At 69.2% G+C, this 57,209-nt stretch carries 47 protein-coding genes (1 of these 47 running past the window's edge); 22 read left to right on the plus strand and 25 right to left on the minus strand.

Features of this window, described 5'->3' with window-relative positions:
* Positions 1 to 115: 115 nt before the first annotated feature.
* Positions 116 to 523: a hypothetical protein gene (locus tag ACFVHY_RS04330; RefSeq protein ID WP_390270305.1), complete on the plus strand. Its 408-nt coding sequence runs from the start codon at positions 116 to 118 to the stop codon at positions 521 to 523.
* A 224-nt stretch (positions 524 to 747) separates the two neighbouring features.
* Here the strand turns inward: ACFVHY_RS04330 and ACFVHY_RS04335 are convergent, their stop codons facing one another.
* The 5 genes from ACFVHY_RS04335 to ACFVHY_RS04355 all read right to left on the minus strand — a co-directional run bounded on the left by ACFVHY_RS04335 (position 748) and on the right by ACFVHY_RS04355 (position 5,184).
* Complete coding sequence (locus tag ACFVHY_RS04335) at positions 748 to 1,506, minus strand: SDR family oxidoreductase (protein WP_390268856.1); 759 nt, start codon at positions 1,504 to 1,506, stop codon at positions 748 to 750.
* Positions 1,507 to 1,644: 138 nt separating this feature from the next.
* Complete coding sequence (locus ACFVHY_RS04340) at positions 1,645 to 2,265, minus strand: DNA-binding response regulator (protein ID WP_390268859.1); 621 nt, start codon at positions 2,263 to 2,265, stop codon at positions 1,645 to 1,647.
* The gene (locus ACFVHY_RS04345) at positions 2,262 to 3,431 is read right to left on the minus strand and encodes a sensor histidine kinase (RefSeq protein ID WP_390268862.1); all 1,170 of its coding nucleotides are present in this window, start codon (positions 3,429 to 3,431) and stop codon (positions 2,262 to 2,264) included. The genes ACFVHY_RS04340 and ACFVHY_RS04345 overlap by 4 nt, the downstream gene beginning before the upstream one ends.
* On the minus strand, positions 3,413 to 4,234 hold the full coding sequence (locus ACFVHY_RS04350) for an ABC transporter permease (protein ID WP_390268865.1): 822 nt from the start codon (positions 4,232 to 4,234) through the stop codon (positions 3,413 to 3,415). Before ACFVHY_RS04350 ends, ACFVHY_RS04345 begins: the two co-directional genes overlap by 19 nt.
* Complete coding sequence (locus ACFVHY_RS04355; protein WP_390268868.1) at positions 4,231 to 5,184, minus strand: ABC transporter ATP-binding protein; 954 nt, start codon at positions 5,182 to 5,184, stop codon at positions 4,231 to 4,233. Before ACFVHY_RS04355 ends, ACFVHY_RS04350 begins: the two co-directional genes overlap by 4 nt.
* 176 nt (positions 5,185 to 5,360) lie before the next feature.
* On the opposite strand from ACFVHY_RS04355, the gene ACFVHY_RS04360 reads away from it, so the two are divergent.
* Together ACFVHY_RS04360 and ACFVHY_RS04365 are read left to right on the plus strand one after the other, a co-directional pair.
* A complete protein-coding gene (locus ACFVHY_RS04360) occupies positions 5,361 to 6,923 on the plus strand; it encodes an alpha/beta hydrolase (protein ID WP_390268871.1) in 1,563 nt (520 codons plus the stop codon).
* Between the two features lie 70 nt (positions 6,924 to 6,993).
* Complete coding sequence (locus ACFVHY_RS04365; protein ID WP_390268874.1) at positions 6,994 to 7,677, plus strand: GPP34 family phosphoprotein; 684 nt, start codon at positions 6,994 to 6,996, stop codon at positions 7,675 to 7,677.
* Between the two features lie 108 nt (positions 7,678 to 7,785).
* Here ACFVHY_RS04365 and ACFVHY_RS04370 read toward each other — a convergent pair whose 3' ends face one another.
* On the minus strand, positions 7,786 to 10,278 hold the full coding sequence (locus ACFVHY_RS04370) for a LuxR C-terminal-related transcriptional regulator (RefSeq protein ID WP_390268877.1): 2,493 nt from the start codon (positions 10,276 to 10,278) through the stop codon (positions 7,786 to 7,788).
* 35 nt (positions 10,279 to 10,313) lie between these two features.
* Complete coding sequence (locus ACFVHY_RS04375) at positions 10,314 to 12,071, minus strand: Hsp70 family protein (protein ID WP_390268880.1); 1,758 nt, start codon at positions 12,069 to 12,071, stop codon at positions 10,314 to 10,316.
* Positions 12,072 to 12,420: 349 nt separating this feature from the next.
* Between ACFVHY_RS04375 and ACFVHY_RS04380 the strand changes: the two genes are divergently transcribed.
* The 3 genes from ACFVHY_RS04380 to ACFVHY_RS04390 all read left to right on the plus strand — a co-directional run bounded on the left by ACFVHY_RS04380 (position 12,421) and on the right by ACFVHY_RS04390 (position 19,434).
* On the plus strand, positions 12,421 to 15,732 hold the full coding sequence (locus ACFVHY_RS04380; RefSeq protein WP_390268882.1) for an IniB N-terminal domain-containing protein: 3,312 nt from the start codon (positions 12,421 to 12,423) through the stop codon (positions 15,730 to 15,732).
* Between the two features lie 187 nt (positions 15,733 to 15,919).
* Positions 15,920 to 17,932: a dynamin family protein gene (locus tag ACFVHY_RS04385; protein WP_390268886.1), complete on the plus strand. Its 2,013-nt coding sequence runs from the start codon at positions 15,920 to 15,922 to the stop codon at positions 17,930 to 17,932.
* Positions 17,929 to 19,434 carry a dynamin family protein gene (locus ACFVHY_RS04390; protein ID WP_390268889.1) on the plus strand — a complete coding sequence of 502 codons (1,506 nt, stop codon included), beginning with the start codon at positions 17,929 to 17,931 and terminating at the stop codon, positions 19,432 to 19,434. Before ACFVHY_RS04385 ends, ACFVHY_RS04390 begins: the two co-directional genes overlap by 4 nt.
* Here the strand turns inward: ACFVHY_RS04390 and ACFVHY_RS04395 are convergent.
* A complete protein-coding gene (locus ACFVHY_RS04395; RefSeq protein WP_390268892.1) occupies positions 19,415 to 19,957 on the minus strand; it encodes a hypothetical protein in 543 nt (180 codons plus the stop codon). The two genes, ACFVHY_RS04390 and ACFVHY_RS04395, sit on opposite strands and share 20 nt — an antisense overlap.
* A 221-nt stretch (positions 19,958 to 20,178) precedes the next feature.
* Here ACFVHY_RS04395 and ACFVHY_RS04400 point away from each other — a divergent pair, with 221 nt between their 5' ends.
* The gene (locus ACFVHY_RS04400; protein ID WP_390268895.1) at positions 20,179 to 20,643 is read left to right on the plus strand and encodes a hypothetical protein; all 465 of its coding nucleotides are present in this window, start codon (positions 20,179 to 20,181) and stop codon (positions 20,641 to 20,643) included.
* A gap of 73 nt (positions 20,644 to 20,716) precedes the next feature.
* Here the strand turns inward: ACFVHY_RS04400 and ACFVHY_RS04405 are convergent, their stop codons facing one another.
* From ACFVHY_RS04405 to ACFVHY_RS04420, 4 genes are all read right to left on the minus strand, one after another.
* Entirely contained in the window at positions 20,717 to 21,142 is a 426-nt protein-coding gene (locus ACFVHY_RS04405) for a DUF779 domain-containing protein (protein WP_078111934.1), read from the minus strand.
* 243 nt (positions 21,143 to 21,385) lie between these two features.
* Positions 21,386 to 22,909 carry an aldehyde dehydrogenase family protein gene (locus ACFVHY_RS04410; protein ID WP_390268898.1) on the minus strand — a complete coding sequence of 508 codons (1,524 nt, stop codon included), beginning with the start codon at positions 22,907 to 22,909 and terminating at the stop codon, positions 21,386 to 21,388.
* A gap of 157 nt (positions 22,910 to 23,066) precedes the next feature.
* Positions 23,067 to 24,359 (minus strand): GAF domain-containing protein, encoded by a 1,293-nt coding sequence (locus tag ACFVHY_RS04415; protein ID WP_390268901.1) that lies wholly within the window; start codon positions 24,357 to 24,359, stop codon positions 23,067 to 23,069.
* A 108-nt stretch (positions 24,360 to 24,467) separates the two neighbouring features.
* Positions 24,468 to 25,295, minus strand: coding sequence for a helix-turn-helix domain-containing protein (locus ACFVHY_RS04420; RefSeq protein ID WP_390268904.1), 828 nt, complete (start codon positions 25,293 to 25,295; stop codon positions 24,468 to 24,470).
* 37 nt (positions 25,296 to 25,332) lie between these two features.
* Between ACFVHY_RS04420 and ACFVHY_RS04425 the strand changes: the two genes are divergently transcribed.
* Complete coding sequence (locus tag ACFVHY_RS04425) at positions 25,333 to 25,896, plus strand: maleylpyruvate isomerase family mycothiol-dependent enzyme (RefSeq protein WP_390268907.1); 564 nt, start codon at positions 25,333 to 25,335, stop codon at positions 25,894 to 25,896.
* A 678-nt stretch (positions 25,897 to 26,574) separates the two neighbouring features.
* On the opposite strand, the gene ACFVHY_RS04430 is transcribed toward ACFVHY_RS04425, so the two are convergent.
* Positions 26,575 to 26,829 (minus strand): hypothetical protein, encoded by a 255-nt coding sequence (locus ACFVHY_RS04430; protein WP_231742593.1) that lies wholly within the window; start codon positions 26,827 to 26,829, stop codon positions 26,575 to 26,577.
* Between the two features lie 92 nt (positions 26,830 to 26,921).
* Here ACFVHY_RS04430 and ACFVHY_RS04435 point away from each other — a divergent pair, with 92 nt between their 5' ends.
* Complete coding sequence (locus ACFVHY_RS04435; protein ID WP_058253395.1) at positions 26,922 to 27,329, plus strand: YccF domain-containing protein; 408 nt, start codon at positions 26,922 to 26,924, stop codon at positions 27,327 to 27,329.
* 366 nt (positions 27,330 to 27,695) lie between these two features.
* On the plus strand, positions 27,696 to 28,562 hold the full coding sequence (locus tag ACFVHY_RS04440) for an anti-sigma factor (protein ID WP_390268911.1): 867 nt from the start codon (positions 27,696 to 27,698) through the stop codon (positions 28,560 to 28,562).
* An 81-nt stretch (positions 28,563 to 28,643) separates the two neighbouring features.
* Here the strand turns inward: ACFVHY_RS04440 and ACFVHY_RS04445 are convergent, their stop codons facing one another.
* The 5 genes from ACFVHY_RS04445 to ACFVHY_RS04465 form a co-directional block, all read right to left on the minus strand.
* The gene (locus tag ACFVHY_RS04445; protein WP_390268914.1) at positions 28,644 to 30,161 is read right to left on the minus strand and encodes an ATP-dependent DNA ligase; all 1,518 of its coding nucleotides are present in this window, start codon (positions 30,159 to 30,161) and stop codon (positions 28,644 to 28,646) included.
* Between the two features lie 73 nt (positions 30,162 to 30,234).
* The gene (locus ACFVHY_RS04450) at positions 30,235 to 31,602 is read right to left on the minus strand and encodes an MFS transporter (RefSeq protein ID WP_065631324.1); all 1,368 of its coding nucleotides are present in this window, start codon (positions 31,600 to 31,602) and stop codon (positions 30,235 to 30,237) included.
* 249 nt (positions 31,603 to 31,851) lie between these two features.
* Entirely contained in the window at positions 31,852 to 32,706 is an 855-nt protein-coding gene (locus ACFVHY_RS04455) for an alpha/beta fold hydrolase (RefSeq protein ID WP_390268917.1), read from the minus strand.
* Positions 32,707 to 33,033: 327 nt separating this feature from the next.
* Positions 33,034 to 33,813 (minus strand): SDR family NAD(P)-dependent oxidoreductase, encoded by a 780-nt coding sequence (locus tag ACFVHY_RS04460; RefSeq protein ID WP_390268920.1) that lies wholly within the window; start codon positions 33,811 to 33,813, stop codon positions 33,034 to 33,036.
* 101 nt (positions 33,814 to 33,914) lie between these two features.
* Positions 33,915 to 34,592: a TetR/AcrR family transcriptional regulator gene (locus tag ACFVHY_RS04465; protein WP_390268923.1), complete on the minus strand. Its 678-nt coding sequence runs from the start codon at positions 34,590 to 34,592 to the stop codon at positions 33,915 to 33,917.
* Positions 34,593 to 34,692: 100 nt separating this feature from the next.
* Between ACFVHY_RS04465 and ACFVHY_RS04470 the strand changes: the two genes are divergently transcribed.
* The 3 genes from ACFVHY_RS04470 (at position 34,693) to ACFVHY_RS04480 (ending at position 38,454) form a co-directional block, all read left to right on the plus strand.
* Complete coding sequence (locus tag ACFVHY_RS04470; RefSeq protein WP_390268926.1) at positions 34,693 to 36,234, plus strand: MFS transporter; 1,542 nt, start codon at positions 34,693 to 34,695, stop codon at positions 36,232 to 36,234.
* Positions 36,227 to 36,838 (plus strand): DJ-1/PfpI family protein, encoded by a 612-nt coding sequence (locus ACFVHY_RS04475; RefSeq protein ID WP_390268929.1) that lies wholly within the window; start codon positions 36,227 to 36,229, stop codon positions 36,836 to 36,838. The genes ACFVHY_RS04470 and ACFVHY_RS04475 overlap by 8 nt, the downstream gene beginning before the upstream one ends.
* A gap of 110 nt (positions 36,839 to 36,948) precedes the next feature.
* Complete coding sequence (locus ACFVHY_RS04480) at positions 36,949 to 38,454, plus strand: class I adenylate-forming enzyme family protein (protein WP_390268932.1); 1,506 nt, start codon at positions 36,949 to 36,951, stop codon at positions 38,452 to 38,454.
* A gap of 98 nt (positions 38,455 to 38,552) precedes the next feature.
* Here ACFVHY_RS04480 and ACFVHY_RS04485 read toward each other — a convergent pair whose 3' ends face one another.
* Both ACFVHY_RS04485 and ACFVHY_RS04490 read right to left on the minus strand, forming a co-directional pair.
* A complete protein-coding gene (locus ACFVHY_RS04485; protein ID WP_058253400.1) occupies positions 38,553 to 39,185 on the minus strand; it encodes an MBL fold metallo-hydrolase in 633 nt (210 codons plus the stop codon).
* The gene (locus ACFVHY_RS04490) at positions 39,182 to 40,270 is read right to left on the minus strand and encodes an S-(hydroxymethyl)mycothiol dehydrogenase (RefSeq protein ID WP_239403106.1); all 1,089 of its coding nucleotides are present in this window, start codon (positions 40,268 to 40,270) and stop codon (positions 39,182 to 39,184) included. Before ACFVHY_RS04490 ends, ACFVHY_RS04485 begins: the two co-directional genes overlap by 4 nt.
* 329 nt (positions 40,271 to 40,599) lie before the next feature.
* Between ACFVHY_RS04490 and ACFVHY_RS04495 the strand changes: the two genes are divergently transcribed.
* Positions 40,600 to 40,875 (plus strand): Rho termination factor N-terminal domain-containing protein, encoded by a 276-nt coding sequence (locus ACFVHY_RS04495; RefSeq protein WP_137810972.1) that lies wholly within the window; start codon positions 40,600 to 40,602, stop codon positions 40,873 to 40,875.
* A 240-nt stretch (positions 40,876 to 41,115) separates the two neighbouring features.
* On the opposite strand, the gene ACFVHY_RS04500 is transcribed toward ACFVHY_RS04495, so the two are convergent.
* Together ACFVHY_RS04500 and ACFVHY_RS04505 are read right to left on the minus strand one after the other, a co-directional pair.
* Positions 41,116 to 42,003 (minus strand): DUF5995 family protein, encoded by an 888-nt coding sequence (locus tag ACFVHY_RS04500; protein ID WP_390268937.1) that lies wholly within the window; start codon positions 42,001 to 42,003, stop codon positions 41,116 to 41,118.
* Between the two features lie 209 nt (positions 42,004 to 42,212).
* A complete protein-coding gene (locus ACFVHY_RS04505; RefSeq protein WP_390268940.1) occupies positions 42,213 to 43,016 on the minus strand; it encodes a LuxR C-terminal-related transcriptional regulator in 804 nt (267 codons plus the stop codon).
* A gap of 95 nt (positions 43,017 to 43,111) precedes the next feature.
* On the opposite strand from ACFVHY_RS04505, the gene ACFVHY_RS04510 reads away from it, so the two are divergent.
* Complete coding sequence (locus ACFVHY_RS04510) at positions 43,112 to 44,689, plus strand: AMP-binding protein (protein ID WP_390268943.1); 1,578 nt, start codon at positions 43,112 to 43,114, stop codon at positions 44,687 to 44,689.
* Between the two features lie 211 nt (positions 44,690 to 44,900).
* On the opposite strand, the gene ACFVHY_RS04515 is transcribed toward ACFVHY_RS04510, so the two are convergent.
* On the minus strand, positions 44,901 to 45,536 hold the full coding sequence (locus ACFVHY_RS04515; RefSeq protein WP_390268946.1) for a pyridoxamine 5'-phosphate oxidase family protein: 636 nt from the start codon (positions 45,534 to 45,536) through the stop codon (positions 44,901 to 44,903).
* Between the two features lie 592 nt (positions 45,537 to 46,128).
* Between ACFVHY_RS04515 and ACFVHY_RS04520 the strand changes: the two genes are divergently transcribed.
* Together ACFVHY_RS04520 and ACFVHY_RS04525 are read left to right on the plus strand one after the other, a co-directional pair.
* Positions 46,129 to 46,710, plus strand: a complete 582-nt coding sequence (locus ACFVHY_RS04520) for a DinB family protein (RefSeq protein WP_390270308.1) — start codon at positions 46,129 to 46,131, stop codon at positions 46,708 to 46,710.
* 136 nt (positions 46,711 to 46,846) lie between these two features.
* On the plus strand, positions 46,847 to 47,512 hold the full coding sequence (locus ACFVHY_RS04525; protein WP_390268949.1) for a fasciclin domain-containing protein: 666 nt from the start codon (positions 46,847 to 46,849) through the stop codon (positions 47,510 to 47,512).
* A gap of 231 nt (positions 47,513 to 47,743) precedes the next feature.
* Here the strand turns inward: ACFVHY_RS04525 and ACFVHY_RS04530 are convergent, their stop codons facing one another.
* The gene (locus ACFVHY_RS04530) at positions 47,744 to 49,984 is read right to left on the minus strand and encodes a molybdopterin-dependent oxidoreductase (protein WP_390268952.1); all 2,241 of its coding nucleotides are present in this window, start codon (positions 49,982 to 49,984) and stop codon (positions 47,744 to 47,746) included.
* 132 nt (positions 49,985 to 50,116) lie between these two features.
* Between ACFVHY_RS04530 and ACFVHY_RS04535 the strand changes: the two genes are divergently transcribed.
* The 4 genes from ACFVHY_RS04535 to ACFVHY_RS04550 all read left to right on the plus strand — a co-directional run bounded on the left by ACFVHY_RS04535 (position 50,117) and on the right by ACFVHY_RS04550 (position 55,869).
* Positions 50,117 to 51,595 (plus strand): flavin-containing monooxygenase, encoded by a 1,479-nt coding sequence (locus tag ACFVHY_RS04535; RefSeq protein ID WP_390268955.1) that lies wholly within the window; start codon positions 50,117 to 50,119, stop codon positions 51,593 to 51,595.
* A gap of 203 nt (positions 51,596 to 51,798) precedes the next feature.
* The gene (locus ACFVHY_RS04540) at positions 51,799 to 53,574 is read left to right on the plus strand and encodes a DUF6777 domain-containing protein (RefSeq protein WP_390268958.1); all 1,776 of its coding nucleotides are present in this window, start codon (positions 51,799 to 51,801) and stop codon (positions 53,572 to 53,574) included.
* 71 nt (positions 53,575 to 53,645) lie between these two features.
* Positions 53,646 to 54,278, plus strand: a complete 633-nt coding sequence (locus tag ACFVHY_RS04545) for an LGFP repeat-containing protein (RefSeq protein WP_390268961.1) — start codon at positions 53,646 to 53,648, stop codon at positions 54,276 to 54,278.
* 70 nt (positions 54,279 to 54,348) lie between these two features.
* Complete coding sequence (locus ACFVHY_RS04550; RefSeq protein ID WP_390268963.1) at positions 54,349 to 55,869, plus strand: acyl-CoA synthetase; 1,521 nt, start codon at positions 54,349 to 54,351, stop codon at positions 55,867 to 55,869.
* A gap of 30 nt (positions 55,870 to 55,899) precedes the next feature.
* Here the strand turns inward: ACFVHY_RS04550 and ACFVHY_RS04555 are convergent, their stop codons facing one another.
* Positions 55,900 to 56,550, minus strand: coding sequence for a hypothetical protein (locus tag ACFVHY_RS04555; protein WP_390268965.1), 651 nt, complete (start codon positions 56,548 to 56,550; stop codon positions 55,900 to 55,902).
* Positions 56,551 to 56,687: 137 nt separating this feature from the next.
* On the opposite strand from ACFVHY_RS04555, the gene ACFVHY_RS04560 reads away from it, so the two are divergent.
* On the plus strand, positions 56,688 to 57,209 hold the 5' portion of the coding sequence (locus tag ACFVHY_RS04560; protein ID WP_390270311.1) for a lipase family protein. It continues 678 nt past the right edge of the window; 522 of the gene's 1,200 nt are visible here — the first part of the coding sequence; the start codon lies at positions 56,688 to 56,690; the stop codon falls past the right edge of the window.

Raw genomic sequence — 57,209 nt, forward strand, 5'->3', positions numbered from 1 at the left:
GATCCCCCCGACCGAGTTCGAAACGCTTCACTACGCTGGCCTCGGCCCCGAGGACCAGCCCATATTGGAGGCGGCACAGAACCTAGGGTGATTCAGACTCGCCGCCGCCACCGGCATCGCCCTCGGCGCCGCCGGCGCAGCCCACGCCGGCACCCTGCCGATCACCCGCCCCGGCGAACCCACCGTCGCCATGACCATCACCAACCACACCGACAAGCCCGAATACCTCCAAGGCGCCAACGCCGACGGCGGCCAATGGGTCAACGCACCCCACCACATCCTCTACCCCGGAGCCACCGAAACCATCACCGCCACCGCACCCTTCACCAACCACCTCGACGTCAACGCCATCTACCGCATCGGCGCCTTCGGCCCCACCGCCAACTACCAACTCACCAACCACCCCCACAACGTCAACACCGCCATGAGCAGCATCTGGGGACCCCACGCCCAGAACCACTGGATGAACAACCACATCGACACCGGATACCCCCAGGTCAACGTCGGCTTCGACCAGTGGTGAGGACAGTGGACCTGTGGTGAGGAGGAGGGAGGACCGAGATGGGTTCGGGGGGCGGGTCGCCTGTCCCCGAACCCCGCCACTTCCACCACATGTCGACGACGGGGCTTGCCGCAAGGCCCCGGTGGCCGTGCCAATCGCTCGACGACCCCAGACGCGGGAGGCATTCCGGCAGCGCGGTGAAGCAATTCTCTACGACTGACAGCGACGCCGGTCAGTCGGCCGGGTCAGAGCGTTGTCGCGATCCCTCCGTCGACCGGGATGACTGCACCGGTGAGGTAGCAGCCGGCACGGCTGGCGAGGTACACCACCGTCCCTATCACGTCGTCGGCTCGACCGATCCGCCCCAACGGCGCCGCCGCCGCGACCTCGTCCCCCAGTTCGGCCAGGATCGGGGCCATCATCTTGGATTCGAAAGGGCCTGGCGCAATGGCGTTCACGGTGACGTGACGCGGTCCGAGGTCCCGCGCGAGATGCCGCGTCAGCTGATGGACGGCCGCCTTGCTCGACGAGTAGGAGTACGACGCGGTGCGCGGCACCCGGATCCCGTCGACACTGCCGATCATGATCACCCGCGACGGATTCTCGGCAGTCGCAGAACCGGTCAGCAACGGCAACAGCGTCTGCGTGAGCACGAACGGCGTCTGGACGTTGAGCTTCAGGACCCGGTCCCACGCGGAGTCCGGGAACTCCTCGAGGGGCGCACCCCAGGTCGCGCCCGCGTTGTTCACCAGGACGTCGAGGGCGTCGGTCTCCGACGCCACCTGCTGCGCGAGGGTTCGTGCGCCCTCGGGCGTCGACAGGTTCGCCTGTAACGCAGTCAGTCCCGCGGCGCGTGCCTCGGCCAGCGCGTCGTCGTTGCGGCCGGTGATCAGCACCCTCGCCCCGCGTTCTTGCAGACCCTGGGCGATCATCGCCCCGATACCCGACGTGCCGCCGGTGACCAGCACGGTCTTACCACTCACATCGAACAGGTCAGCAGTCATCGTCGTCCTTCGGTGCTCGGTAGCCGGAACGGGCGGTCGTCGCCTCGCGTCGATTCTCGAGCAGCGGCCGGCCGTCTGGTGCCGATTCGTCAATCACCGGGGCAGACCGAATTCCCGCCGCCCGGGTCTGACGAGAACTCAGATCCAGCCCAGGTCGCGCGCTTTGATCGCGGCCTCGTACCGGTTCGACGCATTCAGTTTCGACACCGCCGACGACAGGTAGTTTCGCGTCGTGCCCGCGGTCAGGTGTGCCCGGCGGGCGATCTCCTCGACAGACGCACCGTCGAGAGCGAACTCGAGGACGTCGGCCTCACGGGCGGTCAGCGGCGAGTCACCGGTGCTGATGGCTTCGGTTGCGAGTTCCGGGTCGATGTAGCGTCCGCCGGAGTGCACGGTCGCGATCACCTGCGCCAGCGTGGCGGCCGGTGTGGTCTTCGGCAGGAAACCGCGTACGCCCGCGGTCAGGGCGCGCTTCAGATACCCCGGCCGCCCGTGACTGGTGACGATGAGTGTTCCGGCATCGGGGGTGAGTTCGAGGAGCTCGACGGCGGTGTCGATACCGTCCATGCCCGACATCTGCAGATCGATCACCGCAACCGCGGTCGGTTCGCCCGCGTCGCGCCGGGCACGCCAGAGCTCGACGAGTTGCTCACCCGAGTCGACATGGGCGACGACCTCGATGTCGTCTTCGAGGTCGAGCATGGTGGCCATCGCGGTCCGCACCAAGGTCTCGTCGTCGGCGAGCAGGACAGGAATCATGGTGTCTCCCAACGAACCTGTAGGGTGAACAGTCCCTCGGACCGGCTGGTGCGCAGGCTTGCACCGACCATGTCGAGACGTTCGGCAAGCCCCAGCAGCCCCGAGTGCGGGCCGTCTGCCGGCGAGTCCTGCACGGCCACACCGTCGTTGCGCAACGACATGCCCGCGGGGCCGAGGGTGAGCCAGGCCGACGACGCCGATGAGTGTTTGACGATGTTGGTCGTACCTTCGCGGACAACCCATGCGGCGACCTCATGGAACCGGTCGGGCACCTGCGCCGGATCGCCCTCGACCACGAGTTCGCATCCCGCTGCCGACAGCAGGGACCGTGTTCCCGCGACCTCGCCGACCAAGTCGATGTCGCGGTAGCCGCGGACCAGAGCTCGCATCTGTTCCATGGATTGCACGGCGAGCACCTTGATCTCGTCGATCTCCGCTTCTGCCTTGTCGGTCGACCGCGCTCGCAGCAGGGTCCCGGCCAGTTCGCTCTTGACCGCGATCGCCGAGAATCCCCGGCCGACGACGTCGTGCAGGTCACGAGAGAAACGTAATCTCTCCTCCGCCACCCGAAGCCGGGCTTCCACCACCTTGGCTCTCTCCAGATCGTCGATGACCTGCAGGCCCCAGCGAGTCAGCAGCGTCGTGACCATCAGGAGCGTACCCGTCGCAGCCACCACCCCGGTGATCCCCAGCACCCCACGTGGTGAACCCGCATAGGCGATCCCGGTGGCGACGGCGATCACGCCCAGAAGCCACCAGCGGTGCCGGAGGAAAGGCAGCACCGCCATGCCGGCGAGAAAGGCGGTGTACACGCCGACGGGCCGCGCGGTGTCGAGATCATTCTGTCCGGTGAGGACGCGGGCAAGGACCGCGTAGGCGGTCCAGACCCCGATCATCAGACCGACGGCGACGCCGAACAGCCACCGTTGTGCCCGCACCGGTGACCAGATCGCGAAATCCGGCTGGGACTCGAGTGCGAGCACGGCGGCGAATCCGGCGACCCACATCCCGACCATTCCCCACACGGCGGTCGCCGGGATACTCACCGCCACCGCGACACCGACGACGACCAACTGGAGCGTCAGCTGGGTGTAGAGCCGGTACCGCTGCGTTCCGGACTGCGCGCGCCACCAGTCTGTCGTCCGACTCAGCCGCGATCGTCCCACCGGAAGCTCCGCGCGGTCAGTGCGAGCGCCAGAACGGTCCATGCCACCAGTGTCGCAAGAGGCTGGCCGATGTCGCCGAACGTGCCCGCGAAGTCGGCGGCGGGGATCGACTCCGCCACGGTCGCGCCGCGTCCGACAGTCCCGAGCGAGATGAGATCGGAGATCGCGGCGAACGGGGTCCAGGCGGCGATCTCACCGAACCGTTCGGGCAGTACCCCGCGGATGGACGCGAGGCCGACCATCGCCACGACCATCACCGGGAGCGAGGTTATCTGCGCTGCTTCGGCGTTGCGCGTCACGGCGCTCGTCGCGAGTGCGAGCAGGGAGAACAACGCGACCCCGGCGATGAGGGCGATGGCGACGAGAACGGGGTTGACCGGCGCCGGGGCGCCGGCCCCGTAGATCACCGCCGCCACGATCACTGTGCCGATCGCCGTGAGGATCGCGCCGGGTACCGCCGGTGCGGCCATGATCTGCCAGTCCGCGGCCTCGCCGGTGCGCAAACGCTTCAGAACGCCCTCGCCCCGCCGCGTGGTGATCATCGACAGCACCGAGTAGTACTGCACGAAGAGCAGGGCGACCAGCGCAAACGTCTCGAGCGTCGTGAATGTCAGTTCGGGTGAGGTTCCCGACTGTTCGCGGGTGAGGAAGAAGGTGGCCAGCGGGACGCCGATCGGAAAGACGATCCCCATGACGACGAGCGTCTTGTTGCGGATGAACTGCCGGAACTCCGCGATCGACAGCGCAGTCAGCGGTCGACGCCTGCGCGTCGGGGCGGTCGGGAAGGTGTCTGCGGTGGTCATGCGGCTGCTCCGTTCGTGTGGGCGAGTTCGGCCGGGTCGTCGGTGCCCGCCGCGATGTCGAGGAAAACCGATTCCAGTGAGGCCGCCCGGGCTTCGAGTCCGGCCAGCGGCACTGCGTTGACACGTGCCCAGGTGAGCAATTCGTCGAGATGTCCCTGGAGGTCGCTGGTCAAGACCTGCACGCGCGTCGACGCATCGACCTGAGCGCCGCGGAACTCCGGCAGCACCAGTCCGGGATGGTCGAAGGCGATCCGGGCCGGATGCCGGTCGACGATCTCGCGTAGCGTTCCGCGCCGGGCGATCTCGCCCCGGTGCATGATCGCGATCCGGTCGGCGAGAGCTTCTGCCTCGTCGAGGTAGTGGGTGGTGAGAACCATTGTCACGCCGGACGTCTTGAGGTCGGCGAGCAGTTGCCAGGTGCTGCGGCGGCTCTCGGGGTCGAGGCCGGTCGTCGGCTCATCGAGAAACAGCAACCGGGGCCGGCCCAACAAGGCGCACGCGAGGTCGACCCGTCGCCGCTCGCCGCCGGACAGCGCGGCGACGCGGACGTCGGCCCGATCCGTGAGCCGGACCTTCGAGAGCACGTCGTCGACGGTCGTCGGGTGCGAGCACGTCCCGCGCCACATCTCGAGGGTCTCCGCGACGGTGAGATCGGCGGGGAGACCGCCGGATTGCAGCATCACACCGATCTGCGGCCGGACCTTCGCCCGTTCACGCCGCGGATCGAGTCCGAAGATCTCGACCTCGCCGGATGTCGGCGCGACGAGACCCTCCAGAAGGTCGAAGGTCGAGGTCTTACCCGCCCCGTTCGTACCGAGGAGGGCGAACACCTCCCCCTCCGCGACATCGAGATCGATGCCGCGGACAGCCTCGAATGCTGTTGCGCCACTGCCGTAGACGCGGCGCAGGCCGCGTGCACTGATGACGGTGTTCCTGATCGAATCGTTCATGCTCACACCTTCGCGCCGAAGTCGCGAGTTCGGTAGTGCTGTGCATCATCAGGTTTCGCGATGGATGTCATGGTCGGGCCATGACATCTGTCATGTCCGAGACATGCCGATCCGCATGGACATTCGCTGATCGGGTGCACTGTCGTCGACGCCGTTCGGCGGTGAGAGTGGAACACATGGGAAACGACACCTCGAACCTCCTCTTGCGTCCGCCCCGTCGGCGAGTTCTCGGCGCCGCCCTCGCACTGGCGTTGGCGGTCGGCGCGTGCTCCGCGCCCAGCTCCGGCGAGGGTGATCTGGACCGCTTCTACCAGCAAGAGCTCTCCTTCGGACCGTGCGACGACTACCCGTCGACCCAGACCGAAGCCGAGCTCTTCGCCACCGCACCCACGGCACAGTGCGCGCGGATGGATGTGCCACTGGACTACCGGGATCCCGACGGGCGCACCGCACGGATCGCCGTGATGCGGATCCCGGCGCGCGGTGAGTCCAAGGGCTCGCTCGTCCTCAACACCGGAGGCCCCGGGGCCGGCAGCACGGCGATGGCCGCGACGCTGGCAACCACCTGGGCCGATCGCGCGGCAACTGAACACTTCGACCTGGTCGGATTCGATCCGCGCGGGACCGGGGCGTCCGTCCCGGCCGTCGACTGTCTCACCGACGAGCAGCTCGACGCCGGTGAGCTACCCGGTGCGGTCCCGGCCGCCGAGGGGCAATGGACCGCGACGGACACCCGCGCTTCGGTCCAGCGCTGCGCGGACGGCTCCGGTGGTGTAGACGTGCTGTCCCGGTTCGGAACCCGGGATGTCGCCAGGGACATGGACGTGTTGCGTTCGGTGGTGGGCGATGACCGCTTGACCTACTTCGGCCAGAGCTATGGCACCCGCCTCGGAGCGGTGTACGCCGAGATGTTCCCCGACAATGTGCGGGCGATGCTCCTCGACGGTGGCATCGACCCGACCACCTCTTACGCCGACACGCGCACCCATACCTTCGCGAGCATGCAGCGGGCATTCGACACCATGGCGGCGGACTGTGTGACGCGCGCCGACTGCCCGCTGGGCACCGATCCGAGCCGAGCGACCGATGTGTTCTCCGGCCTGGTCCGCCCGCTGGTCCAACAGCCCGTACCCAGCGGAGAGGGGCGAACGTTGGACTTCAACGCTGCGGTCGGCGGCGTGGGTGCCGGCCTCTACGACCCGGCGGCGTGGCCCGCGATCCGGGCCGGCCTCACCGAGCTCGCCGACGGTCGCGGCAACCTCCTGCAGTTGCTCAGCGACTCGTTCGGCGGTCGCGACGAGAACGGACGCTGGAGCAACTTCACCGAAGCCAATCACGCGATCAACTGTGCCGATGAGAATCGCCTGTCCCCCGAGGACGCCCGCGCACTTCGTCAGCGGATCTGGGAGGCCGCACCGTTCATGAACCCGGGCACCGGCTACGACGGCGCCCGCGACGGTTGTGAGTACTGGCCGGGCGAACCGACTCTCGGCGTGCCCTACGCCACCGACGTGAGCGGCCTCCCCGAGACGCTGACGATCTCGATCACCGGTGACCCGAGCACCCCGTACGAGGGTGGCGTCGCGGTGGCAGACGCGCTCGGGGGTTCGCTGCTCACCGTCGAGGGCACCCAACACACTGTGGCGGCTGCCGGTACGAACGACTGCGTAAACACAACGGTGGACGCCTACCTGCTCGATCTGACGCCACCCGCGCCGGGTGCGCGATGCACCTTGTGACGGGTCGCCCCAACCGGGAAGGATCAGGGCCGATCCCGGTCGCACACTCATCACAGAAAAGGACCACCCGATGGACACCACACCGCTGATCGTCGAGGACCTGCTGCTGATGCTGCACGACGACGAGTCCGGCGCGATCGCAGGCGAGGGCACCCTGTTCTACACGCTGGGTGGGGCCGTCCTCGTCGAACTCGGACTCCGCGGGGCCGTGGAGATCGACGACGCCGGCGGCGGACTCACCGGCGCCCGCATCACGGCCGTGCCCGGACCCGAGCCGTCCGACCCGCTGCTCGCCCGCGCCTACAGGACGATCGCCCGGCGGCCGCGTGGCGTGCAGTCGCTGCTGCCCACGATCGGCGCCGATCTCCGCGGCACGGTCCTCGACCGGCTACAGGAACGCGGCCTCATCCGGGAGGAACGGCGAAAGCTGTTGAGACTGTTCCCGATCACCCGCCTACTCCCGGTCGACACCGGCTACGAGAAGGCGCTCCAGGGCCGTGTTCGTGCGGTACTCGTCGACGGCGCCGACCCCGACGCGCGGACTGCCGCGGTGGCCGCCCTGCTGTCGGCCAGTGGCGTGTTGTCGCACCTCCACCCGACGATCCGCTGGTCCGGCGAGGTGTACCGCCGCGGCAAGCAACTCGAGAAGGGGGACTGGGGCGCCGAGGCAGTGAACACGGCGGTCGTGCGGACGGCGGCAGCCATCGCGGCATCGTCCGTCGCGGTCACGGTGGCAGTGGTCGGCACGAACTGACGGGCGATCGCCGCAGCCTGGAAAAACCACCCCGGAGAATCGGACAGACGACGTAGAGCTCGCGCCGGGCCGCTGTCGGGCGGTTTCCAGCACAGGCGGCGCGAGCCGTCACCGATACCCGGCCGCGCGGAGAGCAGCCATCAGTTCCGACCGCGATCCGGCGTCGAGCCGGCGTCGGATCCGGGCGACGTGATGCTCGACGGTCTTCGCCGAGATGTACAGCCGCTCACCGATTTCCCGATAGGTGAAACCCTGCAGCAGTTCGTGGGCGACCTCGGCCTCGCGATCGGTGAGCGGCCCGCCGATCAGCGGAGTCAACCGCCGATCTTCGCCGGCCGAGCGAGCGGTGTCCAGGAGGCCGGCCGCGGTCGCGGGATCGTCGGCGCGCGACGCGGCCATACCCGCGAGTCGCGCTGCCTCCCAGTGCAATCCGATGCTCCGTAGCGCTTCGACGGCGGCGGTGACGGGTTCCGTCGATTCGCCGGCGTCGTTCAGCGCAACCCAGGCGCGCGCACCGGTCGTCAGCGACCCGGCGGTGCGGTTCTGCGCCGCCGCGAGGTCGAGACGAGTCAACCGGTGCGCCACAGCGGACTGGTCGCGCGTGATGGCAGCGGCTTGGACGCCCGCGAAGTCCCACGGCGCCGACCACGCCGGAGGGTCGCCCAGATCCGCGAGCAACCGGTCGGCTGCGTCCACATACCGCGCAATCGCAGGAATCTGGCCCAGTCGCGCTGCGGCGATCCAGAACTCGCCGAGCGAACGCAACAGGTAGAGGTCCACCTCGATGGCGGCGAGGAGCGACAGGCCGTCCTGCCACGCGGCCGACAGCGCGGACAGGTCACCGTGGCGCCGGGCCAACCCGAGCCGGATGGTCTGCACCCGAGAGTGTTCGGACATCCCCTGCGGTTGCGTCGTCGGGAGCAGACGCGCGACCGCTTCGAGATCGCCGACGGCGAGCGCGGCCTCGGCGTCGAGAATGGTCCGGGTCGGCTCCGCCGCCACCGTCCGGATCGATTGCGCGGCAACGGTGTCGCCGAGGTTCAACGCCACCGCGGCGGCCGCCTGCAGAATTCGGGCCGCAGACGGGTCTCGGGATGACGTCGCCCCTGCCGAGATCCCGCGGACCACGGCGTCGACCGCATCGCCGGGAGTCATCTCGGCCGTGTCGTCGAGGGTGGCGAGCAGCCCGCGGACCACCAGCGACCGTGTGGCCCGACTCGCCACCGGCGCGCGGCCACGATCGACCGCGCCGATGGCCGTGGCCGCCGCGCGGTCGCCGACCGCGAGCAGGGCAACTGCAGCCGACAACGACTGCGATGCAGAAAGATCAGATCTCGTCCAGCGATACAGGTCGGCGGCGTGCGAAGCGAGTCCGCGCCGCGCCGCGACTGCGGCGGCGAGCTCCACCCACTCCGCGACCCATTCGTCTGTGGGTGCGGCCGATTCCAGCCGACGGTCGGCCGCGGCACCCGCACCGTCGAGATCCCCCGACGCCAAGGCGCGCTGGGCCATCAGCAGCCGGACGTCATCACGCCCCGGCTCCGCCCGATCGGCGGCCTGCAGGAGGACCACCGCCCGCGCAGCGGTCGCGTCGACCGCGCCGGCCAGCAGCGCGTCGACGATCCGCGGGTCGTCGACACCGGCCTCGGCCGCGAGCAGGGCGGTGTCGGGGGTGAGGTCGGACGCCCGCAGTCCGACGACGACCGAGTTGCGTCGCAGTTCGTCGATCCGCCTGTCTCCCAGAATTTCTCGCAGTGGTTCGGCAGCGGCCGAGACGAAGACGTCCGCGCCGCGTAGCAGCCCGCACCCGCGAGCCCGGTCGACCGCCTCGAGCGCGGCGGCTGGGTCTGTGCCCGCCGCTTCGGCGACGCTGTCGGGGTCGAGGGGCGCCCGGACTGAGGCGAGGGCCAGCACCGCGAGCGTGAGCGGATCGAGCCCGCGCAGCAGCCGATGATGCCACTCGCGGGACACCCGATCGACGACGGCGATTTCGTCGGCACCCGGCTCGTCGATGACGCGCGCGGCGCTGCTCGAGTTGCTCCGGAGCGCCCGCAGCACGGTGTCGATGGGAGCTCGCGCACCGCCACAGCGTCGACGGATCAGCGACGCCGTTGTCGGCGCGAGGGTCAGCCCGGCGCGGGACGCGCGGGTCAGGACATCGGCGGTACCCAGCGCCTCGAGTTCGAGGACCGCTCCGAACGGTCGGGCGCGGTCGCGCAACCGGCGGACGTTCGGGTCCAGTTCCCGCGGTTCGATCGTGGCGATCAGCCCGATCGTTCCCGCGTCGAGCATGCCGAGCGCGGTCTCGAACATGGCCACCGGCCACAGATGCATGTCGTCGGCCAGCACGAACACGGGACCCGCGCCGTCCGCGGCGGGCAGCCCCACACTCGCCGGGAGGTCCCGTCGTCGGAGTTGTTCGTGCACCGCGTTCAGCAGTGCCGAGCGTCCGCTGCCGGGGGTGCCGACGGCCACGGCGCACAGCGGATGGCCCGAGTGCGCGCGATCGACGATGCCCGCCACCCACGACGAGGTGCGCGACGCGGCCGAGGACGGGTCCGGAAGGTCATCGATCGTGGACACGGATGTCGTCGGCGTCATCGAACGGTCCAGGGGTGACCGGGGAGTCAACGGATTCAGCAGTCGATGCCGACGACGCCGGTGACGCCGCACAGCACCCGGCCGGTGCCGTCGAGGACCCCGCCCGGGGTGATGCCGCCACCGCCGGTGTCCGGTTCCGGGTAGTCCGGCGCCGGTGCAGGCGCTGGAGCAGGGGCCGGAGCCGGCGCTGGTGCGGGCGCTGGAGCAGGCGCGGGCGACGGTGCAGGCGCCGGGCGGCCGGGGGTGCTTCCGGGCGCGGGGGCGCCGGCAGACGGGGCGCCGGCAGACGGGGCGCCGGCAGACGGGGCGCCGGCCGCGGTCCGTCGCGGCGCATCGGTTGCGGTGCCCGGAGCCCGGGTTCCCGTACCGGTCACCGGTGCCGCGGTGGTGCCGGGACGCGCACCGGTCGCGGTGGTGCCCGGGGCGCCACCGGGGTTCTGCGTCGAGGTGGCCGTGGTGGTCGCCGCTCCCGCGGGTGGGGGCGTCGCCTCGCCGACCGAGCCGACGAGTCCGGTACCGACGGAGAGTCCGGTTGCGGTGACGAGCGCCAGTGCGGCGGCGCCGACCGTGATGAGGGTGCCGCGCTTACGACGCGAGAACCGGGGAGCGGGCTCGGCGACCGGGGTGCTCGGAGCCGGGACGATCTCGCGGAGCGGCCGCTCCTCGGGCGCGGCCGAGACGAGGGCCGCGGTCGTGGCGGCGGCCGGAGCGATCGCCGACCGGCGCGCGGCGAGCGTCGTGCCGGCCATCAGCGCTCCGCCGGCTGCCGAGGCGGACGCGGGATCGGGGTCTCCGACGACCGGTAGACGCAGGGTCGAGGACAGCATCTCGGTGACGAGCGGGATAGCCGCACCGCCGCCACCGAGCAGGACCGCGGTCACCCCGGCCGGCTTCATCCCGGGGGCCGCGTGCGCGCCCGACGAGTCGTGGCCGACGGCGGACGCGGAGACCGCTTCACGGACCAGCGCAACCGCCTCCATGACCGGTGCGCGCAGCAGGTCCTCGATGTCGTCACGGACCAGCCGCGCCTCGGTACTCAGCTGCCCGATCCGCACGTCGACGACGGTGTCGGTGTCCACCGACAGGGACTCCTTGGCCCGGCGGCACTCTTCCCGCAGCCGGTTCACGTCGTCGAGGATGGCGCCGCTCCGGGCCGGGTCGGCCAGACCCGCGTCCACCTCGGCGTCGGCGCCGGTCACCCGCAGGGTGTGCGCCAGCAGCAAACGGTCGAACTCGTTGCCGCTCACGGTGTCCAGATGCAGCGGACGGCCGACCGAGACCGGATCGGAGCCGGTGGTCAGGACGGAGACGGTGAGCCCCGTGGCGCCGAGGTCGCAGACGACGACCGCGCCGTCACCGAAGGCGCCCTCGGCGTGTTCGGCTGCGGCCAGGGTCGCCCGTGACTCGGGAACCCAGGTGATCGCGTCCGCCGGCACCGAGTCGGGGTGGGCGGCAAATGCCGCCCGGGCCTCGTCGACTGCCTGATCGGACCAGTTGTCGGGGTGCACGACGGTCAGGTGCACGTCGTCGGACGGTGTCGAGTCGACGCTGTTCGTGCCGACGTCGAGCCGGGCGACCAGCGCCGTGACCGCGTCGGCGTAGAGGTCGGCGGCCGCGATCGTGCGGCCGTGGTCGTCGAGCATCGGGACCGGGTCGCCGACCCGTCCGAGGAAGTCGTCGGCATCCACCAGAGCGGACGTCTCGACCGAGACCGCGCCCTCCCAGGACTGTTCCGAGGCGGCTACCGCCACGCTGTTCGCGGACCCGATCTTCACACCGATCCCGATGGCCATGACGCTCACTCCTGTTCGCACCTGCAGACGGTGGGCGGTGACGGTGCCGCGTCGTGCGGGCAATCCGTCGATGTCTTGTGCCCCGGCCCCGGCGGTGCACTTCACCCAGTGTGTCGCGGACCGACCCCCTGGTGTTAGCCCTGGCCGGGGATTAGGGGGAAAGTCCCGACCCCCTATGCCGGCGGCGCCCGGACCCCGTCCCCCGGTCGAAATCCCCCTGGGGGATGACCCACCCCCCGGTTGTCGGCAGGACTGGGGATTCACCCCGATGTCGTCGGGCCCCGAAGTCCATACGGTCGAACTCGACACGGGATCGAACTGCGATCTCCCCGACGCAAGGAACGACGCCATGGCGACCAACGCGGTACTCGACTTCATCCTCGGTCTGCTTCGCGACGAGGAATCCTTCAACGCCTACTGCGGCAATCCCCAGGCCGCGATCGATCGCGCCGGACTCACCGGCGTCACCCCCGCCGACATCTCCGCTGCCGCCCCGCTGGTCGCCGGAGGCGGTCTGGCCGCAGGCGGCGGCCTCGGTGCGATCATCGGTGCCGGCGGCGGCGCGGTCGGTGGCGGCGTGATCGGCGGCGGCGCGGTCGGTGGCGGCGTGATCGGCGGCGGTGGCGTCGGAGTCGGCCTCGGCGGCCTGGAATTCGGCGACATCAACGTCGGCGGCGGAGACGTGAACCTCGGTGACGTGAACCTCGGCGGCATCGGTGGGCTCGAACTGGGCGACATCGACCTCGGTGGACTCGATCTGGGTGGAATCGACTTGGGCGACATCGACTTCGGCGGTCTCCTCGGCGGCATCGGGCTGGGCGGCATCGACCTCTCGGGCCTGTCCCTGGCCGATCTCGACCTCGGCGGTATCGCATTCGGTGATCTCGACCTCGCCGGCCAGCTGGCCGTCGCCTTGGGCGCGGCGCTGTCCGCGGGCCTGGGCGCCGGCGGCGCCATCGCCGCGCAGTTCGGTGCCGCGCTGGGAGCCGCGCTCGAGACGGTCGTCGACGGTGGCCTCGAGCTCGCTGCGGGCATCGGACCGGTCATCGCCGGGACGCTGGCCGGCGCGATCGGCGCCGAGGGCGCCCTGGTCGCCCAGCTCGGGGCTTCGCTCGACGCACTCCTCGCCGCAGGCGCCGACCTCGGGCTCGGACTCGGGGGCGGTCTCGCTGCGCAGCTGTCCGCCGCGCTCGAACTGGGTGGCGAACTCGCCGGCTCGTTCGGCGCGACGCTGGGCGGTCTGCTCGGCGCCACGGTCGGCGCGGGCGGCGCACTCGGCGCCGACCTCGCGGCCGCGCTCGGTGCCGGTCTCGGTGCGGGCGGCGCACTCTCGGCGGTACTCACCGGCGCGCTCGGCCTCGGCGCCGAACTGTCCGGCGATCTGACCGCCGCCCTGACCTCCACTCTCGATGTCGCGGGTGACCTCTCGGCAACGCTGTCGGGTCTGCTCGACGCGCAGGCCATCGCCGACCTGTCCGGCGAACTCGGCGCCACCCTCAGCGGCGCACTCAGCTCGACCCTGGCCGCGGGCGGCACCGCCGCCGCCTCCGTCGGCACCGCACTCGGCGTGGCCCTGACATCGACGGCCGCGGCGACCGGCGGACTGGTCCTGACCGGCGCGGCCGGCGCGAACGCCGTCCTCGGTGGCGCCCTGACCGCCGTCCTCGGTGTCGGCGGCGGCGCTCAGGCCGGACTCGCCGCGGCGCTCGAATCCGTCCTCGAAGCCGGCGGGATCGTCGACGTCGAGGCCCTGATCGAAGCCGGCGGCGATCTCAGCACGACTCTCGCCGGCGCTCTGGCCGCCGGCCTCGAAGTCGGTGGCGAGGCCGCCGCCGGTCTCGGTGCGGCACTGGGTGGCACCCTGGCCGCAGCCCTCGAAGGTGGGCTGGCCGCAGATCTGACTGCCGGACTCGGCGGCGCCCTCGAAACCGGTCTCGGTCTCGGCGGGGCGCTCGAAACCGGCGTCGGCGGCGCTCTCGAAGCGGGACTGGGACTCGGTGCCGGACTGGGCGCGGGTCTCGGTGGCGCGGTCGAGGGCGCTCTCGGCGGCGGTCTCGGGGTCGTGGGCGGCCTCGGCACCGAACTCGGAGCCGCGCTCAACGGACTGTTGTCGGCCGGCGCCGGCCTCGACACCGCGCTGAGCACCGTGCTCACCGGCGTCCTCGGTGCCGCCGCGGGCGCCGACCTGGGGGCCGCGCTGGGTGGCGCCCTCGAACTGGGCGGCGTCCTCGGCGCCGACCTCACGGGTCTGCTCGAGGGCGGACTGGCCACCGACCTGGCCGCGCAACTCGGCGCGATCGTCGGTGGCGGCGGTGAGCTCGCGGGCGAACTCGGCGCCACCCTGGGCGGGGTGCTGGGCGCGGCCGCGGGCGTCGAGGGCATCCTCGACGCCGCCGCCGGTGCCGGCCTGAACGTCGGCGAACTGCTGGCCGCGGACCTCGGCGGTGCACTCGGCGTCGACGGCGCCCTCATCACACAGCTGGGCGGGGCGCTGGACGCCGCACTCGACGCCGGCGCGGGACTGGGCCTGGTGACCGAGACCGCCGCCGACCTCGGCGGAACCCTCGAGGCCGTGCTCGCTGCGGGCGGGGATGTGGGTGCCGACCTCGGCGCGTCCCTCGGCGCCGTCCTCGGGACCGCGCTGAGCGGTGAGCTGGGTGGTTCGCTGGCCGGCCAGCTGGCCGGCGGGGCCGAACTCCCGGCAGCCCTCAGCACCGTTCTCAGCTCCGCACTCGACGTGGATCTGTCGGCCACCGACGGTCTCGTCGCCACCCTGGACTCGACCCTGGAGGCGACGGGTGGCCTGGGCGGGGCGCTGACCGGCGAACTCGAGGCGATCGTCAACCCGAGCCTCATCCTCTCCCCCGAGGGCACCATCACCGTGGGTGGACCGCTCCTGGTCACCGAAACCCTCGGCGGCACAGTGGTCGACAGCCTCACCGGCAACCTGGGCGCGGGCACACTGGCCGGCCTGGGCACCGTCGCCGAGACCGGCACGGACCTGGTCGCCGGGCTGGACAGCACCCTGCGGGGCGGGCTCGAGGGGACCCTCGAGACCGGACTCGCCGGCCTGGGCGGCGGGCTCGGCGAGGCCGATCTGGGAGCCACTGCCGGTGCGGTTCTCGACGGTGGTCTCGGCGCCGGCGGGGACCTCGGCGGAGACCTCGGCCTCGGTGGCGACCTCGGCCTGGGCGGTGCGCTCGACACCGAGCTGCCCGCAGAGGTCACCTCCGAACTGACCACCGCGATCTCCGGCACGGTCGGCGGTGCGGTTGACGCAGCCGGCGAGACCGCGGGCTCACTCGAGACCGGCATCGGCGGCACCCTCGACACGGCCACCGACATCGTCGGTGGGGTGACCGGTGGTCTGACCGGCGGCGCAGTGGTCGGTGGTGGCGTGGACGCCGGCGGCGGTGCCGGCGCGGACGGCGGCCTGGACCTGGGCGGCGTGACCGACACCGGTGCCGAACTCGGCGGCGCGGTCGACACCACCGTCGGCGGCGCGGTCGACTCGACCGTCGGAGGCGTGGCCGACACGACCGCCGACCTCACCGGCGGATTGACCGGCGGTCTCACCGGAGGCCTGACCGGTGGCCTCGGTGGCGACACGGACACCGGGATCGGCGTCAACACCCCGGACGCCGGACCCGACGCCGACTGACCCGGTCACGTCGGCAACCCGCCCCGGGACCGTCTCACGCTCCAGCAACCCTGGGCGTGGGCCGGCCCGGGGCGGTCCTCGTCCGGCCCCGCCTTCGCCCGGCGCGCTCGCACGCACCGTCCGAACGGGTGCGGAGCCCCGCCGATGCGGACCGGACGGGCCGACTCACCGCTACCGTGAGGACACCATGACCACTCCACCCGCCGAACCACCTCGCGTCGGCCGGCACGCCGCCGATCGGGACGCACCTGACCCCGCCCCCACGTGGAAGGCAGCAGCCCCGACCGCGCCGGCACACGCCGCTGCCCCGCCCCGGCCACCCGCGCCCGCGACCACGGCCGCAGCCCCGGCGACCCCGGCAGTGACGATCCCCGCACGGACGCAGGCGCCGAGCACCATCGGCGACCTGCTGACCACGATGTCCGAGGTGGCCCGGGAGGCGGGCCGCAACGATCTCGTGAGCCGGCTCGACGGAGCGCGCACCCGGATCACCGATCCCCGGCTCCGGATCGTCGTGGTGGGACAGCTCAAGCAGGGCAAGAGTTCGTTCGTCAACGCTCTGCTCAACCTCGACGTGTGCTCGGTCGGCGACGACGAGACGACCGCGGTGCCGACCGTGATCTCCCACGCCGAGCAACCGTCGGCCCATCTGGTCGTCGACGGCCCGGCCGCCGACAACCGCATCCCGGTGCCGATGGACGCCATCGCCGGCATCACCCCCGACTCCCCGCTCGCCGGTGGCCGCGAGGTGCTCCGGCTCGAGATCGAGGCACCCGGCCCGTTGCTCGCCGACGGCCTCGTCCTCGTCGACACCCCCGGCGTCGGCGGCCACGGACACCCTTATGCCGCAGCGACTCTGGGCATGGTCGCGGCAGCCGACGCGGTACTCGTCGTGTCGGATGCCAGCCAGGAGTTCACCGCGCCGGAGATGTCCTTCCTCCAGCAGGTCGCCGGACTGTGCCCGACCATCGCGTGCCTCATCACGAAGACCGACCTGTACCCGCACTGGCGCGCCATCGTCGACGCCGACCGCACTCATCTGCAGACCGCGGACCTCGACATCCCGCTGTTGCCCGTCTCCTCGGTGCTGCGAACCCACGCGCTGCGGCTCGGCGACGAGAAACTCAACGCGGAGGCCGGGTTCCTCGATCTGTACCGGTACCTGCGCGAGCGCGTGGTGTCCACCGCACGGCAGGCGACCCGCACGACCGTTGCCACCGATCTGCGGGTCGTCAGCGAACACCTCGCGCTCACCCTGAGCAGCGAACTCGCCGCCCTGCGCGATCCGGAGACCGCCGGCCGCGCCGTCGGCGCACTCCGGGAGGCCAAGTCCGACGCGGAGGCCATGCGGCGTCAGTCCGCTCAGTGGCAGCAGACGCTGGCCGACGGCATCGCCGACCTCGCCGCCGACATCGACCACGACCTGCGGGACCGTCTCCGCGCGGTGACCCGGGAAGCCGAACGCGCCATCGACGAGGGCGATCCGGGGGTCGACTGGGAACAGCTGAGCGAGTGGCTGGCCGATCAGACCGCCGCCGTCGTCGGCGACAACTTCGTCTGGGCACATGAGCGATCGGTGTGGCTCGCCGAGCGGGTGGCCGACCACTTCGCGGCGGCCGGCCAGAACTCGCTGCCCGACATCGACGTCGCCGATCTGACCGGTGTGCTCGATTCCGTGGCCGAGCTCGCCGAACTCGACAGCGGCAGAGTCGGTCTCGCCCAGAAGCTGTTGATCGGCATGCGCGGTTCCTACGGCGGTGTGCTGATGTTCGGACTCATCTCGACGATGGTCGGCATGGCGCTCATCAACCCGGTGTCCGTGGGCGCCGGACTGCTCCTGGGCACCAAGGCGTACCGGGATGACAAGGCGGCGAAGGTCCTCGAACGCCGCGCCAAGGCGAAGGTCGCGGTGCGCGCGTTCACCGACGACGTCAGCTTCCAGGTCGGCAAGGAGTCCCGCGATCGGTTGCGGGTCATCCAGCGAGTCCTCCGCGATCACTTCACCTCGGTCGCCGAACAGACCGCACGCTCGATCTCGGAATCCCTCAGTGCCGCACAGTCTGCCGCGACCCTCGCCGATTCGGAGCGATCCGGACGCGTCGCCGAACTCGAGTCCCGGCTCACCGCGGTCGCCGCGCTGCGCAAGGCCGCCGATCATCTCGACCCGGACGAGCCCGCTGCGGAGCTTCCGCGCCGATGACCGACATCGCCCGCGTCCGAGGCTTTCTCGACGCCACCCGCACCGCCCTCGCCGACGACCCGCACGCACAGGCCGAGCTCGACGTGTGCGCCCACCGGTTGTACCAACCGGTGCGGGTCGCCCTGGCCGGTTCGCTCAAAGCTGGCAAGTCGACGCTGCTGAACGCCCTTGTGGGACAGGACATCGCCCCCACCGATGCCACCGAGTGCACGCGGGTCGTCACCTGGTACCGCAACGGCCGGTCGCCGTCGGTCACCGCACACGTCGACGACGGTCGCGCGGTGGGCATCCCGGTCACCCGCGTCGACGGTCGACTGGGCTTCGATTTCGGGCGGCTCACCGCCGATCGCGTCGACCGTCTGGACGTCGAATGGCCCGCGCGTGCCCTGCAGTCGACGACCATCGTCGACACCCCGGGCACGGCGTCGTTGTCGACGGAGTTGTCCGCGTCGACCATCCGGCTCCTCACCCCCGACGACGGCCAGTCCGGCGTCGACGCCGTCGTCTACCTGTTGCGTTCGCTGACCGCCACCGACACGACGATGCTGCGCCGCATCGGGTCGGCCATCGGCGGATCGTCGGGCCCGCTGGGTGTCATCGGTGTCGTCTCCCGCGCGGACGAGCTCGGCGCCGGCCGGATGGATGCGATGATCTCCGCGCACCAGATCGCCGGACGGTTCGCCGGCGAGCTCGAACGCACGGGCCTGTGCCAGGCGGTCGTGCCGGTGGCGGGACTGCTGGCACTGGCCGCCCGCACCATGCGGGAGGTCGAGTTCCGCGCGCTGGCACAGCTGGCCGCGACCCCGGCACCCGACCTCGAGGCGGCCTTGCTGACGATGGACCGGTTCTCCCGGCCGGACATCCTGCCCGACATACCCGCCGAGCTCCGGCGCTCGCTGGCCGAACGCTTCGGCGCCTTCGGCATCCGAATGGCGGTCACGCTCATCCGGTTCGGTGCCGGCTCGTCGTCGGCGCTGGCCGCCGACCTCGTCGAGCGCAGCGGGCTCTCGGAGTTGAGCGCCATCATCGACACCCAGTTCGGGCAGCGCGCGGACCAGCTCAAGTCGCACTCCGCGCTGGTGACGATGGATCACCTCCTGGCCGCGTCATCGTCGGCCGGGGCGCGCGACGTCCGGGCCGCGGTTCGCCGGGAACTCGCAGACGTCCACGGTTTCCGAGAGCTGCGTCTGCTAGCCACCCTCCGGGCCGGGGGCGTTGACCTCCCCGCTGACCAGACGGCCGAGATCACCCGACTCATCGGCGGGTCGGGCATCGATCCCGCGGCCCGCCTCGGACTGCCCGCGACCGCCGACGTGTACACACTGCGGGACGCGGCGATCGACGCCGCGCGGACCTGGCGGGCACGTGCCGGGCATCCGCTCCTCGCGCCGGCCTCGGCGTCGGCGTGTCAGGTCGCGGTGCGTAGTGCCGAGGGCATCGTCGCCCAACTCGGTGAGGCAGTCCGGAGCGGCGGCCAGGGTTTCAGCGCAGGGATGCCGTGACCGACCGCGTGTAGGACGCTCCAGTGGCGACGACCGCGACGAGGGCGGCCACCGCCGGAATCCACTGGGCGACAATCGGAAGTCCGGCGTCGGCGAGTGCGGTCCCGGACGGGCTGACGGTGAGGTGGAAGGCCACGGCGCCGGCCACGGCGACGACGGCGCCGGCCGTCAGGATGCTCCGGCCGGACCGTCGACTGGCCCAGAGTCGCGCGGACCCGTACAACCCGAGGAGCACGACGACCAGCGCGATCGCCCCGCCCACCATCAACGAGATGTCCACGGCGCGTGCGGCATCGGTCCCGCTGCCCGGATTGGTCCGGACGAGATCGGCGGCCAGGACGGAACGAATGTCGTTCAGTGACAACAGTGTCAGACCGACGATCACCGCGACGAGGGCCACCGACACCAACCAACCGAGGATCACGTACCGAGTGACCGGAGAGCGTCCGACCGGCCGCTGCGGGCGCAGCGGCGTGACGGCGACGCGCGGGCGGGGCGGCGGAGAGCCGTCGGCGTTCGACATCCCTCGATGATAATTGCCTGCGCGTTCCGCCACCCCGAACCGGCGCAACCCCGGATCATCGTTCTCGAAGCCACCCGTTGACCACCACCGCATGTCCCCCGATCGGTGGAGGCGCCGTTCACCCCACCCATCACCCGGTCAGCGGAATCCCTTCACGCCCCATCCCGAGCAGAGTCAGTGGTGTCACCAACACAACCCCCACACCACATTCGGAGCCCACCATGAAAACCACCACCCGCATCGCCACCGCCACCCTCGGACTCGCCGCCGCCACCGGCATCGCCCTCGGCGCCGCCGGCGCAGCCCACGCCGGCACCCTGCCGATCACCCGACCCGGCGAACCCACCGTCGCCATGACCATCACCAACCACACCGACAAGCCCGAATACCTCCAAGGCGCCAACGCCGACGGCGGCCAATGGGTCAACGCACCCCACCACATCCTCTACCCCGGAGCCACCGAAACCATCACCGCCACCGCACCCTTCACCAACCACCTCGACGTCAACGCCATCTACCGCATCGGCGCCTTCGGCCCCACCGCCAACTACCAACTCACCAACCACCCCCACAACGTCAACACCGCCATGAGCAGCATCTGGGGACCCCACGCCCAGAACCACTGGATGAACAACCACATCGACACCGGATACCCCCAGGTCAACGTCGGCTTCGACCAGTGGTGAACGACCGAGAACGCAGAATGCGTCGTGGGTACCGGTTTCCGGTACCCACGACGCATTCTGTGTGGGTCGTACCTCAGGGGCCGGCGGTGGCCCCCGTCAGTGGTGGCGACGTCGCCAGCACTTCGTTCTCCTCGTCGGTGAAAGTCCGTGCACGTGAGAGGAAACGAACCCCTTCCGGTGCCTCGAGACTGAATCCGGCACCGCGACCCTTCACGACGTCGAGGATCAACTGGGTGTGTTTCCACAGCTCGAACTGGTCACCGTTGATCCAGACCCGAACGGCCGGAATGGGTTCGGGTAATTCGATCTCGCCGACCAGCACATCCCGCTGGCCCACGCGATACTCCCCGACCGGATAACACATCGGGGCCGAGCCGTCACAGCACCCACCGGACTGGTGGATCATGAGGCCGCCGTGCAGCTCCGACAACTTGGTCAGGAGCTGCACGGCGGAGTCTGTGGCGACCACGCGATCAGGAACACTCTGCTCGGCGGTCATCGTCAATCACCTTCTCTTCGCTTGTGCATACACCCTTCGCGACCTCGGTCGCCAGACCCTTCGTGACGCGCCCTCCGCAAGCTCCGGGCGCTACTCAGGGAGCAGGGGTTATGCGCCTCTTTCGGATTGGCGAGCGATGCGAAGCCGACGCCCCTCTGCTGCCTGAGGAGGCCGGAGCTTGCGGAGGCCGTCACGAAGGGTCCTGGTGAGATGCGTCGCCAAACCTTTCGTGGGCTCGAAGGGTCAGAAGAAACCCTTGGCGCTCTGAGCGTAACCGACCAGGAGGTTCTTGGTCTGCTGGTAGTGCTCGAGCATCATGAGGTGGTTCTCGCGGCCGATACCGGACTGCTTGTAGCCGCCGAAGGCGGCGTGTGCCGGGTAGTCGTGGTAGGTGTTCGTCCACACCCGGCCGGCCTGGATCTCGCGGCCGGCCCGGTAGGCGGTCGCGCCGTCGCGGCTCCACACTCCGGCGCCGAGTCCGTAGAGGGTGTCGTTGGCGATGTGCATGGCGTCGGCGAAGTCCTTGAAGGTGGTGACTGCGAGGACCGGACCGAAGATCTCTTCCTGGAAGATCCGCATCTTGTTGTTGCCCTGGAAGACAGTCGGTTTGATGTAGAAGCCGCCGGCCAGGTCGCCGTCGAGCTCGGCTGCCTCGCCGCCGATCAGCACCTCGGCACCCTCGTCCTTGCCGATGGCGAGGTAGGAGGAGATCTTCTCGAACTGATCGTTCGAGGCCTGCGCGCCCATCATGGTGTCGGTGTCGAGGGGGTTGCCCTGCTTGATCTTTCCGACGCGGTCGACGGCCTTGGCGATGAACTCGTCGTAGATGTCCTGCTGGATCAGCGCGCGGCTGGGGCAGGTGCACACCTCGCCCTGGTTGAGCGCGAACATCGAGAAGCCTTCCAGCGCACGGTCGAGGAACCCGTCGTCGGCGGACATCACGTCGTTGAAGAAGATGTTGGGGCTCTTGCCACCGAGTTCGAGGGTGACCGGGATCAGGTTCTCCGACGCGTACTGCATGATGAGCCGGCCGGTGGTGGTCTCACCGGTGAACGCGATCTTGCGGATTCGGTTGCTCGAGGCGAGCGGCTTGCCCGCCTCGACGCCGAATCCGTTGACCACGTTGAGGACTCCGGCGGGCAGCAGGTCGCTGATGAGGCTGACCAGGTACAGGATCGACGCGGGAGTCTGCTCGGCGGGCTTGAGCACCACCGCGTTGCCCGCGGCAAGGGCGGGTGCCAGCTTCCACACGGCCATCAGGATCGGGAAGTTCCACGGGATGATCTGGCCGACGACGCCGAGCGGCTCGTGGAAGTGGTAGGCGACGGTGTCCTCGTCGACCTCGGAGATCGATCCCTCCTGGGCGCGCAGCGCGCCGGCGAAGTAGCGGAAGTGGTCGATGGCCAGCGGGAGGTCGGCGGCGAGGGTCTCGCGGACGGCCTTGCCGTTGTCCCAGGTCTCGGCGACGGCCAGCTTCTCGAGGTTCTCCTCCATGCGATCGGCGATGCGCAGCAGGGCCAGCGAGCGCTCGGCGACGGGGGTCTTGCCCCATCCGGGTGCGGCCTTGTGTGCGGCGTCGAGCGCGAGATCGATGTCCTCGGCGGTCGAGCGCGCCACCTCGCAGAACACCTTGCCGTCGACGGGCGACGGGTTCTCGAAGTACTGACCCTTCACCGGCGGGGTCCACTGTCCGCCGATCCAGTTGTCGTAACGCGACTCGTAGCTCATCACCGAGCCATCGGCACCCGGCTTTGCGAAGACGGTCATGGTTGCTCCTTGCGTGTGGGCCTCAGCTGAGGACGCTCTGCGGATGTCACACGGGACACCGATGGCGTCCGTTGTGATCTGTTGCACACTCTACGAGCGGGGTGGTTGCACGCGCGTTGCAACGTTGGCCAACTGCCGTTCACGCAGCGCAGACCGGTTACGCCCCGTACCTCTTGTCCAGGAGTCGGATGCGGCCGCCGACAACGGCACGGTCCGGGTCGCCGGTGGGCAGGCGATGTTCGAGGCGTCGCCAGGCGGCGAGGTCGTCGCGTCCGTGGGTCGACGACGTCCACCGCCGCAGGGCCGCGACGTCGCCGGTCGCGAAGAGCCGCGACCGCAGGTCCTCGCGGAGTTCCTCGAAGATGTCGACGATGCCCGGTGCGCTCGATTCGGCGAGCAGTCCGCCGCGGCCGAGGTCGTCGACGACCGACGCGAGGTCCGTGCCCGACGAGATGCGCGACCGGAGATCGTCGACGTCAGAGGTGATGTCGAGCGTGAGCCGGTAGGGCCGGCTCGCGACGACGTCGGCACCGAGGTCGCGGCGGAGTCGGGAGATCTCGGCCCGCACGGTGACCGGGTCGAGCCCGTCCTCGGCCAGCTTCAACGCGAGCTGCTCGGTGTTCAGACCCTCCGGAAATGCTTGCAGCAGAACGAGGATCTCGGCGTGCCGGCGCGACAGGGTGCGGGCGCCGGGCCCGTCGGCGGCGCGATGCCAGCGTCCCGGACCGTCACCGAGTACGGCGAGGTGGGCCGCGGCCCGCGGGCTCGCTGCCGGGTCGAAGGTGGCCGGGTCGGCGAGATCGACGGCGCCCGCCCGCAGTTCGCGCTCGACCGCGGCGACGACCGACCGGACCGCCGCCAGCGCGAACGGCGCCGCGACCTCGCGCCCGCCGGTCACGTCGATGACACCGATCACGTGCCCGGTCAGCGGATCGTGCACGGGCGCCGCCGCACAACTCCACTCCTGCACGGGTCCGGCGAAGTGCTCGGGCCCGACGACCTGGACGCTCCGATCGACGGCCAGTGCCAGTCCCGGGGCGTTGGTGCCGACGACCTCCTCGCTCCACACCGAGCCCTCGACGAAGTCGATGTGGCCGGCGCGATCGCGAGCGGCCGAGTCGCCCTCGATCCACAGCAGACGCCCGGACTGGTCGGTCAGTGCGACGACGACCCCCGTGTCGGCGATGGCGTCGACCATCAGGGACTGGACCAACGGCCGGACGGCGGTGATGGGATGCGCGGCGCGGTAGGCGGCGAACTCCGCAGGCGACATCGCGGAGGCACGATCGCCGTTCGGGGTCGCGTCGCTGGGGTCGACTCCGCCGGTCAGGGACCTCGCCCACGAGTCGCGGACGATCGATCGAACCGCATCGGCCGGCGGATTGCCGCCGGAGAGGAAGTCCTCGTACGCCCGGCGGATGCGCGTGGCCACCGAAGCCGCGTCCGTCATGCACCCTCCGTCGATTGCCCGATATGTCGACGATTCTGCCTGCCACGGTGTGATCTCGGCAACAACCACCGAGGTCGTCGTCGTCGCGCCCCGCTCGACGTACCCGGCCTAGCCGAACCGCGCGGAGAACGTCCGCGGGGTCAAACCGGTGACGGTCTTGAAGTCACGCACGAAGTGCGCCTCGTCGGCGTAGGACAGTTCCGCCGCGAGCGAGGCGAGCGTTCCCGACCGGTCGCGCAACCGCTCGGCCGCCTCGTGGAGCCGTCGACGTTGGATGAGCCACTTCGGGGTGAGACCGAGACGGCGCCGGGTCAGCCGCTGCAGGCTGCGTTCGGTGAGGTGAAATCGCTCGCAGATCTGCGCGACTGCCACGACCGACGAATCGGTTTCCACGTACTCCACGATCGCGTTGATCAGCCGGCCGTCGTCGTCGAGCGGCAGATACGACCGAAGCCAGTCCTCGACGCGGTCGGTCGCGGCCCGCTGCGTCGCCTCGACCCAGGGTTCGACGGCCATCACCGACCGCACCGACCGCTCGAGGTCGGTGCCCCGCTCACCGAAGACCTCGGAAAGTTCGGCATGCCGATCGGTCCATTTCCCGACGTCGCCGGTCAGCACTCCCCCGGCGCCCGGCGTGAGCATCACCCCGACTGCCCAACCGTCGCCGGTCAGCACCGTCTCCGACAACCCGGTCACCACGCCGTAGAAGCGGGCGTAGGTGTTGCTGACGACGATGAGACAGACGGGGTACTGCAGGACGCGCTGCGGCGCCTCCGCCCCGGGCGGGACCCACCACACCGGCACCCAGAAGCGGCGCACCAGTTCGTCCAGATCGGGGCTCGGCGCCCACCGTCCGATGCGAAAGCTCGCGTCCGACGGGTCGATGAGGTGCGCGCGCTCGACGTCGTCGAGCCGCGCCGGATTGTCGGGTTTCATCAATCACCGTCCCGTGGTCTCGCGGTTGACTCTCATCATGACCGCAATCAACGACACCTCACCATTGCTCGACCACTACGTCCGCCTCGCCGACGGCTTCGCCACCGTCCTCGACGCCGCGCCCGCCGGCACCTGGACCGCGGACTCGCCGTGCGAGGGATGGACCGGACGCGATGTCGTCGGCCACGTCATCGACACCCAGCGCGAGTTCTTCTCCCGCCACGACATCGATGCCGGACCGGCACCCTCCCTCGACGACCCGGCCGCCGCCTGGCACACCCACCGCGACACCGTCGCCGGACTGCTCGCCGACCCGACCGTCGGCGAGCGCACCTTCGACGGGCACTTCGGACCGACCACGATCGGCGAGACCCTCATCCGCTTCTACGGTTTCGACATGGTCGCCCACCGCTGGGACATCGCCCGCGCCGCCGGTGCCGAGCACCGCTTCAGCGACGACGAGCTGTCCGAGATGGAAGCCGCCGTCGACGGCTTCGGCGATGCGATCTACGCCGAAGGCGTGTGTCGCAAGGTCGAGATCCCGGCCGGCGCCGATCGTCAGGCGACGCTGCTCGCCCGTCTGGGTCGCGTCGCGTCCTGAGGTCCCTCTGCACCCTGCGGCGTGAGAGGTGCAAGCGACAGCCCCCGCCCCTGAGCCTGCGGAGGCGCACCACCCCCGCCCCCTGGGGAGCGCCGGAGCCTGCGGAGGCGCGTCACCCCCGCCCCCTGAGGAGCGCCGGAGCCTGCGGAGGCGCGTCACCCCCGCCCCCTGAGGAGCGCCGGAGCCTGCGGAGGCGCGTCACGAAGGGCCCGGCGACCGAGTCATCGGAACCCCTTCGCGACGCTCGCGTACTGGCCCCGTTTCGTGAAAGGGCAGACTTCAACTCGACTCCTGGACCTCGATCGAAGTCCATCGGTCGTTGAAGTCTGCCGGTGGCGAGCCCGAAGGGGCGGAATCCGTCTCACCAGGACCCTTCGTGACGCGTCCTCCGCAAGCTCCGGCCGCTCCTCAGGGAGCGAGCGAAATGACGCAGCGCAAGCTCGGGCCGCTCCTCAGGGAGCGAGCGAAATGACGCAGCGCAAGTTCCGGCCGCTCCTCAGGGAGCGCGGGGCGGGGCCTCGCCCGCAACTCAGGGAGCGGGGGCGGGCCTCGCGCGCAACTCAAACAGCGCGGGGCGGGGCCTAGCCCGCAACTCAGGGAGCGCGGGGCGGGGCCTCGCGCGCTACTGAGGGAGCGGGGGCGGGGCCCCGCATGCACCTAGGGAGCGGTGCGCAGAACTCACGGAATCCAGCCGTTGTGCCGCGGGTAGCGCGCGCGGAGGTGGCCGTAGACGTAGGTGCTCGCGAGCAGCGCGATGCCGGCACCGATCGACGGCCAGAGGAACGCGTTGTCGAGCGAATCGCGGACCGCCGCGACGGCCCAGCCGATCACGAACAGTACGAGCGCGATGGTCGCCAGAATGCGGATCACGAGCACGACGGTGGCGAGCACCGCCCACACCGCCTCACGCGCCCGCCCCGGACTTCCCGCCACGACGGTCATCGTAATGTCGGGCCGGGCCGCGGGCAGGCCTCGCGCGTCTCGCATTTGTCCCCACCGGTCGGCGCCGCATGGACAATGGTGGGATGAAGACCATCCTCAACGTCATCTGGCTCGTCCTGTGCGGACTGTGGATGGCGATCGGCTACGTCGTCGCCGGCATCATCTGCTGCATCCTGATCATCACGATCCCGTTCGGCATCGCCTCGTTCCGGATGGCGAGCTACGCGCTCTGGCCCTTCGGACGAACTGTCATCCGCAAGCCGACCGCGGGCGTCGCGTCGACCATCGGCAACGTCATCTGGATCATCGTGGCCGGTTTGTGGCTCGCGATCGGGCACATCACCACCGGCATCGCGATGTGCCTCACGATCATCGGCATCCCCCTCGGCATCGCTAGTTTCAAGATGGTGCCGGTGTCGCTTCTGCCCCTCGGCGCCGAGATCGTCCCGACCGATCAGCGGATGCCCGGCGGTACGCCTGTGCGGATGTGATCCGCCGAGCGTCGCGCTGACCTCCCGCGACCCATCCGTCACCGAACCCATCCGGGATGCCGATGGATCCGAACAGGTGGCATGACACTCGGGTCCCAGACTGACGTCGCGAGCGCGTGGCCCGGCACGGACGCGGCGCTGCCGCCGGTGGCGACGGCCTGCCTCTCGCCGTACGCGACCGACGCCCGACTCCACCGCGAGTCGTTCAGCCGACGGCCCGCATATCCCGGACACCAGCAGCGCACGTCATACTTCTTGCCGCAGCCCCGTTGCCTCCAGGCCCACGCGGAAACGTGACGCCCGCCCGCCGAGAGCGGCGTTCGGGGGGACAGCAACAGATCGTTCGACGACGGCAGGAGGCACGTGATGGCTGATCATCTCGATCCCGACGCTGCCGAATTGCTGGAGATGGCACCGCTGGTCGCGCTCGACGCACTGTCCGCCGACGAACTGCGCGACGTCCAGGCTCGGGTCGCGGCCGCGCCGAAGGATCTGCAGACCTTGTTCGACAAGCAGGTACGCGCGACCCGCGAGGCGCTGGCCGCGATGAGCAAGACGACGGCCACGCCGCCCCCGCCGACGCTCCGTGATCGCATCCTCTCCGCTGCGCGTGCCGACGAAGGTCTCGACGCGCCGGAGGTCGCCGGCCCGCGCGCCGAGGCGCCGACCGGGCCGGGATCGCCCCCGCCGCAGCAGCAATCCGCTCCCGCGGCGACCGACCCGAGCGTTCCCGCCCCCGTGGCGCCCACAGGCGAATCGGACGATCGCCGACGCCTGCCTCGCCGCTGGACGTATCTCGCCGCCGCGGCGGTGGCGGCCGTCGCCATCGGCGCCGCCGGGTGGGTCATGGGAGAGTCGAGCTCGCCGGAACCGGAGGTGCGCCCCCTCGCCTCACCGGCCGAACAGGTCTTCTCCGCGGAGGACCTGCGGTCGACGGGCGGCCCGGTAGCGACCGGAAATGTCACCGTCTATCTCGCCAAGTCGGCGGACACCGGTGTGTTGGTCATGGATTCGGTCCCGCCGCCCCAACCGGGGACCGTCTATCAGATGTGGCTCATCGGGCCCGGCGGCGCTCGCTCGGCCGGCACGATGACCGACAAGGACGTCGAACCGGTCACCACCGCGGTGCTGTCCGGGATCAACGACGCCTCGACGCTCGCATTCACCGTCGAACCGCCCGGCGGCTCGGACCAGCCGACCACGACTCCGGTCGCCCAGCTGTCGTTGCTCTGAGCATCTCGCCGAAAACCACCCTGTGGAACCGGACACGCGACGCATCGTAGGCTGTCCGTTTCCTACGGGTGGATTTCGGACTCACTTCAACAGCGCGCGAATCGTCTCGATGCTGTCGGCCTGCTCGGGGGTCTTGTCCGGGCGGTAGCGCACCACACGCGCGAAGCGAAGCGCGACCCCGCCCGGATACCTCGAACTCCGTTGCGCGCCATCGAGTTCGATTTCGACGACGATCTCCGGACGCAGGTACACCGTGTACGAGTCCCGGTGCGTCTCGTGCTTCGGGAACTCCTCGGTCTGCCAGCGAAGGAGCTCGTCCGTCAGGCCCTTGAACGTCTTGCCGACCATCACGAGCTCGCCCGTCTGGGGATCGCGGGCGCCGAGATGCAGATTCGACAGCCACCCCGACCGCCGGCCCGAGCCCCATTCGGCACCGAGCACCACCAGATCGAACGTGTGCGTCGGTTTGACCTTCTGCCAAGCCTTTCCGCGGCGACCCGCCACATACAGGCCGTCGAGCGACTTCACCATCACACCCTCGTGACCGTCGGCCATCGCGGCGTCGAAGTGGCTGCGGGCCTCCTCGACGCTCGGCCGGGTCACGGCGGGGATACGCAACTGCGGCGCAATCGAGTCGATCGCCGCGAGCCGCTCGGACAGCGGGCGGTCGATGAGGTCGACGCCGTCGAGATGCAGGCAGTCGAAGAAGAACGGCTTGAGCAGGCGTTCGGGTTCACCGGCCGCGGTGGGCCCGGAGCCGAAACGGCTCATGGTGTCCTGGAATGATCGCGGGCGCCCGTCGTCGGAGAGCATCAGCGTCTCGCCGTCGAGAATGACCGAGTCGCAGGGCAGGGAGGCGATCACCGAGACGAGGTCGGGGACGTTCGCCGTCACGTCGCGCAACGTGCGGGTGAACACCGAGATCTCGGTCCCCTTGCGGTGCACCTGGATTCGGGCACCGTCGAGCTTGTAGTCGACGACGAGGTCGGGCCCGAGGAGCGCAAGCGCGGAGTCGAGGTCGTCGGCGGGTGTCGCGAGCATCGGTTCGACGGCGCGTCCGACCTCCAGGCCGACCCCCGCCAGCGACTCCGCGCCGAACCGGGCCAGCGCGGCGGTGACCGGCAGCGAACCGGTCAGCATGTTCGCGCGGCGCACCAGAGCCAGATCCTGGCCGGTGACCTTCGCGATGGCGTCGGTCATGACACCGGCCAGCGCCCCCTGCCGCAATTCACCGGTGAGCAGTGCCACGAGGAACTTCTGCTCGGACTCGGTCGACGCGGCGAACAACGACGCGATGATCTCGCCGCGCCGCTTCGTCGAACCCGGACCCGACGCGGACGCGAGCGCGCCGAGCGCGGCGTCGACGGCAGCGACCTCGAGGGTCGGCGAATCGGCCGGTGGTGCCATCAGTTTGAACAGGGACCGCCACCCGACGCCGAGCCGGCCCTGCGGGATCTCACCCGACAGCCAGGCGACGACGACCGGCAGTTCCTCGTCGGTCGCCTGGGAGAGCGCGTCGGCGAGCACCGTCGTCTTACGGATCCGCGACCGGTCTCGAGCGACATCCGCGGAGGTCTCGACGACGTCGATCAACCTCATGTCGTCTCACCCGGTGCCGGACGCGCATTCACCTGTCCGACGGTACGCCGAGCCCCCGACAATCCGTCCGGACTCAGACCTCGGTGAGGTCGACGGACTTGGTCTCGCGGACGCTGAGCAGGGCGATCATCGTGGCGCAGGCGGCGACCGCGAGGTACACGCCCACCCAGCCGACGCCGTAGTCGGCGACGATCCACGTGGCGATGAACGGCGCCACGGCGGCGCCGAGGATCGACGCCACGTTGTAGGCCACGCCCGAACCCGTGTAGCGCACGTTGGTCGGGAAGAGCTCGGGCAGGATCGCGCTCATCGGCCCGAAGGTGAGACCCATCAGCGTCATTCCGAGGATCAGGAAGAACAGCATCATGCCGTCGGTCATCGACGCCGGGTCGAGCAGCCACTGGAAGCACAGCCCGAAGACGATGATCGCCGCGGTGATCACGATGAGGAAGGCGCGGCGGCCATACCGGTCGGCGAGGCGACCCGAGATCGGCACGCACGCGGCGAAGAAGAGGACCGCGACGAGCTGCAGCTGCAGGAAGTCGACGTAGCTGATGGAGAGCTTGACGCCCGATTCGTCGGTCACCTTGCCGGTGCCGTAGGAGATCACCCAGGTGGTCACGATGTAGAACAGCGTGTACGTCGCGACCATGATGAACGTGCCCGCTATGAGCGGACGCCAGCTGGTCTTGACGACCTCGGCCAGCGGCGCCTTGACCTTCTTGCCGTCGGCGACGGCCTTCGCGAAGACCGGTGTCTCGGTGAGCTTCAGTCGGACATACAGTCCGACGGCCACCATGATGGCGCTGGCCAGGAACGGGATTCGCCAGCCCCAGGTCATGAAGGCGTGGTCGGGGTCGGCGGTCGCGGCATCGAAATCGAGGGCGAGCATCAGCAGCAGGAAGGTGCCGTTGGCGAAGAAGAACCCGATCGGCGCGCCCAGCTGCGGCCACATCGCGGCCCACGCCCGTTTGCCCTTCTCAGCCGTCTCCGTGGCGAGAAGCGCTGCGCCCGACCACTCCCCGCCGAGCCCGAGGCCCTGGCAGAACCGCATCAGCGCCAGCAGCGCGGGCGCGAGATAGCCGACGGAGTCGTAGGTGGGCAGCAGGCCGATGACGAAGGTCGCGATGCCCATGGTGAGCAGCGACCCGACCAACGTCGCTTTTCGTCCGATGCGATCGCCGAAGTGCCCGAACAAGATCGAGCCGATGGGCCGCGCCACGAACGCGAGACCGAAGGTCGCGAACGACGACAGCAGCGCCGCGGTGTCGTCCCCCTTGGGGAAGAACAGCACCGGGAACACGAGGACCGCGGCCGTGGCATAGATGTAGAAGTCGAAGAACTCGATGCTCGTCCCGATCATCGACGCGACCACGATGCGGCTACGGGGCACCGGCGCCTGATCGGGATGGTCGATGTTGCGGACCGCGGAATCGCTCATTGGCGCGACGTTACGCTTGCGGGCCGGCAGCCAGGTTTCGACCCCTGAGAAAACCCTGAGCGGAGGTCTGGACGATGCCGGGTGCATATGGGCCCCGGGATCGGCGTCAGACAGGGCCGACCTCATCGATCGGTGGCGGAAGCCGGGGACACGGCGGGGTGGGTTGTCAGCCCGGAAACCGTGGGTCCGCCGGACGCCCGCTTCGGCCTACCAGCGCGTGCGAAAGCGTGTGTCGACGCGACAGTCGACTCAGGCCCCGGCCGCGAGTACAGAGCCGACACGGGTCAGGGCGCGCGCCACGTCGCGAGGCGCCTGTAATTGCAGACCGTGACCGACATTCGGGAGTTCGGCGACGACGCAGTCGGGTCGCACTCGGGTGATCGCTGCGAGATCGGCGTCTGTGAGCAGACCACCAGCGTCGGGATCCGCGCGCAGGACACCGAGCGGTATCGCGCGGTGGCTTCCGAGATCTCGCGGATCCAGGGTCGCGTACGTGTCGTCGAAACGATTCAACACGGCATCGATGAAGTCGGGATCGTGCGCGGCGAGAGACTGTGCCATCTCGACCAGATATGGATGACGGTCCCCGAACATCTCGCCCAACGAGGTCCCGGACGGACCTGCAGCAGTGGCGAACAGACCGTCGTAGACGGTGTCCGGATCGGAGGATCGCGCGAGCGTCATCCACCTCTCGGTCATCGTCCTGTTCTGGGCGTGGTGCTCGTGCATGCGCGTACGTGTCATCGGCGCGTCACCGATGATGAACGCGCGCAGGAGCTCAGGCCGACTGGCCATCACACGAGCAACGACATGAGCGCCGTGTGAATGACCGAAGACCACCGCAGGGCCGTCGAGAACCTCGGCAAGAGCATCGGCGAGGACCGCGGCCGTATCGTCGAGTGAATAGGCCCCGGTCATCCATCGGGAACCGCCGTGCCCAGGAAGGTCGACCGCGACGCACCGCCAGCTGTCGCCCAGATGCTCGTGGGCGGTCGTGAACCATTGCCGACGACCCGAACCTCCGTGTACCAGAACCAATGTCGGCCCGCTCCCGGTCACCTCGAACGAGAGTCCCGCAGCGGAGCCCTCCGAATGCTCTCCCATTGTCATCTCCTCCTCGAACCGCCGGGCCCACCGCGAGAGCTGATCATGATCCGTCGATTCGCGGCAACCGAATTCCAGGCGGGCGGATCGAGCTTCCGCTCGGTCGTGGCCGGGGTGGCATCTCGCCGGACATTGCACTGTATTGACGCTGCGGCCGGCATCCGGCCGACCTGGTCGCTATGGGCGACGCCCTGACCGGAACTCGCCGCGGAGCGTCTTCGAGGCGAGTCGCGACCTCGCTGCGCCAGTTGCCGTCCGAACCCGGTCTGGGTTGCGACCCATGCTGTTCAAACCCGTGACCGGAGCTTCGCAGGTTCTTTTCGGAGGCTAGGGCAGCACGGAGTCGACGTACCCGCCGTCAACCCGTAGCGCCCCGCCGGTGGTCGCCGAGGCCAAGGGCGAGGCGAGGTAGGTGACCATGTTGGCGATCTCCTCGGGCTCGATGAGTCGCTGAATCAACGACTGCGGGCGGTGCTTACGCATGAACTCACGTTGGGCCTCCTCCCACGGCAGTTCCTTGTCGACGAGCTGATAGACGAAGTCCTCGACCCCCGCGGTGTGGGTGGGGCCGGCTATGACGGAATTGACCGTGACCCCCGAGCCCGCGGCGTCCTTCGCGAAGCCGCGCGACAGGGCCAGCAGTGCGGTCTTGGACACCCCGTAGTGGATCATCTCCTCGGGAATGACGATCGCCGAGTCGCTGGCGATCTGCAGTACGCGACCCCAGCCGTGCTCGACCATTGCGGGCAGATACAAACGGATGAGGCGGGCTGCCGCCAGGACGTTGACGTCGAAATAGGTTCGCCATTGCTCATCGGTGATCTCACGAGCCGCAACGGCTCCGAAGATGCCCAGGTTGTTGACCAGGATGTCGACGTCCGGGTGCTGTTCGTGGACTGTCTGTGCGCCATCGGCGGTCGCGATGTCAGCGGCCACACCGGTGATGTCCCCGTCGAGCCTCGCCACGGCGTCGTTCACCTTGTCGCGGCTTCGGCCGTTGATCACCACCCGCGCACCGCTGGACGCCAGGCCCTCGGCGATGGCGAGCCCGATCCCCTGCGTCGAGCCGGTGACGAGTGCAGTCTTTCCAGTCAGATCGATCTTCACAATCGAGTACTACCCGATTCCGGACCGAGATCATTCCCCATCCCGGTGTCCATGCCTGATGCCCTGCACAAACTGGTGAACGCGGAGGCGTCGCACGAGCATCATCCGGCAGGTCGTAGCAGCGCTGCGATCAGGGTGGTTCGCACCCATTCTTCGAACTCGTCGTAGGTGAAACCGGCGGTGACGACGAGCTGTTCGTGCGTGTGCGGGCTCGCGATGACCCACGCGGTGTCGCCCGCGGTGTCGGGGGTCAGACCGGGACGCAGATCTTCGGCGGGAATCGAGGCGACGATGGATCGGATACTCAGGCGCCGGATGTTCATCAGTGCTTGCCAGTCCTCGGCGGCTTCGGGATCGACCGCGGCCGCCTGGGCGTAGGTCTGCCAACCGAGAGCTGCGCGTTCGGCGAGCGAACGGAACTGACGAACCGCGTAGGCGATCAGCGCACGCGAATCCACGCCCGTGGCAGCAACATCACCGACATCCGACATCGGCAAGTTCTCGCTGGTCAATGCCCCGGGCTGGTCACCGAGTACCTGCGATTCCATCATGCCCCGCAGCAAGCCCCGCTTGTTTCCCCACGCCGAATACAAGCTCTGCACGGACACGTCCGCGCGCTCGGCGATCTTCGACACCGTCGCAGCGACGTAACCGTGCTCGGCGAAAACCTCGATGGCGGCAGCGAGAACGCGGCGTCGGGTCTCGGCGCGCGTGACCGCCCCCGCTTCCCGCTGCCGGGTGGACCTCCGCGACGCTCTCTCCTCGCTGCTCTTGCTCATGTCTCCAGTGTATGCCATTCTTTGGAATGTCATTCCAAACCTTTAGAACAGCATTCCAAAAGATCCGCAGCCTGCGGTTCATCCTCTGAAGGGCGCCATCATGGCCATCTCATCACCCACCACCGATCGACCTGTGAACACGCGCGCGGTCATGGTCGTCGTATGCCTCGCGCTCGCGGCGGTGGTCGCCGCGATGTCCTCGCTGAACGTCGCACTGCCCGACATCGCCCGGTCCACCGGGGCGAGCCAGACCCAGCTGTCGTGGATCATCGACGCCTACTCGCTGATCTTCGCCTCTTTGCTGCTGCCGGCCGGTGCGATCGGCGATCGATACGGCAGGCGTAGGACGCTCATCGCCGGTCTCGCCATCTTCGGCGCGGGCTCCATCGTTGCCATGACGGCCGGTTCACCGGGCGAGCTGATCGCGTTGCGCGGCGTGTTGGGCCTCGGCGCAGCACTGGTGATGCCGGCGACCCTGTCGACGATCACCAGCACTTTCCCGCCGCAGAAGCGGACCCAAGCAGTCAGCATCTGGGCCGGGGTGGCCGGCGGCAGCGCGATCCTCGGCCTGCTGACCTCCGGCATCCTCCTCGAGTTCTTCTCGTGGCGTTCGGTATTCGGACTCAACGTCGCCTTGGCCGCAGTGGCGATCGTCGCCGCATGGCGGATCGTTCCCGAATCCGCCGATCCTGACGCACCCCGACTCGACCTCGGCGGCGCGCTGCTGTCGATCGCGGGCCTGGCCACCCTGGTGTACGCGATCATCGAAGCCCCGGAGGCGGGATGGCTGTCGGGCCAGACACTGATCGGGATCGTCGGCGCGTTCGTCATCCTCGCCATGTTCGTCGCCTTCGAACTCCGCCAGAAGGCCCCGATGCTCGATCCCCGGATCTTCGGCCACCGCGGACTCAGCGCGGGCAGCCTGTCCATCTTCATGCAGTTCTTCGCCTTCTTCGGCTTCATCTTCGTGGTGCTGCAGTACCTGCAGCTCGTTCGGGGCGACTCTGCCTTGATGTCGGCGATCTCGATGCTTCCGATGGCGGCGGTGATGATGCCCGCGGCCCGATTGTCACCGAAGCTTGCCGCCATGTTCGGCACCCGCGTGGTGTGCGTGACCGGGCTGGTGATGGTGGCGATCGGCCTGGCGGTGCTCGCCCAGCTCGGCACGGACAGTTCGTACTGGCTGGTCGTCACCGGTCTGCTGCCCTTGGGATTCGGAATGGGCGCGGCGATGACACCGGCAACAAGCGCCATCACCGGGGCCTTGCCGTCACAGCAGCAAGGTGTCGCCTCGGCGATGAACGACCTCTCACGGGAGGTCGGCGGAGCACTCGGCATCGCTGTCCTCGGCAGCCTGCTCACCGCGGGCTACCGCAACGCGCTCGAGTTGCCCGGCGTACCAGCGGAGCTGGTCGACAGAGCCCGCGATTCGTTCGCCGGGGCGTCCCATGTCGGCGGGCAGATCGCCGCACACGCCGACACCGCCTTCAGCAGCGGGATGCACGTGTCGCTTCTGGTGGCCTCAGGCGCGGTGCTCGCCGCCGCCATCGCCGTCGGGATCCTGTTGCCGCAGCACACCGACCACGATGACCTCGCCGGCTCGGACGGCAACGACGCCATACCCAGGAGCAACCATGTCTGACAACGACATTCCCGCCCGCAATGTAGCCGTGGTGCTCTACGACGGCTTCGAACTCCTGGACGTGTTCGGGCCGGTCGAGATCCTCAGCGTGCTACCCGAACACTTCCAGATCACGATGGTTTCCGCAGAATCAGGTCTGATCGCGAGTTCCCAGGGAACCAGAGTCGAGACAACCCACAGCCTGTCGGGTCCTGAGGCAGACATCGTGCTGGTGCCCGGCGGCATCGGTTGGCTCACCATGGTGGAGGACACCGACTTCCTCGACCAGCTCCGCGCCTATGCCTCCGGCGCGAAGCTCGTGACCTCGGTGTGCACCGGCTCGGCGATCCTCGCGGCGGCCGGACTGCTGGACGGCTACCGGGCGACGTCGAACAAGAGATCGTTCGATCACGTTGCGCAGTACGGTAAGTCGGTGTCGTGGCAACGTCGGGCCCGATGGGTGCACGACCGCGACCGCTGGACATCGTCGGGAGTCTCCGCCGGCATCGACATGACCGCCGCCTTGATCGGTGACCTCGTCGGCGAAGAACTCGCCCAGCATGCGGCCCGGGTCATCGAGTTCGAACCCCACACCGATCCGCACAACGACGCCTTCGCCGACTGAACGACGGCACACCCCACAGCGTCCGGTACATCGGACACCAGCCGCCGGAGCGCCCTACGCCGACCGGCCCGACCCAGCGGCGACAGAGAGCGACGAGAGAGTAGTAGAGAATGACCAGCAGCTCCGAGAGCGGCTTCGCGACCTACGTGCACGCGATCGAGGACCGGCTCCGACGCGACCTCGCCCGCGAGGTCCTGTCCGACGAGCGCCGGCGTTACACCGGCCGCGATCTCCTCGATCTCGTGGGCAGGTTCGCCGCAGCGCTCCACCGCCACGGCATCGATCACGGGCATCGTGTCGCGCTCGTCGCGCCGGTGACCGGGGAGGCGATCGCGGTGCGGTACGCCGCCGCACTCCTCGGTGCGGTCACGGTGTACTGCCCCGACGCCGGGTCGCCCGAACGATTGCAGGTGTTCCTGTCCCGCATCGACGCGGACGTCGTCGTCGTCTTCCCCGAGACCGCGGCGGCCGTCGGGGCGTCGTCCCCCGCGACCGTCCTCGCGGTCGGGCCGGTTGCCGACGTGGTCGATCTGCTGACCGCCGGGGACACCTCTTTCGACGCGCCGGGATCGGTGCCCATCTCGCCGCAGGACGACTGCGTTCTGGTGGCCACCGGCGGGACGACCGGTGTGTCCAAGGCGAGCGTCCGAACCCACGCGGAGTACCGGCGGCTGGTCGACCTCGGACCGACACCGGGCCGGCGTCAACTGGTGTGTACTCCGTTGGCCTACATCGCGCAGACCCTCGTCGACACGGTTCTCCTCGGCGGCGGGCGAGTTCACCTACAGAACGGGTTCGCGCCGTCGGCGGTCCTGCGGACGATCACCGACGCGCGCATCACGCACCTCGCCCTCGTGGAACCGCTGCTCGTCGATCTGCTCGACAGCGACGACCTCCCGGATGCCGACCTGTCCTCGGTGGTCGGGATCAGCCACGTCGGTGCCGATGCTGCGGCGTCGTTGCGGCGCCGACTGGTGCGGCGAGCGGGCCGCCCGATACTCGTGAACCCCTACGGCGCCAGCGAATTCGGCGTGGTGAGCATGCTCGCGGGCACTGACTACGTCGTCGACTCACCACATCTCGGCACGTCGGGACGACCGCTGCCGACGACCGAGGTGCGGATCCGCACCGATGAGGGACTAGCCTGCGCACCGCTCGAGGAGGGGGTCATCCATGTACGGACGCCTGCGCAGGCCCACGGGTACAGCGTGGCGCCACCGCATTCCGGCTTCACCGACGACGGGTGGTTCGTCACCGGCGACGTCGGAGTGATCGATCACGACGGATATCTGCTCGTACGAGGACGCGCCGCCGACCGTCGGTTCGTCGGCGCGCAGTCGGTGCTCCCGGTCGACATCCAGGAGGCCCTGTGCGCCCAACCGGAGGTTCGCTACGCCGTCGCGGTACCCGCGCCCGGTACGGTCGACCCGGTCTTCGGCGCGGTCGTCGTGCTCGACCCGGCCGCCTCGCTGACCGTCGACGACCTCGACGCGCGGTTGCGGACGACCGTCCCGGACACCGTCGAGATGACATACGCGATCGTCGACACGATCCCTGCCACCGAACAAGGAAAGCCGAACCGGCCGTTGATCACCTCACACCTGTTCGACATATGAGACGGATAGACCGATCGAGCCACGACACGTCCCGTGGACCCCTGGAGTCTGAACAATTCCACCGCCGGTAGCCGGCCGAGGAAGTGCCCTGTCGCCTGTCAGCTACCGCGTTTGATCCACTCTTCGAGATGAGGGGCTTCGTCACCGACAGTCGTGCCGTCGCCGTGTCCGGTGTAGACCTTGGTCTCCGGGTCGAGGGTGAAGATCTTCTCGGTGATCGAGGCGATGATCGTCGGAAAACTCGAGTACGAGCGGCCTGTTGCGCCGGGCCCGCCCTGGAACAGGGTGTCGCCGGAGAACAGCACCTTCGCCTCGGGCAGGTGGATCACCGACGAGCCCGGCGAGTGGCCCGGGGTGTTGATGATCGTCAGCTCGGTCCCCGCGACCCCGATCTTCTGGCCGTCCTCGAGATCCTGGTGCGCGACATCGGGATGAGTGTCGTTCCACAGCATGTCGTCGCCGGGGTGCAGCAGGATCGGCGCTCCGGTGGCCTGCGACAGTTCCGGGGCAACGGTGACGTGGTCGTTGTGCCCGTGGGTGAGCACGATCGCCTTGACCGTGCGGTTGCCGACGCCGGCGAGGATCGGCTGCGCGGAGTGCGCGGCGTCGATGATGATGACCTCGTCGTCGTCGCCGACCAGCCACACATTGTTGTCGACGTCCCAGGTGCCGCCGTCGAGACTGAAGGTGCCCGAGGTGACGACGTTGTCGATACGCAACTCGCCGCTCACAGCTCGACCACCGATCGCAGCACCTTGCCGGCCTCCATCGCCGAGAACGCGGCCTCCACATCATTGATGCCGATGCGCTCGGTGACGAACTTGTCCAGCGGCAGACGACCCTGCTCGTAGAGATCGATCAGCATCGGGAAGTCACGCTCGGGCAGGCAGTCGCCGTACCACGACGACTTCAATGCACCACCGCGGGAGAAGAAGTCGACCAGCGGCATCTCCAAGGTCATCTCCGGGGTCGGCACACCGACCAGCACGACGACCCCGGCAAGATCGCGCGCGTAGAAGGCCTGCTTGTAGGTCTCCGGGCGGCCGACCGCATCGATCACGACGTCGGCGCCGTTGCCGTCGGTCAGTTCCTGCACCGCGGCGATCACATCGTCGACCTTCGAGCCGTCGATGGTGTGGGTGGCACCGAGATCGGTGGCCCATTCCAGCTTCGACGCATCGCGGTCGATCGCGATGATCGTCGTCGCACCGGCCAACCGGGCGCCGGCGATCGCGGCATCACCGACACCGCCGCACCCGATGACCGCGACCGAGTCGCCGCGGCCGACGTTGCCGGTGTTCATCGCCGCACCGATACCGGCCATCACACCGCAGCCGAGCAACCCGGCCACCGCCGGGTCGGTGTCTGGATTGACCTTGGTGCACTGCAATTCGTGGATGAGGGTCTTCTCGGCAAACGCACCGATGCCCAGCGCCGGGGTCAGTTCGGTGCCGTCGGTCAGGGTCATCGGGACGCTGGCGTTGAAAGTGTCGAAGCAGTACCACGGACGGCCCCGCTTACACGCCCGACACTGCCCGCACACCGCCCGCCAGTTCAGGACGACGAAGTCGCCGACCTCGACGTGGGTGACATCGGAACCGACCGACTCGACCACACCCGCGGCCTCGTGGCCGAGCAGGAACGGATACTCGTCGTTGATGCCGCCCTCGCGGTAGGCCAGGTCCGTGTGGCAGACACCGCACGCCTTGATCGCCACCACCACATCACGCGCACCCGGGTCCGGGATCACCACATCCACGACCTCTGTCGGCGCCTTCTTACTGCGCGAGATGACTCCCTTGACTGTCTGCGACATACGTTGTTCCTTCCGCAACTGCGTTGTTCGTGGTACGGGTGCGACGTGTGCTGCGAGTGCGGCGACGCATGGGTGACGTCGCCGGAACACATCGCCACAACCTTATCGGTACCGACCAAAGCTGACTACTCAGAGTAGTCGTCGTCTACTGTGATTATCCAGGCGCCCGTTCGGACGTAACCGTAGACCGACGAACCGCACACCCGCGCCGGGTTCGGTCATCGTGAACACAGCGTCGATCCGTCCACCCCGATCCCGTTGTTTGACCACCGACGCATCTGGCAACCCTGGTGCGGACACCGCTCATCTCCACCACGAGGAGGTAGACCATGGCAGAGAACAAGAAGGACCCTGGACCTTCGGTCAAGGACGACGAGCTCTACGAGAAGCTGCGCGACGAGGGCAACTCGAAGGAGAAGTCCGCCCGGATCGCCAACGCCGCGGCCAACAGCTCACGGTCGGACGTCGGCAAGAGCGGCGGCAAGTCCGGGTCCTACGAGGACTGGACGGTCGACGAGCTCAAGGACCGCGCCAAGGAACTCGACCTCTCGGGTTACTCCGACCTGAAGAAGGACGAGCTCATCGAGAAACTGCGGGACCACTGAGACCCGTCTGCTCGGAGAACAGCGAAGCCGCCGACCCGAGGGGTCGGCGGCTTCGCTGTGCACAGGGACGGTGCCGGTCAGTGCGCCTCTCGGCAAACAGGCCGCTCGAAGCGGCAAAAGGGTGGGACCCGGGGCATTGAGTCCGTCACCGTCGCGGGGTACAACTACGACCCCGCTCGGGATATTCCGGCCCTTCCGACGTGACCTGCCCGACACCCACCGATGAGGCCGACCGGCCGGTCATCGGACCAGCCCGACCCGCTGGAACGCGGTCAGCGCCGTCTCGCCGGTGTTCCACAGCCCGGTCACGTCACCGCGTGCCCGAGCAGCGGTCGCCGGATCCTGGAGCGCGAGTCCGTTGCGGAACGTCAGCACGTTGTATCCGACGTCGGCGGCCCGCAGCATCGGCCCGGTCGCCCGGCCGGCTCCCACGACGCGGTCGAGGCCCTCACCGACCACGTAGAACCGGAAGATCGGTCCGAGGTTGACGCCGTATTCGCGGAGTGTCGCGGTGACGATCGAATTTCCATGTGCGGCAATGGAGTCGACGATGAAGAAGAAATCCCGCGCATTCGCCGTCGTGGCCCGGGCGTCGGCGGTCGCATAGGCGAGGTCGACGGTGATGTGCGCGTTGTAACCGGCCATCGCGACCCGTTGGCCGGGGACGGCGCAATCATCGGCCATGTCGAAATAGTGCCGCCACTGGGGTGCGACCGGTCCGCCGCCGAATTCGCCTCGCACGGCGTCGAGGAACCGGTTGAGGAGTTCGAGGCTGATGACCGGGGCCCACCGCGGGGTCTGGAAGACGCGCGGGTTGTTCTGCAGCGGCATCACCGCGTCGCGTTCCACCGCGGCCAGCCCGAGGGCGAACAATCCGCGCCGGTCGCGGCGGTCGGTGAGGATGTCGACGATCCCGTACAGCTTGTCGACGTTTCGTCGCAGCTGCATGAGAGGGAGGTCCTTCGAATCCCGATCGTAGGTACTGAGTTCGACGATCCGCTCGCGGTCGGCAGGCCGGAGATCGGTGCCACATGTCTCGGCGGGTGCCGCCGTCGACGTTGCCGGCGTAGCGACGACGAGTGTTCCGATGAGGCCGAGGGCCAGCAGTGCCGCTGAGAGTGCTCGCATGGGACCCGGTGATACCCATCTGCGCGCGGATCAACCCCTCCGACCGGGGACGCGAGACCCTTCGTGACGCGCCCTCCGCAAGCTCCGGGCGCTCCTCAGGGAGCAGGGGTTGGTCGCCGCCCTCCGCAAGCTCCGGGCGCTCCTCAGGGAGCAGGGGTTGGTCGCCGCCCTCCACAAGCTCCGGGCGCTCCTCAGGGCCAGGGGACGCGTCAGGGCAGCAGACCGGCGCTGCGGGCGGTCACCACGGCTTCCAGCCGCGACGACGCCCCGAGCTTGCGCATCGCATCCTTCATGTAGCCCTTCACCGTGTACACGGTGACCCCGAGGGTCTCCGCGATACGGGCGTTCGAGTAACCCAGTGCGGCAAGGGAGATCACGTCCTGCTCCCGGCCGGTCAGTTCCACCTGTGTCTTCGATGCCGGGCTCGCGGCGATCAGGGCCTCGGTGATCGAAGCGAGTTCGTCGGCGAGCCGGGCGTCGTCGACCGTCTCGGCCAGCGACCGAAGCCGCGCGTAGGCCGCGGTCATCCGGTCGCGCATCTCCGCCTCGTCCTGGGCGGCGTGCTCGAGCCGGGCGCGGGACGCGACGATCTCGTGTTCGACGGTGCGGGCCTCCATCGCGAGGACGTCGAGCATCCGCCCGCCGATCGGGTCCGGGGTGTGCAGCGCGCCGTAGAGCACCGCCACGGGCGTCCGATCGACGATGACCGGAGCGGCCATCATGGCGCGCAACCCTTCCCGCTCGATGATCGTGTTGTAGCGATGGGTGATCCGTGGCGTGCAGAGGTAGTCGTCGACGACCATCGGGCGGTTCAGCGAGACGACCTTGCCGCCCAGCCCGTGCCCGACGTCGACCGACACCCCGTTCAACGCGCCCACGGTCGTACCGGCGAAATGCTGTAGACGCAGGTTCGACGGTCCGTTCAGGACACCCGCGAAGGCCAGTGGCACCCCACTGGACTTGCGCACCCGACGCAACGCCTCGGTGACGATCCCGCTCAGTGGCTCGGGCATCTCACCTCACTTCTCCCCCTCTTCCGAGGGTGTTCCTGGGGCCGGTCGCGGAGGACACTGTGACTCAGCTTACTCAGTACGGAGCGAGGTTCACGATGACACAGGCCACCACGACCCCCACCGACATGGTCGAACGATGGTTGGCAATCTACGGGGCGTCCGACGCCGATGCGGCGGCACTCCTCGTCGACGGGCACGATCCCGAGGCGATCGCCTTCACGGTGATCGAGGTCGAGCAGACCGACGATCAGCAGTCCGGCGGCGTACGTCCGGTCACCACCGACATCACCTACGGCGAACTGGCCGAGAGGTCCAAGAGACTCGCGGCGGCCCTTGCGGAGATGGGCATCGGTCGGGGCGACACGGTGGGCGTCCTCATGGGCAAGCGCGAGGAGCTCGTCGTCTCGCTGCTGGCCATCGCCCGCCTCGGCGCGATCTACATCCCGCTGTTCACCGCGTTCGCGACACCCGCGATCGAGATGCGGCTGCAGGCCGGCGCCGCGAAGGTCGTGATCACCGAGTCGAGTCAGGCGGACAAGCTCGCGAGCATCGACGGGATCACCACGGTGATCGCCGGCGACCAGTTCGAGGAACTCATTGCTGCGCACGAGCCGGTCACCGAGTCGGTCGCGGTCGGCGGCGACGGCACCCTGGTCCTGCTCTTCACCAGCGGCACGACCGGCGCGCCGAAGGGCGTCCCGGTCCCGGTCAGGGCGCTCGCCTCGTTCGTCGCCTACATGCACTTCGGCCTGGATGTCCGCGCCGACGACGTGTTCTGGAACGCCGCCGACCCCGGCTGGGCCTATGGCCTCTACTACGGCGTGCTCGGGCCGCTGGCCGCCGGCCGGCGCAACCTCCTGCTGCACGCCGGCTTCACCCCCGAACTGACCGCGAAGATCCTCGGCGACCTCGGCGTCACCAACTTCGCCGCGGCACCGACCGTCTACCGAGCGCTCAGCAAGGACCCGCGCATCTCGGGCTTCTCGCTACGCCGCGCGTCGTCGGCGGGCGAACCCCTGACCCCCGACGTCATCGACTGGGCGCTGCGAGCCATCGGCACCGAGGTCCGCGACCACTACGGCCAGACCGAACACGGCATGTTCATCAACAACCATTGGCACGAGTCGGTCCACGAGACCCTTGTCCCGGGTTCGATGGGACAGCCGATGCCCGGCTTCGCCGCGGGGATCGTCGACGGTCAGATCGCCATCGACGTCCCGGCCAGCCCGCTGATGTGGTTCGAGGGGTACCTCGACGCTCCGGAGAAGACCAAACAGCGCTTCTCACCGGACGGACGGTGGTACCTGACTGGCGACACCGGGCGGGTGGACGACGAGGGCCGCTATTTCTTCACCGCACGCGACGACGACGTGATCATCATGGCCGGCTACCGGATCGGCCCGTTCGACGTCGAGAGCGTGCTGATCACCCATCCGTCGGTCGTCGATGTCGCCGTCGTCGGGCGCCCCGACGAGCTCCGCGGCGAGGTCCTCGAGGCGTTCGTCGTCCTCGCGGACGGGGTCGAGGGCACCGATGCGCTCGAAGCCGAGCTCCAGCAGCTGGTCAAGACGCAGTTCGCCGCGCACGCCTACCCGCGCACCGTGCATTTCGTCGACGCCTTGCCCAAGACGCCGAGCGGCAAGATCCAGCGGTTCCTCCTGCGCCAGCGATGAGCGCCTGCCGTTGCGCGCCAACCCGGCGCGTAACGGCGCCACCGTGCGCGAACGATGAACCGACTGTGCGACCCGCAGTCGGGCCGCGCCAACAGCCGATCGCGTCGGGCAGACTTCGACGACCGCGCCTGCCCCACGACGCGATCACCGGACGCGCAACCAGCGGGTCACACCCCTATCCGCTGGTTGCGCATCTCCGTCTCCGGCGAGATCAGTCCACGAGCGCTCGTACCGAGTCGGGCGGCTCGTCGCCGCTGTAGGTGACCGGGGCGTCGTACACGGTCCGCACGGGAACCACGCCGGTCCAGTCCGCCGACTCCCCACCCGGCCCGCCCGTCCGCGCCTTGGCGATCCACTGGCCGTCGACGATCGGCAGTCGCAGGGCCACCGTCGCTGCCAACTCTTTGCGCGTCGTCGGCCGGACCTCGGCCACCCTCCCCGGAATCAGCTTGTCGGACAACACTTCCAAAGCCAACTGCGCGTCGTCGGCGACTTCGAGGACTCCGCGTACGACCGCCGACCGGTAGTTCGCCGAATGGTCGAAGAGGGTGTCGGCGACGACGAGCCCGTCCAGCGCGAACACCGTGAACGTCACCGGCGCACCCGCGGCGACGTGCCGGAGCGCACCCGCCCCGGTCGATCCGTGCAGCAGGATCGAGTCGCCGTCCCGGGCGAAGAGCATCGGCACCGACCATGGCATTCCGTCGACGACGGTGCTGAGGGTCCCCACCTTGGTCTCGTCGAGCAGCGCGTCGAGCAGCTCGCGATCGGCTGCCCGATCGGGCTTGCGCGTCAACGACGCCAGCCGCGAAGTCACGTCGGACGGGGTACCGCCGGTCGAAGTCATGCGGAAATGGTCGCCCCCGAACGCTCGCGGCTCAACAGATTTGCTTGCCGGCGTCGGTGACCGCAGAGGGGGATCCACCCGCAGACCCTCTAATCCCTGAGTCCGAGGCGTGCCGCCCCCCGCTTCCTGAGGAGCGCCCGGAGCTGCGGAGGGCGCGGCCAACCCCCGCTCCCTGAGTGCGGAGGGCACGTCAGCCCCCGCTTCCTGAGGAGCGCCCGGAGCTGCGGAGGGCGCGGCCAACCCCCGCTCCCTGAGTGCGGAGGGCACGTCAGCCCCCGCTCCCTGAGGAGCGCCCGGAGCTTGCGGAGGGCGCGTCACGAAGGGTTCGGCGACTGCGGTTGCGAGACCCTTCGTGACGCTCGCAGGCTCGCTCCTCAGGGAGCAGGATGACGCTCGCAAGCTCGCTCCTCAGGGAGCAGGATGACGCTCGCAAGCTCGCTCCTCAGGGAGCAGGATGACGCTCGCAAGCTCGCTCCTCAGGGAGCAAAACGACGCTCGCAACCTTGCGCCTCAGATAACGAGAGAACGAGGACCGGAATTGTCCTCCATCGCTCATAGCGTGGTCCTCACACCAATCGAGAGGACACCCGTCATAAGCACCTACACCTCCACCGAACTCAGCGTCGACGTCACCGGCGAGAAGCGCGACCTGCTCATCCTGCTGCAGGATCAGCGCAACATGCTCAAGATCACCGCACGCAACCTCTCCGACGACGATGCCCGCAAGCAGTCGACGGTCAGCACCCTCACGATCGGCGCGCTGATCAAGCATCTCGCGCACGGCGAGGAGAATGCGGCCCGCGTCGTCACCGAGCGGGACGAGAACGCCGAGTTCGACATGAGCCAGGCCATGACCGAGTACGAGATGACCGGCGACGAGACTCTCGCCGACTGGCTGGCCGAGTACGACCGTGGGGCCGCCGAGTTCGACCGCGTGATCGCCGACGCCGAGAGCCTCGACGAGCTGATCCCTCAGCCCACGGCGCCGTGGCAGCCGGAACGCGAGTGGCTGTCGATCCGGGTCATGATCATCCACCTCATCCGGGAGACCGCACACCACTGCGGCCACGCCGACATCATCCGGGAGGCGCTCGACGGCCAGACCACGATGGGCGCCATCTCCGAAGGGCAGGAATGGGCCGAGCAGTGGGCCGACGCCGACTGGGCGAAGTGACGCCTGCGCGGTGAGCTACACCGGGCATTCGACGATCAGTCTCATCTCCGACCAATCCGCAGGCGCCCGGGCGCCGAAGACGTTGTGAGGCTGCCGGCCAGGCGCAGTCGACACCCCAACACAGATTGGATCGACGATGATCAAGCGAATTCCCCGTGTAGCAGGAGCGTTGACCGGACTGGTCCTCGCCGTCGGCGTGATGGCCGGTTGTTCCAGTGACGATTCGGACACCTCGAGCGAAACGACCGGCGCGGCAACCGAATCCAGCGCCATGATGAGTGAGAGCGCGATGGCCGATCCGGCCGCCAACCTCGTCGGGCCGGGTTGCGCCGCCTACGCCGAGGCCAATCCCTCGGGACCGGCATCGGTGAACGGGATGTCGACCGTGCCCGTTGCCACCGCGGCGGCCACCAACCCCGAGCTCACGACCCTGACACAAGCACTTTCGGGTCAGCTGAACCCCGAGGTCAACCTCGTGAAGACCCTCAACGAGGGTGAGTTCACCGTGTTCGCGCCGACCGACGACGCATTCGCGAAGCTGCCCCCGGAGACCGTCGAGCAGCTCAAGACCGACGCTGACCTGCTCAACAAGATCCTGACCTACCACGTGGTCGAGGGCCAGGCGACCCCTGACCAGATCGTCGGGGAGCACACCACTCTCGAGGGCCAGCAGGTCAATGTGACCGGATCGGGCGACAACCTGAAGGTCAATGAGGCCGGCGTGGTCTGCGGTGGCGTCACCACCTCGAACGCGCAGGTGTACCTCATCGACAGCGTGCTCATGCCCCCGGCCGGCATGTGATCTCTCCGTAAACACTGCGCGAGAGCGCTTTCCACGATTCTCACCGACGCGATCCGTCGGTGAGAATCGTGCTGCGTGACCCGGGTGCGATCCGTTCGCCTCGAACACGGAAGAGTCCGGACTCCGTGGGCGGGATAACGTCTGGACGCACGGGACACCGCGCCACACCCTGAACACACACCGGTTCCCTGCGCGAGCATCACTGCTCGTCTGGGGAACCGGTGTGTGCGTTCAGGTTCGAGCGGGTTGCGCATCCGTCTCGGACCGTACCCGGCTCTCGGTCATCGCCGACACCTGGATCGGCACGCCGGTCATGTTCGCCATCCCGGCGAGCCGCTCGAGGTCGGCCGGGGCGGACGAGATGAGTGCGTTGACGTTCACGCCGCCGGCACCCAGATCGTTCTGCGCAGCCGCGTTCGCCTGCGTCCAACCGCCGGAGCCGTTGTGGCCCCACCCATGTGGGATCGCGACGACGCCGGGTTTGATGTCCTCGGTGACGGTCACGGGCAATGAGATCCGACCGTGCCGGGACTCCACCGTCGCGAGGTCACCTTCGGCCAGCCCGCGTGCCGTGGCATCGTCGGGGTGCATCCGGGCCGCGTGGGACCGTCCGCCGCGCAACAACATCGGCGCATTGTGCTGCCAACTGTTCTCCGACCGGATCTCACGCATCCCGATGAGCCGCAACGGATACCCTGCGTCGTCATCGACACCGAGTCGCTCGACCTCGGTCATCAACTCCGGTGCGGTCAACCGGATCCGGCCGTCGAGGTACGTGACGTTCTTGGCCAGCTGCCCGGGGGCGAGGTCGTCGGCGACCACGACACCGTGCGGGTGGTCCTCGACGAGTCGACGGTAGGTGAGCCCACCGCGTCGGAGGCCGAATCGGTCTCCTCCCAGCCCCATTCGGATCACCAGGTCCGAGACCCGGCGCGGGGTGACCGGCCGGCCCACGCGTCGCGCCAGCTGGTTGCCGACGTGCAGCGAACGGATCAGCAGGCTCTCCGACGACAGGAAGCCGATGAGTTCGTTGATCACCGTCCACTCTTCGCGCGCTTCACCCTGCGGTGGGATGACCGCCTCGGTGGCCTGCTTGAACGGTGTGGTGAACAGGGCCTGGAACGGCAGCAGGAAGTCCTCGCGTTCGTACATCGTGGTGGCCGGCAGGATGTAGTCGGCCCGGGTGTTGGTTTCGTTGCGGTAGATGTCCAGGGACACCATGAGGTCGAGTTCGTCCAGCGCCGAACGTAATTCGTCACCGTTCGGAACCGACAGCACTGGATTGCCCGCGCTGACGAACAGCGCGCGCAGCTGCCCGCGGCCCGGGGTGGTGATCTCCTTGGCCATCAACGACGCCGGCGCGGTCCCGAGGACCTGCGGCAGACCGCCGACGCGGCTCCGGCGCCCCGCCCAGCGAAAGCTCGAAAGCCGTTGCAGCGCGGCGACGCCCAGGCGCTGACCGGGAATCCCCAGATCACCGAACATCGACCCGCCCGGTACGTCCAGGTTGCCCGCGACGAGGTTCACCATGTCCAGCAGGGCGGTCGTCAGCGTGCCGGTGCGCCCCAGTGAGGTACCCACCCGTCCGTACACCGCGGCCCGCTCCGTACGGGCGAGCGAGCGGGCGACCGCCCGCACACGCTCCGGATCGATGTCCGTCCGGCCCGCGGTCACCTCCGGCGCATAGGCCCCGACGAGCGCCTCGAGCTCCGCCACGCCCCGCGCCTGCCGCCGGAGCCGGTCGCGGTCGGCGAGGTTCTCGTCGAACAGCACGTGCAACAGCGACAGCAGGAACAACGCATCGGTGTCGGGCGTGATCGGCAGCCAGTCGAACTCGCGGGCCGTCTCGGTGTGCCGGGGATCGACGACGACGACGGACCCGCCGCGCGCGGTGATCGCGTTCAGACCCTCACGGATACGTGGCGAACTCATCACGCTGCCGTGCGACACGACCGGATTCGCCCCGATGATCACGAGGTAGTCGACGCGGTTGATGTCGGGAATCGGGGCGGTCAACGGGTTGCCGTACAGGAAGTGGCTGGCGACGAAGCGGTTGTTCACGTCCTGGGATCCCGCCGAGTACACGTGCGGCGTGCCGAGGAGGTTCATGAAGATCGCGGTCCACAGCGTGTGTCCGGTCGAGAACGTCGCTGGGTTGCCGAAGTACCAGCCGATCGAGTCGCTGCCGGATTTCTGGTGCACCTCGACGAGCCGGCGGCCGATCTCCTCGAGCGCCGTGTCCCACGAGATCTGCTCGAACTCGCCGTCGGGGCGTCGCCGGAGCGGGTGCCGGAGACGATCGGGATCGTTGACGATCTCGGTGAACGCGATCCCCTTCGGACACGCGAAGCCCCGCGACAGCGGGTGCTCCTTGTCCGGCCGCAACGAGATCAGCCGATCGTCCTCGACGGTCGCGATCATGCCGCACAGCGGCTCACAGATTCGGCAGTAAGTGTGTTTTTCCATTGGCATCTTGCGTCCCCTGACCTCGCGCGATGACTGGCCGCAGGCGGGCAGGCCTACGGTTGGTGTGATTCCGTTCACATCTGAAGACAAGTGTTGCATGATGACAGCACCTGAGGCATCCCCACCGAGGAGGTCCCCGTGACCGACAGCGAACCGAACGCCACACAGCCAACCGTGCGCGACGTGATCATCATCGGCGCCGGCTTGTCCGGCATCGACTGCGCCTATCGGCTGAAGGAGCAGAATCCCGACGCCGACTATCTGATCCTCGAACGCCGCGAACGCATGGGCGGCACGTGGGACCTGTTCCGGTACCCCGGCGTGCGGTCCGACAGCGACATCTACTCGCTGAGTTACCCGTTCGAGCCGTGGCGCAAGCCGCGGGCGCTGGCGCACGGAAACGACATCCGGGAGTACATCGAGGACACCGCCCACAAGTTCGCCATCGCCGAGCACATCCGGTTCGGTCAGCACGTCCTGACCGCCGACTGGGACTCGGCGACCGACACCTGGACACTGGGGGTCGAGGTCGGTGAGGACCGGCGCCGTGAGACCCACCGCGCGAGGTTCGTCATCTTCGCGACCGGTTACTACGACTACGACAACCCCTACACACCGCGGTTCGCCGGTGCCGACGACTTCACCGGGCAGATCGTGCACCCGCAGCACTGGCCCGAATACCTCGACTACCGGGGCAAGCGCGTCGTGGTGATCGGCAGCGGCGCGACGGCGGTCAGTCTCATCCCGAGCCTCGCCGAGCAGGCCGAGCACGTCACGATGCTGCAGCGCTCGCCGTCGTACATCTTCTCGTCCAAGCAGAAGCAGTACCTGGCACCGCTCGTGCAGAAATTGTTGCCCCCGCAGGCGGCGCACAAGGTCATCCGCACCCGGTACGCGGCCCAGACGGCCGCGATCGTCCACCTTACCCACCGGTTCCCGAAGCTCGGACGCAAGATGATCCGGAACAATGTCGTCGCGAACCTGCCCGAGGACTATCCGGTCGACTTGCACTTCAATCCGACGTACAACCCGTGGGACCAGCGGATGTGCATGGTTCCCGACGCCGACCTCTTCGCCGACATCACCGCGGGCAAGGTCGAGATGGTCACCGACCACATCGACCGTTTCGACGCCTCGGGGGTCACCCTCACCTCGGGCAAGCACCTCGACGCCGACATCATCGTCACCGCGACCGGACTGCAACTGCTCGGCTTCGGCGGTACCCGGCTCCGCGTCGACGGCGCCGAGGTGAAACCGCACGACCGCTTCGTCTTCAAGAGCTACCTCATCGAGGACGTCCCGAACCTCGCCTGGTCGGTCGGTTACACGAACGCCTCGTGGACCCTTCGCGCGGACATGACCGCTCGCGCCGTCGCCGACCTGATCAGGTACATGCGCACCAACGGCTACACCCATGCCTATCCGCATCTGGGTTCGGAGGTCATGGGTTCGCGGCCGCTGTGGGACCTCAAAGCGGGGTACGTCGAACGGTCCCCGGATGCACTGCCGAAGTCGGGCACCCGCGGTCACTGGCAGGTGCGGCACAACTACTACCGCGACGCCATCGACCACCGCATCAACAAGGTCGAGGAATCGATGGTGTTCGGCCGGGCCTGACCCGGCTCCGCGCGCGGGGCCCGGACTGGTGTCGGTGCCCCGCCGCGCGGCGTTACAACGGTGTGGTCCAAACGGTCGAGATTTGCCGTCGACGACGTGAAAATGCTGGTCAAGCCTTGCTCCCGGCTCTGTGACGCGCCGATACTGGGCTCGGGTCGAACGATTGCCCGCCCGGGCAGGAGTGGACCAGTAGGAGCTGCGCGATGACCTATCCACCCGGTCCCCCGACCCACCCGTCGACCCCGTACGGCGCGATCCCGCCGCAGCCCGACGGCCGTCGCACACTGACCCTCGTACTGAGCGCCGTCGTGGTCGTCCTCGCGCTCGTCCTCGCCGCGGGAATCGTCTTCGTCGTCAAGGCCCGCGACGGGGACATCTACGTCCCCGGCCTCACCCTGACCGCGGCGAACGACCCGGGGATCGATCCGTTCACCGATCCGGTCCTCGTGTCCGGGGCCGGCGACCTCCCGGCGAACGTGGCACTCACCGGTACCGCGGGTGCAGCCGACCTCGGCGGCCGCGCGGTCAACGGCACCGACGCCGGGCTGTATGCCGCGGGAGACACCGCCGCCTGCGACACCGCGGCACTCAGCAACCGGTTGCTCGCCGATCCCCCGGCGGCTCGCGCCTGGGCCGGCGTCTACGGCATCGGCACCGCCGACATCCCGCACTATCTGAACACCCTCAACCCCGTGGTGCTGACGAGCGACACCTGGGTGACCAACCACTCGTACACCTCCGGCCGAGCGGTCCCGTTCCAGTCCGTCCTGCAGCGTGGGACGGCGGTCTACGTCGACTCCGCCGGCGTCCCGCGCGCCATGTGCTCGTGCGGCAATCCGCTCGCCCCGCCGGCCGCCGCCCCGCTCGGCGGGTACCGGCTGGAGGGCCGGACGTGGGAGGGGTACAAGAGTCGATCGGTCACCCGCATCGCGTATACCAACCAGAACGTCACCGCGGTCGGCAAGTCGACGATCATCGTGCCCGCGCCGTCGGTCCCGGCTGCCCCCGGCACCCCGGTCGGCAATGCCCTCCAGTTGCTGAATTTCCTGACCGGACAGATCTTCTCGCAGCCGCTCGGCGGACTGCTCGATCTGAGCCGCTTCCCGCCACCGTCAGGTCCCCTGCCCACCCCGGCCGCGCTGAACACGCCGTTCGAGGCGTACACCGAGGAAGACGCCGAGCACAACGGACTGATCGCGCCGGGCGATCCCGCGGCCGCCCCGGCCCTCGAGGAGCGCGCCGCAGAGCACGGCGGTCTGCCGGAAGGAGCTCCGGACTCGGACTCGGCGGCTCCGGACTCCGCTGGACCGGACTCGTCCGAATCGGACTCCCCGGTGCCACCCGCCGCGCCGGGCAGCCCGGGACCGGCCTCGGACGCGCCACCTCCGGATGCATCGGTCCCCGCCTCCGACGCCCCGGTCCCCGAGGCGCCCGGGTACGAGGCGCCGGGTCCGGCGGCGCCCGAACCCGGGTCGGAGCCGGGCGTCCCCGGCGCGCCGGCACCGGAAGCCCCGGCCGAGGCCCCCGCGACGCCGACCTCGTTCAGCGGTTCCGGGGAGTTCATCGGCAGTTTCAGCTTCGACGACGCCGGGTTGTCGGTGGGCTGCACGACCCCCGGCAGCTCTTCGGCGGGTACGGTCGCCCTCTCGTGCACCGACGGCGTGACCCGGTCGGTCGCCGGTTCGGCCCTGCAACGCACATCGGTGTCCGGCTCCACCACCAGCACCGGGGTGTGGACCTTGACGCTGACGGCGGTCGGCGCGTCGAAGACGGTGACCGTCCGGTCGGCGAACTGGATCGTCGTTCCGCCCGCCGCCCCGGCTCCCGAACCGTCTGCGCCGGGCCCCCTGACGACGGATCCGCCCGCGCCGGACCCCTCCACACATGCCGCGCCGCCCGCCGCGGAAACCCCGGACGAGACGACCACCACGACCACCACGGAGAACTCACCCCCACCCGAGGCTCCCGCGGGACCCTGACACCTGCGGTGACACCCCTGCTGTGAGCTGCCCAACAGCAGGCGTCGTGGGACGTCCGTACCATCGCGCGCATGTCTGCCCTCACGACACCGACGCCGAGCCCCGCCCGTGACCTCCGTCCGGAGTCCGTTCGCAGACGCATCCGGCGGCGGGTGGCGAGCGTCGCGGTCGTGGCGACGATGGTGTCGCTGGTGATGCTCGCGCCCAGCGCGCAGGCCGATCGGATCATCAACGGTCACGTGGTCGGCGGCAAGATCGGCGAGGCCTACTCGTCGACGGGCGGCTTCTTCAAGTGGGGCGTCCCGACCGGCCCCGAGCGCGCGGCCGCCAACCGCGGCAGATTCCAGGTGTTCTCGCGCGACACGTCGTTCTACTGGCACCCCGCCGCCGACGGCGGTACGGCACACCAGGTCGGCGGCGCGATCCGGAGCCGGTGGCAGAAGGCCGGGGCCGAGCGCGGCGCGCTGGGCTATCCGGTCAGCAACGAGTACCGGTCGGGCAGCGGACGAAGCAACGACTTCCAGGGCGGAGTGGTCACATGGTCGAAAACCGGTGGCGCGCAGATCGTCTGGGGCCAGATCCGGCGCAAGTGGGAGGAGACCGGTGGAGCGGGCGGGTACTTCGGGGTCCCGCTCGGCGGTGAGTACCGAACCGGCAATCGATTCGCCCAGGACTTCCTGAACGGCACCATCTTCTGGCCCTGACGGACAGGCCCGGGGTCCTGATGGGCGGATCCGCCACGGTTCACTAGGACGTCCAAGTATCGTCGTCGGCATGGCTCCGCAATTCTCTTCCGCCAACACCATCGACGGAATCCTCCGCAGGTCCGCGGCGCGGCATCCCGACCGCACCGCGTTGGTCTTCGACGACCGTTCCTTCACCTATCGACAACTCGACGATGCGGTGTCCGCTGCCGCCACCGGGCTGCTGGCCCGCGGACTGCAGCAGGGCGACCGGGTGGCGGCATACGGCACGAACTCGGACGCGTATGTCATCGGTTTCCTGGCGTGCTGCCGCGCGGGACTCGTCCACGTCCCGATCAACTACGCGCTGCGCGGCGACGAGCTCCGCTATCTCGTCGTGCAGTCCGGGGCACGCGCCGTCCTCGTCGACCCGGCCCTGTCCGAACGGATCGACGAGATCCGCGGCGATCTCGCCGAGGTCGAGGAGATCGTCCCGCTGCGCGACGCCGACGATTCGCTTCTCGAGACTGCGACCAGACCGGCCGGCCAGTTCACCTCGGCGGCCGACGGCGACGATCTCGCCCAGCTCCTCTACACCTCCGGAACCACCTCGAAGCCCAAGGGCGCCATGATGTCTCACGCGGCACTCATCAGCGAGTACGTGTCGTCGGTGATCGCCCTCGATTTCACCGCGGATGACAACCCGCTCATCGCCATGCCGCTCTACCACTCGGCGGGGATGCACGTCTTCATGCTTCCGTACCTCTCCGTGGGCGCGACCGTCCGGCTGATGGCGACCCCGGACATCCCGGAGATCCTGCGACGCGTCGAGGCGGACCGCATCGGGTCGCTGTTCCTCGCGCCGACCGTCTGGGTTCCGCTCGCCGGTCACCCGGACCTGGCGACCAGGGATCTGTCCTCGTTGCGCAAGGCCCAGTACGGCGCGTCGATCATGCCGGTGACCGTGCTGAACCGGCTCCGCGAGCAGTTCCCCGGCATGCAGTTCTACAACTGCTTCGGGCAGTCCGAGATCGGGCCGCTGGCAACGGTTCTGCGCCCGGAGGAGCACGAGGACCGGCCGTCGTCCTGCGGCCGGCCGGTGTTCTTCGTCGAGACCCGGGTCGTCGACTCCGACGGCAACGACGTCGAACCCGGGGTTCCCGGCGAGATCCTCTATCGTTCGCCGCAAGTGTGCCGCGGTTACTGGGAGAACCCGGCCGCCACCGAGGACGCGTTCCGCGACGGCTGGTTCCACTCCGGCGACCTCGTCACCCGCGACGCCGAGGGTTTCATCACGGTGGTCGACCGCATCAAGGACGTGATCAACACCGGCGGCATCCTCGTCGCCTCCCGCGAGGTGGAGGACGCGATCTACACCCATGAGGCGGTCTCGGAGGTGGCCGTCATCGGCGAGCCGGACGAGAAGTGGATCGAGGCCATCACCGCGGTCGTCGTGGTGCGGGACGGCCGGTCGGTGACCGAGCAGGAACTGATCGAGCACGTCCGGTCCCGGATCGCGCCGTTCAAGGTCCCGAAGAAGGTACGGTTCGTCGACGAGCTCCCCCGCAACCAGAGCGGCAAACTGCTCAAGCGGGAATTGCGCTCGCGGTGACGGACGCGCGGCGCTACGGACCTGACATCGTCAGAACCGTTGCGCCGCAGCCACTGCCGCGTCGATGTCGGCGTGAGCGGCCGCCGGTCCGAGTATCCGCCGCAAGTCGGCCGCCGTCGGCGCATCACCGGAGGCGACCATCGCCCGCAGCCGGGTGTCGAGGTCGGCCGGCGACGCGAGTCCCAGCTCGCTTAACCAGTTGCCGAGTAGATCGACGAGTGCGTCGCCGGTTGTCTCGTCGTCGGTGAACGGCAGAGCCAGGCTGGTGAAGCCGTCATCGGCGTCGTAGTCGGACCGCATCCACCGGCCGTCGAAGCCGTAGATGAACCCGATCCACATCCCCTCGGTGCGCTGCCGGTCGAGGTACGGCACGATCGCCGCTTCCCACCAGCCGGGCGCACCGTCGAGCAGGTCGGTCTCCGGCTCGCCGAAGTACGACGCCCCCTCGCGGAAATACGTCTCGGAGTATTCATGGTCGTGCCCGACGAGCACCGCGCGGCCGGAACCGGCCGACACGACGTCGGCCCAGTTGCCTCCGCCGTCGTCGTAGTGCCACCCGTGAGCGGTCGCATGCGCCCCCTGCGCCCAGCGTTCACCCCGCACGGCCAGCAGCGCCGCGTACGCAGCCCACCTCGGTTTCATCTCCGCCGGGGTCGGCAACCCGACCGTCCGCAACGCCATGCCGTGACACCTCTCTGCCGGGATTGTCCGAACCAGGGTATGGCCGTGGCCGACGGTCCCGCTCCCGGCGCACCGAAAGGAACTGAGCGATAACGGAACAGGTGAGGAATCGACGACCGGCACCCGTTCGCAGTACGGTGTGGATCGTGACGCGATGGCACCGCAAGGTTCTGACACTGGCCGTGTGTGCGGCGGTCGCGATCGGCGGTTCCGGAGCGGCCGGGACCCTCGCCGCCGGCCCGGCGATCTCCTCGCCGTCGAATCTCGGCGACGCCGGCGCGGTCGTCTCCGCCAGGCCGCTCGCCCCGCAGTTCTGGGTGCCCGGCTCCGCCGACGCCACCGTCCTGACCTATGTCACGACCGACGCTTTCGGCAAGAAGGCGCTCAGCACCGGGACCGTGTTCACCCCACGGGGGACGGCACCGCCGGGCGGTTGGCCGGTGATCTCGTGGGCCCACGGAACGTCGGGGATCGGCGACGACTGCGCCCCCTCGGTCCGGGGTCCGGGCCTGCCCGAGCGCGACCTGCCGTACCTCGCCAAGTGGATGCAGCAGGGCTACGCCATCGTGGCCAGCGACTACGCCGGCCTGGGCACCCCGGGTCTGCACGCCTACCTCGACGGCCGCACGACGGCCCACAACGTCGTCGACATGGTGCGA

The sequence above is a fragment of the Gordonia sp. NPDC127522 genome (assembly GCF_042672305.1).
In the GTDB taxonomy this organism is placed as follows: domain Bacteria; phylum Actinomycetota; class Actinomycetes; order Mycobacteriales; family Mycobacteriaceae; genus Gordonia; species Gordonia hongkongensis.

What these genes read in the sequence shown, in the direction of transcription:
- ACFVHY_RS04510 (WP_390268943.1), top strand. Translation starts at nt 43,112, where the DNA reads ATGACACAGGCCACCACGACCCCCACCGACATGGTCGAACGATGGTTG.
- ACFVHY_RS04505 (WP_390268940.1), bottom strand. Translation starts at nt 43,016, where the DNA reads ATGCCCGAGCCACTGAGCGGGATCGTCACCGAGGCGTTGCGTCGGGTG.
- ACFVHY_RS04555 (WP_390268965.1), bottom strand. Translation starts at nt 56,550, where the DNA reads ATGGCGTTGCGGACGGTCGGGTTGCCGACCCCGGCGGAGATGAAACCG.
- ACFVHY_RS04440 (WP_390268911.1), top strand. Translation starts at nt 27,696, where the DNA reads ATGGCTGATCATCTCGATCCCGACGCTGCCGAATTGCTGGAGATGGCA.
- ACFVHY_RS04525 (WP_390268949.1), top strand. Translation starts at nt 46,847, where the DNA reads ATGATCAAGCGAATTCCCCGTGTAGCAGGAGCGTTGACCGGACTGGTC.
- ACFVHY_RS04335 (WP_390268856.1), bottom strand. Translation starts at nt 1,506, where the DNA reads ATGACTGCTGACCTGTTCGATGTGAGTGGTAAGACCGTGCTGGTCACC.
- ACFVHY_RS04515 (WP_390268946.1), bottom strand. Translation starts at nt 45,536, where the DNA reads ATGACTTCGACCGGCGGTACCCCGTCCGACGTGACTTCGCGGCTGGCG.
- ACFVHY_RS04490 (WP_239403106.1), bottom strand. Translation starts at nt 40,270, where the DNA reads ATGTCGCAGACAGTCAAGGGAGTCATCTCGCGCAGTAAGAAGGCGCCG.
- ACFVHY_RS04425 (WP_390268907.1), top strand. Translation starts at nt 25,333, where the DNA reads ATGACCGCAATCAACGACACCTCACCATTGCTCGACCACTACGTCCGC.
- ACFVHY_RS04445 (WP_390268914.1), bottom strand. Translation starts at nt 30,161, where the DNA reads ATGAGGTTGATCGACGTCGTCGAGACCTCCGCGGATGTCGCTCGAGAC.
- ACFVHY_RS04530 (WP_390268952.1), bottom strand. Translation starts at nt 49,984, where the DNA reads ATGCCAATGGAAAAACACACTTACTGCCGAATCTGTGAGCCGCTGTGC.
- ACFVHY_RS04355 (WP_390268868.1), bottom strand. Translation starts at nt 5,184, where the DNA reads ATGAACGATTCGATCAGGAACACCGTCATCAGTGCACGCGGCCTGCGC.
- ACFVHY_RS04435 (WP_058253395.1), top strand. Translation starts at nt 26,922, where the DNA reads ATGAAGACCATCCTCAACGTCATCTGGCTCGTCCTGTGCGGACTGTGG.
- ACFVHY_RS04410 (WP_390268898.1), bottom strand. Translation starts at nt 22,909, where the DNA reads ATGACCGTCTTCGCAAAGCCGGGTGCCGATGGCTCGGTGATGAGCTAC.
- ACFVHY_RS04405 (WP_078111934.1), bottom strand. Translation starts at nt 21,142, where the DNA reads ATGACCGCCGAGCAGAGTGTTCCTGATCGCGTGGTCGCCACAGACTCC.
- ACFVHY_RS04450 (WP_065631324.1), bottom strand. Translation starts at nt 31,602, where the DNA reads ATGAGCGATTCCGCGGTCCGCAACATCGACCATCCCGATCAGGCGCCG.
- ACFVHY_RS04455 (WP_390268917.1), bottom strand. Translation starts at nt 32,706, where the DNA reads ATGGGAGAGCATTCGGAGGGCTCCGCTGCGGGACTCTCGTTCGAGGTG.
- ACFVHY_RS04350 (WP_390268865.1), bottom strand. Translation starts at nt 4,234, where the DNA reads ATGACCACCGCAGACACCTTCCCGACCGCCCCGACGCGCAGGCGTCGA.
- ACFVHY_RS04475 (WP_390268929.1), top strand. Translation starts at nt 36,227, where the DNA reads ATGTCTGACAACGACATTCCCGCCCGCAATGTAGCCGTGGTGCTCTAC.
- ACFVHY_RS04540 (WP_390268958.1), top strand. Translation starts at nt 51,799, where the DNA reads ATGACCTATCCACCCGGTCCCCCGACCCACCCGTCGACCCCGTACGGC.
- ACFVHY_RS04390 (WP_390268889.1), top strand. Translation starts at nt 17,929, where the DNA reads ATGACCGACATCGCCCGCGTCCGAGGCTTTCTCGACGCCACCCGCACC.
- ACFVHY_RS04375 (WP_390268880.1), bottom strand. Translation starts at nt 12,071, where the DNA reads ATGGCCATCGGGATCGGTGTGAAGATCGGGTCCGCGAACAGCGTGGCG.
- ACFVHY_RS04415 (WP_390268901.1), bottom strand. Translation starts at nt 24,359, where the DNA reads ATGACGGACGCGGCTTCGGTGGCCACGCGCATCCGCCGGGCGTACGAG.
- ACFVHY_RS04360 (WP_390268871.1), top strand. Translation starts at nt 5,361, where the DNA reads ATGGGAAACGACACCTCGAACCTCCTCTTGCGTCCGCCCCGTCGGCGA.
- ACFVHY_RS04340 (WP_390268859.1), bottom strand. Translation starts at nt 2,265, where the DNA reads ATGATTCCTGTCCTGCTCGCCGACGACGAGACCTTGGTGCGGACCGCG.
- ACFVHY_RS04500 (WP_390268937.1), bottom strand. Translation starts at nt 42,003, where the DNA reads ATGCGAGCACTCTCAGCGGCACTGCTGGCCCTCGGCCTCATCGGAACA.
- ACFVHY_RS04400 (WP_390268895.1), top strand. Translation starts at nt 20,179, where the DNA reads ATGAAAACCACCACCCGCATCGCCACCGCCACCCTCGGACTCGCCGCC.
- ACFVHY_RS04495 (WP_137810972.1), top strand. Translation starts at nt 40,600, where the DNA reads ATGGCAGAGAACAAGAAGGACCCTGGACCTTCGGTCAAGGACGACGAG.
- ACFVHY_RS04550 (WP_390268963.1), top strand. Translation starts at nt 54,349, where the DNA reads ATGGCTCCGCAATTCTCTTCCGCCAACACCATCGACGGAATCCTCCGC.
- ACFVHY_RS04395 (WP_390268892.1), bottom strand. Translation starts at nt 19,957, where the DNA reads ATGTCGAACGCCGACGGCTCTCCGCCGCCCCGCCCGCGCGTCGCCGTC.
- ACFVHY_RS04545 (WP_390268961.1), top strand. Translation starts at nt 53,646, where the DNA reads ATGTCTGCCCTCACGACACCGACGCCGAGCCCCGCCCGTGACCTCCGT.
- ACFVHY_RS04385 (WP_390268886.1), top strand. Translation starts at nt 15,920, where the DNA reads ATGACCACTCCACCCGCCGAACCACCTCGCGTCGGCCGGCACGCCGCC.
- ACFVHY_RS04370 (WP_390268877.1), bottom strand. Translation starts at nt 10,278, where the DNA reads ATGACGCCGACGACATCCGTGTCCACGATCGATGACCTTCCGGACCCG.
- ACFVHY_RS04365 (WP_390268874.1), top strand. Translation starts at nt 6,994, where the DNA reads ATGGACACCACACCGCTGATCGTCGAGGACCTGCTGCTGATGCTGCAC.
- ACFVHY_RS04380 (WP_390268882.1), top strand. Translation starts at nt 12,421, where the DNA reads ATGGCGACCAACGCGGTACTCGACTTCATCCTCGGTCTGCTTCGCGAC.
- ACFVHY_RS04465 (WP_390268923.1), bottom strand. Translation starts at nt 34,592, where the DNA reads ATGAGCAAGAGCAGCGAGGAGAGAGCGTCGCGGAGGTCCACCCGGCAG.
- ACFVHY_RS04470 (WP_390268926.1), top strand. Translation starts at nt 34,693, where the DNA reads ATGGCCATCTCATCACCCACCACCGATCGACCTGTGAACACGCGCGCG.
- ACFVHY_RS04480 (WP_390268932.1), top strand. Translation starts at nt 36,949, where the DNA reads ATGACCAGCAGCTCCGAGAGCGGCTTCGCGACCTACGTGCACGCGATC.
- ACFVHY_RS04420 (WP_390268904.1), bottom strand. Translation starts at nt 25,295, where the DNA reads ATGAAACCCGACAATCCGGCGCGGCTCGACGACGTCGAGCGCGCGCAC.